At 68.0% G+C, this 57671-nt stretch carries 49 protein-coding genes (1 of these 49 running past the window's edge); 25 read left to right on the top strand and 24 right to left on the bottom strand.

Annotation, left to right across the window (positions count from 1 at the left end; translation table 11 throughout):
- Both A5752_RS25785 and A5752_RS25790 read right to left on the bottom strand, forming a co-directional pair.
- Positions 1-860 (bottom strand): IS30 family transposase (locus tag A5752_RS25785; protein WP_353612296.1); only part of this gene is annotated, 860 nt, incomplete at its 3' end.
- Positions 861-978: 118 nt separating this feature from the next.
- Positions 979-1638, bottom strand: coding sequence for an O-methyltransferase (locus A5752_RS25790; RefSeq protein ID WP_067092004.1), 660 nt, complete (start codon positions 1636-1638; stop codon positions 979-981).
- Positions 1639-1815: 177 nt separating this feature from the next.
- On the opposite strand from A5752_RS25790, the gene sigE reads away from it, so the two are divergent.
- From sigE to tatB, 4 genes are all read left to right on the top strand, one after another.
- Positions 1816-2604 carry an RNA polymerase sigma factor SigE gene (gene sigE, locus A5752_RS25795; RefSeq protein WP_067092006.1) on the top strand — a complete coding sequence of 263 codons (789 nt, stop codon included), beginning with the start codon at positions 1816-1818 and terminating at the stop codon, positions 2602-2604.
- Between the two features lie 76 nt (positions 2605-2680).
- Positions 2681-3076: an anti-sigma E factor RseA gene (gene rseA / locus A5752_RS25800; protein WP_067092077.1), complete on the top strand. Its 396-nt coding sequence runs from the start codon at positions 2681-2683 to the stop codon at positions 3074-3076.
- 69 nt (positions 3077-3145) lie between these two features.
- Positions 3146-4633 carry a serine protease HtrA gene (htrA, locus tag A5752_RS25805; protein ID WP_067092008.1) on the top strand — a complete coding sequence of 496 codons (1488 nt, stop codon included), beginning with the start codon at positions 3146-3148 and terminating at the stop codon, positions 4631-4633.
- A gap of 2 nt (positions 4634-4635) precedes the next feature.
- Positions 4636-5040 carry a Sec-independent protein translocase protein TatB gene (tatB, locus tag A5752_RS25810; protein WP_067092010.1) on the top strand — a complete coding sequence of 135 codons (405 nt, stop codon included), beginning with the start codon at positions 4636-4638 and terminating at the stop codon, positions 5038-5040.
- A 10-nt stretch (positions 5041-5050) separates the two neighbouring features.
- Here the strand turns inward: tatB and A5752_RS25815 are convergent, their stop codons facing one another.
- From A5752_RS25815 to A5752_RS25835, 5 genes are all read right to left on the bottom strand, one after another.
- Positions 5051-5674, bottom strand: a complete 624-nt coding sequence (locus tag A5752_RS25815) for a VldE C-terminal domain-containing protein (protein WP_156614177.1) — start codon at positions 5672-5674, stop codon at positions 5051-5053.
- 75 nt (positions 5675-5749) lie between these two features.
- Complete coding sequence (locus A5752_RS25820; protein WP_067092012.1) at positions 5750-6892, bottom strand: Mrp/NBP35 family ATP-binding protein; 1143 nt, start codon at positions 6890-6892, stop codon at positions 5750-5752.
- 34 nt (positions 6893-6926) lie between these two features.
- Entirely contained in the window at positions 6927-8396 is a 1470-nt protein-coding gene (locus A5752_RS25825; protein WP_067092014.1) for a lytic transglycosylase domain-containing protein, read from the bottom strand.
- Between the two features lie 78 nt (positions 8397-8474).
- Positions 8475-9023 carry a DUF1003 domain-containing protein gene (locus tag A5752_RS25830; RefSeq protein WP_067092015.1) on the bottom strand — a complete coding sequence of 183 codons (549 nt, stop codon included), beginning with the start codon at positions 9021-9023 and terminating at the stop codon, positions 8475-8477.
- Positions 9020-10312: a magnesium transporter MgtE N-terminal domain-containing protein gene (locus A5752_RS25835; protein ID WP_067092017.1), complete on the bottom strand. Its 1293-nt coding sequence runs from the start codon at positions 10310-10312 to the stop codon at positions 9020-9022. Before A5752_RS25835 ends, A5752_RS25830 begins: the two co-directional genes overlap by 4 nt.
- A gap of 25 nt (positions 10313-10337) precedes the next feature.
- Here A5752_RS25835 and A5752_RS25840 point away from each other — a divergent pair, with 25 nt between their 5' ends.
- A complete protein-coding gene (locus A5752_RS25840) occupies positions 10338-11294 on the top strand; it encodes an HpcH/HpaI aldolase/citrate lyase family protein (protein WP_082964072.1) in 957 nt (318 codons plus the stop codon).
- Between the two features lie 3 nt (positions 11295-11297).
- Here A5752_RS25840 and A5752_RS25845 read toward each other — a convergent pair whose 3' ends face one another.
- Positions 11298-11750: a DUF4190 domain-containing protein gene (locus tag A5752_RS25845; RefSeq protein ID WP_067092021.1), complete on the bottom strand. Its 453-nt coding sequence runs from the start codon at positions 11748-11750 to the stop codon at positions 11298-11300.
- A gap of 3 nt (positions 11751-11753) precedes the next feature.
- Positions 11754-12383, bottom strand: coding sequence for a DUF4190 domain-containing protein (locus A5752_RS25850; protein ID WP_067092022.1), 630 nt, complete (start codon positions 12381-12383; stop codon positions 11754-11756).
- Between the two features lie 106 nt (positions 12384-12489).
- On the opposite strand from A5752_RS25850, the gene A5752_RS25855 reads away from it, so the two are divergent.
- From A5752_RS25855 to A5752_RS25880, 6 genes are all read left to right on the top strand, one after another.
- Positions 12490-13014, top strand: a complete 525-nt coding sequence (locus A5752_RS25855; protein ID WP_067092024.1) for a YflT domain-containing protein — start codon at positions 12490-12492, stop codon at positions 13012-13014.
- A gap of 174 nt (positions 13015-13188) precedes the next feature.
- On the top strand, positions 13189-14628 hold the full coding sequence (locus tag A5752_RS25860) for an ABC transporter substrate-binding protein (protein WP_286159401.1): 1440 nt from the start codon (positions 13189-13191) through the stop codon (positions 14626-14628).
- On the top strand, positions 14625-15545 hold the full coding sequence (locus A5752_RS25865) for a carbohydrate ABC transporter permease (RefSeq protein WP_067092026.1): 921 nt from the start codon (positions 14625-14627) through the stop codon (positions 15543-15545). Before A5752_RS25860 ends, A5752_RS25865 begins: the two co-directional genes overlap by 4 nt.
- On the top strand, positions 15545-16381 hold the full coding sequence (locus A5752_RS25870; RefSeq protein WP_067092028.1) for a carbohydrate ABC transporter permease: 837 nt from the start codon (positions 15545-15547) through the stop codon (positions 16379-16381). Before A5752_RS25865 ends, A5752_RS25870 begins: the two co-directional genes overlap by 1 nt.
- A gap of 4 nt (positions 16382-16385) precedes the next feature.
- Complete coding sequence (locus tag A5752_RS25875; RefSeq protein ID WP_067092030.1) at positions 16386-17579, top strand: ABC transporter ATP-binding protein; 1194 nt, start codon at positions 16386-16388, stop codon at positions 17577-17579.
- Positions 17576-18169, top strand: a complete 594-nt coding sequence (locus A5752_RS25880; RefSeq protein ID WP_067092033.1) for a suppressor of fused domain protein — start codon at positions 17576-17578, stop codon at positions 18167-18169. Before A5752_RS25875 ends, A5752_RS25880 begins: the two co-directional genes overlap by 4 nt.
- On the opposite strand, the gene corA is transcribed toward A5752_RS25880, so the two are convergent.
- Complete coding sequence (corA, locus tag A5752_RS25885; RefSeq protein WP_067092035.1) at positions 18166-19254, bottom strand: magnesium/cobalt transporter CorA; 1089 nt, start codon at positions 19252-19254, stop codon at positions 18166-18168. The genes A5752_RS25880 and corA overlap by 4 nt on opposite strands.
- A 137-nt stretch (positions 19255-19391) precedes the next feature.
- On the opposite strand from corA, the gene A5752_RS25890 reads away from it, so the two are divergent.
- Genes A5752_RS25890 through A5752_RS25900 form a run of 3 tightly spaced genes read left to right on the top strand, consistent with a single transcriptional unit; the run spans position 19392 to position 22464 of the window.
- The gene (locus A5752_RS25890; protein ID WP_067092037.1) at positions 19392-20381 is read left to right on the top strand and encodes a malate dehydrogenase; all 990 of its coding nucleotides are present in this window, start codon (positions 19392-19394) and stop codon (positions 20379-20381) included.
- A gap of 50 nt (positions 20382-20431) precedes the next feature.
- A complete protein-coding gene (locus A5752_RS25895) occupies positions 20432-21616 on the top strand; it encodes an NAD(P)-dependent malic enzyme (protein WP_197500733.1) in 1185 nt (394 codons plus the stop codon).
- Positions 21613-22464 carry a glycine betaine ABC transporter substrate-binding protein gene (locus tag A5752_RS25900; RefSeq protein WP_067092086.1) on the top strand — a complete coding sequence of 284 codons (852 nt, stop codon included), beginning with the start codon at positions 21613-21615 and terminating at the stop codon, positions 22462-22464. Before A5752_RS25895 ends, A5752_RS25900 begins: the two co-directional genes overlap by 4 nt.
- A 4-nt stretch (positions 22465-22468) precedes the next feature.
- Here A5752_RS25900 and A5752_RS25905 read toward each other — a convergent pair whose 3' ends face one another.
- From A5752_RS25905 to A5752_RS25915, 3 genes are all read right to left on the bottom strand, one after another.
- Positions 22469-23299, bottom strand: a complete 831-nt coding sequence (locus tag A5752_RS25905) for an SDR family NAD(P)-dependent oxidoreductase (protein WP_067092039.1) — start codon at positions 23297-23299, stop codon at positions 22469-22471.
- A 246-nt stretch (positions 23300-23545) separates the two neighbouring features.
- A complete protein-coding gene (locus tag A5752_RS25910; protein ID WP_231983524.1) occupies positions 23546-27337 on the bottom strand; it encodes a multifunctional oxoglutarate decarboxylase/oxoglutarate dehydrogenase thiamine pyrophosphate-binding subunit/dihydrolipoyllysine-residue succinyltransferase subunit in 3792 nt (1263 codons plus the stop codon).
- Positions 27338-27544: 207 nt separating this feature from the next.
- Entirely contained in the window at positions 27545-28297 is a 753-nt protein-coding gene (locus A5752_RS25915; protein WP_067092043.1) for a hypothetical protein, read from the bottom strand.
- A 141-nt stretch (positions 28298-28438) separates the two neighbouring features.
- On the opposite strand from A5752_RS25915, the gene A5752_RS25920 reads away from it, so the two are divergent.
- Positions 28439-29731 (top strand): multidrug effflux MFS transporter, encoded by a 1293-nt coding sequence (locus tag A5752_RS25920; RefSeq protein ID WP_067092089.1) that lies wholly within the window; start codon positions 28439-28441, stop codon positions 29729-29731.
- Between the two features lie 82 nt (positions 29732-29813).
- Positions 29814-31667, top strand: coding sequence for an MFS transporter (locus A5752_RS25925; RefSeq protein ID WP_067092045.1), 1854 nt, complete (start codon positions 29814-29816; stop codon positions 31665-31667).
- Here A5752_RS25925 and A5752_RS25930 read toward each other — a convergent pair.
- The 3 genes from A5752_RS25930 to A5752_RS25940 all read right to left on the bottom strand — a co-directional run bounded on the left by A5752_RS25930 (position 31664) and on the right by A5752_RS25940 (position 37091).
- A complete protein-coding gene (locus A5752_RS25930; RefSeq protein ID WP_067092047.1) occupies positions 31664-33016 on the bottom strand; it encodes an FAD-binding oxidoreductase in 1353 nt (450 codons plus the stop codon). The two genes, A5752_RS25925 and A5752_RS25930, sit on opposite strands and share 4 nt — an antisense overlap.
- Positions 33013-36438 carry a TM0106 family RecB-like putative nuclease gene (locus A5752_RS25935; RefSeq protein WP_067092049.1) on the bottom strand — a complete coding sequence of 1142 codons (3426 nt, stop codon included), beginning with the start codon at positions 36436-36438 and terminating at the stop codon, positions 33013-33015. Before A5752_RS25935 ends, A5752_RS25930 begins: the two co-directional genes overlap by 4 nt.
- Before the next feature lie 113 nt (positions 36439-36551).
- A complete protein-coding gene (locus A5752_RS25940; protein ID WP_067092091.1) occupies positions 36552-37091 on the bottom strand; it encodes an LppP/LprE family lipoprotein in 540 nt (179 codons plus the stop codon).
- A 129-nt stretch (positions 37092-37220) separates the two neighbouring features.
- Here A5752_RS25940 and A5752_RS25945 point away from each other — a divergent pair, with 129 nt between their 5' ends.
- From A5752_RS25945 to A5752_RS25955, 3 genes are all read left to right on the top strand, one after another.
- Positions 37221-38906, top strand: coding sequence for a DEAD/DEAH box helicase (locus tag A5752_RS25945; protein ID WP_067092051.1), 1686 nt, complete (start codon positions 37221-37223; stop codon positions 38904-38906).
- Complete coding sequence (locus tag A5752_RS25950; RefSeq protein WP_067092053.1) at positions 38903-40045, top strand: acyltransferase family protein; 1143 nt, start codon at positions 38903-38905, stop codon at positions 40043-40045. Before A5752_RS25945 ends, A5752_RS25950 begins: the two co-directional genes overlap by 4 nt.
- Before the next feature lie 111 nt (positions 40046-40156).
- Positions 40157-40873, top strand: a complete 717-nt coding sequence (locus A5752_RS25955) for a siderophore-interacting protein (protein WP_067092055.1) — start codon at positions 40157-40159, stop codon at positions 40871-40873.
- 36 nt (positions 40874-40909) lie between these two features.
- On the opposite strand, the gene A5752_RS25960 is transcribed toward A5752_RS25955, so the two are convergent.
- From A5752_RS25960 to A5752_RS25970, 3 genes are all read right to left on the bottom strand, one after another.
- On the bottom strand, positions 40910-41494 hold the full coding sequence (locus A5752_RS25960) for a TetR/AcrR family transcriptional regulator (protein ID WP_067092057.1): 585 nt from the start codon (positions 41492-41494) through the stop codon (positions 40910-40912).
- Complete coding sequence (locus A5752_RS25965; RefSeq protein WP_502686805.1) at positions 41494-42711, bottom strand: cytochrome P450; 1218 nt, start codon at positions 42709-42711, stop codon at positions 41494-41496. The genes A5752_RS25960 and A5752_RS25965 overlap by 1 nt, the downstream gene beginning before the upstream one ends.
- Before the next feature lie 146 nt (positions 42712-42857).
- The gene (locus A5752_RS25970) at positions 42858-44222 is read right to left on the bottom strand and encodes an FAD-binding oxidoreductase (RefSeq protein ID WP_067092061.1); all 1365 of its coding nucleotides are present in this window, start codon (positions 44220-44222) and stop codon (positions 42858-42860) included.
- Positions 44223-44321: 99 nt separating this feature from the next.
- Here A5752_RS25970 and A5752_RS25975 point away from each other — a divergent pair, with 99 nt between their 5' ends.
- Entirely contained in the window at positions 44322-46943 is a 2622-nt protein-coding gene (locus A5752_RS25975; RefSeq protein ID WP_067092063.1) for a helix-turn-helix transcriptional regulator, read from the top strand.
- A 49-nt stretch (positions 46944-46992) separates the two neighbouring features.
- Positions 46993-48540 (top strand): acyl-CoA synthetase, encoded by a 1548-nt coding sequence (locus A5752_RS25980; protein WP_067092093.1) that lies wholly within the window; start codon positions 46993-46995, stop codon positions 48538-48540.
- Positions 48541-48545: 5 nt separating this feature from the next.
- Here A5752_RS25980 and tap read toward each other — a convergent pair whose 3' ends face one another.
- Positions 48546-49775, bottom strand: coding sequence for a multidrug efflux MFS transporter Tap (gene tap / locus A5752_RS25985; RefSeq protein ID WP_067092064.1), 1230 nt, complete (start codon positions 49773-49775; stop codon positions 48546-48548).
- A gap of 59 nt (positions 49776-49834) precedes the next feature.
- Between tap and A5752_RS25990 the strand changes: the two genes are divergently transcribed.
- Positions 49835-50677, top strand: coding sequence for a uracil-DNA glycosylase (locus tag A5752_RS25990; RefSeq protein ID WP_502686806.1), 843 nt, complete (start codon positions 49835-49837; stop codon positions 50675-50677).
- A gap of 69 nt (positions 50678-50746) precedes the next feature.
- On the top strand, positions 50747-51784 hold the full coding sequence (locus tag A5752_RS25995; RefSeq protein ID WP_067092065.1) for an LLM class flavin-dependent oxidoreductase: 1038 nt from the start codon (positions 50747-50749) through the stop codon (positions 51782-51784).
- Here A5752_RS25995 and A5752_RS26000 read toward each other — a convergent pair.
- From A5752_RS26000 to A5752_RS26010, 3 genes are read right to left on the bottom strand one after another with little or no spacing between them, the layout of a single operon-like run.
- Positions 51781-52227, bottom strand: coding sequence for a nitroreductase family deazaflavin-dependent oxidoreductase (locus A5752_RS26000; RefSeq protein ID WP_082964076.1), 447 nt, complete (start codon positions 52225-52227; stop codon positions 51781-51783). The genes A5752_RS25995 and A5752_RS26000 overlap by 4 nt on opposite strands.
- A gap of 10 nt (positions 52228-52237) precedes the next feature.
- Complete coding sequence (locus tag A5752_RS26005; RefSeq protein ID WP_067092067.1) at positions 52238-52675, bottom strand: HIT family protein; 438 nt, start codon at positions 52673-52675, stop codon at positions 52238-52240.
- Between the two features lie 16 nt (positions 52676-52691).
- Positions 52692-53165 carry a VOC family protein gene (locus A5752_RS26010; RefSeq protein WP_067092068.1) on the bottom strand — a complete coding sequence of 158 codons (474 nt, stop codon included), beginning with the start codon at positions 53163-53165 and terminating at the stop codon, positions 52692-52694.
- A 94-nt stretch (positions 53166-53259) separates the two neighbouring features.
- Between A5752_RS26010 and A5752_RS26015 the strand changes: the two genes are divergently transcribed.
- Both A5752_RS26015 and A5752_RS26020 read left to right on the top strand, forming a co-directional pair.
- A complete protein-coding gene (locus A5752_RS26015; RefSeq protein WP_067092069.1) occupies positions 53260-54093 on the top strand; it encodes an AraC family transcriptional regulator in 834 nt (277 codons plus the stop codon).
- A gap of 17 nt (positions 54094-54110) precedes the next feature.
- Positions 54111-55490 carry an amidase gene (locus tag A5752_RS26020; protein ID WP_067092071.1) on the top strand — a complete coding sequence of 460 codons (1380 nt, stop codon included), beginning with the start codon at positions 54111-54113 and terminating at the stop codon, positions 55488-55490.
- Here the strand turns inward: A5752_RS26020 and A5752_RS26025 are convergent.
- Positions 55487-57671: the 3' portion of an ATP-binding protein gene (locus A5752_RS26025; RefSeq protein WP_067092072.1), read on the bottom strand. 983 nt of this gene lie beyond the right edge of the window; the window shows 2185 of its 3168 coding nt (coding positions 984-3168); its start codon lies off the right edge, out of view; the stop codon is at positions 55487-55489. The genes A5752_RS26020 and A5752_RS26025 overlap by 4 nt on opposite strands.

Below are 57671 nucleotides of genomic sequence, written 5' to 3' on the forward strand. Positions count from 1 at the left end.
TGCAGCAGCATGACGAACCTCGTCGTGCGTTCCACAAGAGTGCCGATCGCCGAGCCCGACGCCGTGCTGCCCAGGATGAGGTCGCCCTCCCAATGCCCGGGCACGGCGCGGTCGGCGGCTTCAGGCGGTCGCTGGCTGATGTTGACCATGTCGCGCAGCCGCCCACGGCGTTCCTCGGGGCGGCGCCGCGGCTTACGCAGCGCCCGCCCAGTACGCAGGCAGGTATGCAACTCGCGACGCAGATTGCCTTTGCCCTGAACATAAATCGCTTGGTAGATCATCTCGTGGGACACCCGCATCTCGGCATCATCGGCAAAGTCCAGCCGCAACCGACGTGAGATCTGGGCGGGACTGTGCTGCTCATCCAACCGAGCCTGCACCTCATCATGCAACCGCGTGTTGGTGGCCAACTTGCCCGGCGCCGAGCGGCGTGCCCGGTCGTGGGCTCGTACATGGGCGGTATGGGCCCGATATCGCGGCACGCACTCCCAACCACCACGCCACGGCGCCCCGAACCGATGCCGCGCCCGATACCGACCACCACCGACACTGGCATTGCGCTCAATCTCACGCATCACCGTGCTGGGATGGCGGCCCAGCCGACGTGCGATGAAACGAATCGACTCCTGACGAGCCACCCCGTCTTGAATCTCCTCACGCTCTTCAAGCGTCAAACGGGGTCGCGCTCGGCTAGCGGACACATCACTGAATCGTGGCTTCACACCACCAGCGTCAGCAAACCACCCCCACGCAGTGTGCTTCGACACGCCCACCGCTTCCCCGGCGGCAAAAGGCGAAACCCCTTCGGCGATCAACGCCCAGAACCGACGACCCACAAACGGATACCGCGGAACTCTCATACAACCCCTCAACTAGAGGCTGTTGCATCAAGCACTAGAAATCGCCCGCGAAAAAGGGCAGGTTTGCGTCTGCTCGCGGGGAGAAAGCTCGCGGGGAAGAAAGGTCGCGCGGAGAAATTCAGTCGCGCGCGGCGGCGAGCAGGCCGTCGCCCAGCGGAATCAGCACCGGGGTGAGCCGTTCGTCCTCGGCGATCAGCCGGGCGGCCTCGCGCACGGCCGCGACCTCGGCATCGTTGGCGGTGGCGTCGCCGGCACGGCCGCCGAGCGCCGCGCGGTGCAGCACGATCGCGCCGCCCGGGCGCAGCAACCGGACGCCTTCTGCGACGAACTGCGGCTGGTCCACCGGATCGGCGTCGATGAACACCAGGTCGTACGACTCGTCGGCGAGGCGGGTCAGCACCTCCTGGGCGCGACCGCTGATCAACCGGCTGCGCCCCGGGCCGATCCCGGCCTCGCCGAACGCCTGCTTGGCCAGGCGCTGGTGTTCGGGTTCGAGGTCGATGGTGGTCAGCACGCCGTCCTCGCGCATACCCGACAGCAGCCACAGGCCGCTCACCCCGACGCCGGTGCCGACCTCCACGACCGCCTTGGCCGCCGTCAGCTTGGCGAACACGCAGAGCAGCGCCCCGACCGCGGGGGTGACGGCGCCCGCGCCGATGTCGACTGCGCGTTCGCGGGCCGCGGCGACGATCGAGTCCTCGGAGATGGACTGCTCAGCGTGCGACACGATCGATTCGGCACGGTTGTGCGGTCCGATGACGTCGTCGGTGCCCGGCATGCCCGCAGCGTAGCCAACCGGTGGGGGTCAGCATCGCGACACGCCCGTTCCCGGCCGCCCGATTAGGCGAAAAATCCACCGGGTTCGCGCAGGTCAAAAATGGGTAGAAAAGCTTTCTCAGGAAATGTTCAGTTTGCTCATATGCCAAGCACGGAACGGTCGGAGAACGTATGTCCCATGGAAAACGGCGGACGCTGGCATCCAGGGGACCGAGCAGGGAATACCTATGCGGATCTCCGCGTTGCGGGCAGTAGCGAACCGCCGCTCTTCGATGGCGGCTGCGACCAGGAGGATGTGACGACCACCATCAAGATGGCGCCGACTTCGATGGCCCACCTCGAACAGTTTTCGGACGGGCAGTGGGTCGAGCCCTCGGACGAGATGACCGGCACCGCGGTGTTCGACGCCACGGGCGACAAATCGACCATGCCCTCGTGGGATGAGCTCGTGCGCCAGCACGCCGATCGGGTCTACCGGCTGGCCTACCGCCTGTCGGGTAATCAGCACGATGCCGAGGATCTGACCCAGGAGACCTTCATCCGCGTGTTCCGGTCGCTGCAGAACTACCAGCCCGGCACGTTCGAGGGCTGGCTGCACCGCATCACCACCAACCTGTTCCTCGACATGGTGCGCAGGCGCGGACGCATCCGCATGGAGGCGCTGCCCGAGGACTACGACCGGGTTCCGGCCGCCGATCCCAACCCGGAGCAGATCTACCACGACTCGCGGCTGGGCCCCGACCTGCAGGCCGCGCTCGACTCCCTGCCGCCGGAGTTCCGCGCCGCGGTCGTCCTGTGTGACATCGAGGGACTCTCCTACGAGGAGATCGGCGCGACGCTGGGCGTCAAGCTCGGCACGGTGCGCAGTCGTATCCACCGCGGTAGGCAGGCGCTTCGCGACTACCTCGCCAACCACGGCGGCACCTCCGCCTCCGGTCAGCCCGGCGACGTGGCCAAAACGGCCTGACGTTCGCCGTCTTTCGCACAGCGCGCCGCGCTACATTCGAATGGACGCCGTGACACGCAGCGAGAGGAGCTGGGCGATGGTCGACCCGGGACATGTGTTCCGACGGGCCTTCTCTTGGCTGCCCTCTCAGTTCGCATCCCAGAGCGACGCGCCGGTCGGCCCGCGCCAGTTCGGCTCGACCGAACACCTCTCCACCGAGGCCATCGCCGCCTTCGTCGACGGCGAACTACGACTGACCCCGCATCTTCGCGCCGCGCACCATTTGTCGCTGTGTCCGCAGTGCGCGGCCGAGGTCGACGCGCAGCGGCAGGCGCGTGCGGCGTTGCGGGAATCGCGACCGGTCGCCGTGCCGAGCTCACTTCTGGGCCTATTGTCCGAGATCCCGCACAGCGCTCCGCCGGAGCCGCCCGTCGAGACGCAGCAGTCGCAGTTTGCTGACGGCACACAGCGTCCGCGGCGCAAGCGCCGGTAGGGTAAGTGCGAAGACGAGCAGCGATCCGCGCCGGCGTTGGCGGGCGCTTTCACAGAGGGTGATGACCGGGTGACCAATCTCGACCAGACCGGGCGCGAGCGCCTGGAACCCCGCCCTGTCTCGCGGCCGCCCGTCGATCCGGCGGCGCAGCGCGCGTTCGGCAGGCCCGACGGTGTCGAAGGCTCGTTCGTGGGCCTGGACAAGTACCGCGACCAGGGTGAGTTCACGCCGACCGACCAACCGCCCGATCCCGTGTTGGCCGAGGCGTTCGGCCGGCCCTATGCCAACGGTGAGTCGCTGCAGCGTCATCCCGCCGATGCGGGCGCGCTCGAGGCCGAGCGCGACGGGCAGGACGGCGACATGGCCGACGACCCCTGGCGGGATCCGTCCGCGCCGGTCGCCCTCGGCGCCCCTGCGGTCCACGAGGCGCCGCGTCCCCAGGCGAACGTGCCGACGGGCAAGCTGGGCGTGCGCGACGTGCTCTTCGGCGGTCGGGTCTCTTACGTCGCGTTGGCGTCGCTGGCGATCATCGCGTTGGTGATCGGCTTCGCCGGTGGTTGGGTCGGCCGCAAGACTGCCGAGGTGGTCGAGGCGTTCACCACCTCGAAGGTCACGCTCAACACCTCCGGCGATGATCCGCCGCCCGAGGGGCAGATCGCCAAAGTCGCTGCGGCCGTTGCTGATTCGGTGGTGACGGTTGAGGCGACCAGCGATCAGGAAGGTTCGCAGGGCTCCGGCGTCGTCATCGACGGCCGCGGTTACATCGTGACCAACAACCACGTGATCTCCGAGGCCGCGAACAATCCGAGCAAGTACAAGATGAAGATCGTCTTCAATGACGGCAAAGAGGTGCCCGCCAACCTCGTGGGGCGCGATCCCAAGACCGACCTCGCTGTGCTGAAGGTCGACAACGTCGACAACCTGACCGTTGCGAAGATGGGCGACTCGGACAAGTTGCGCGTCGGCGACGAGGTGATCGCCGCCGGCGCCCCGCTGGGCCTGCGCAGCACCGTCACCGCGGGCATCATCAGCGCGCTGCACCGCCCGGTCCCGCTGTCGGGTGACGGATCGGACACCGACACGGTGATCGACGGACTGCAGACCGACGCGCCGATCAACCACGGCAACTCGGGCGGTCCCCTGATCGACATGAACGGCAACGTCATCGGCATCAACACCGCGGGTAAATCGCTGTCCGACAGCGCCAGCGGGCTGGGCTTCGCGATCCCGATCAACGAGGTCAAATCGGTCGTCGAGTCCCTGATCAAGGAGGGCAAGATCGCCCACCCGACGCTGGGCCTGACCGCCCGCTCGGTCAGCAACGACATCGCCTCCGGCGCGCAGGTGGCCAACGTCAAGGCCGGCAGCCCCGCCGAGAAGGCCGGGATCCTGGAGAACGACGTCGTCGTCAAGGTCGGCGACCGGACCGTGGCCGACGCCGACGAGTTCGTCGTTGCCGTGCGTCAGCTCAAGATCGGCCAGGACGCGCCTATCGAGGTGATGCGTGACGGCCGCCGGGTGACGCTGACCGTCAACCCGGGTCCCGACAACTCGTAGCCATGTTCGCCAACGTCGGCTGGGGCGAGATGCTCATCCTGGTGATCGCCGGTCTGGTGATCCTGGGGCCCGAGCGGCTGCCCGGCGCGATCCGGTGGACGACGGGTGCGCTGCGGCAGGCCCGCGACTACATCAGCGGCGCCACCAGCCAACTGCGCGAGGACCTCGGCCCGGAGTTCGACGACCTGCGCGAGCCGCTCAGCGAGCTCAACAAGCTGCGCGGTATGACGCCGCGCGCCGCGCTGACGAAGCATCTGCTCGACGGGGACGATTCGTTCTTCACCGGCAATTTCGACAGGAAATCGTCCGACCGGCCCGCCGACAAACCGGCCAACACATCCGAGCCGCCGTCGGCTGCCGCACCGGAATCGCCCGCGACGACCCCGTTCGACACCGACGCCACCTAGCGGCGCGCCCTCAGATGAAGTAGTGCTCGTTGCCGGTCGGGTAGCCGCCGCCGTTGGTGGCGATGTGCACGTGGTCGAAATGGTTGGCCGTCTCGTTGCCGTAGTCCGCCGTCCAACTCGGCGCGCCGACGCCGGGGTAGAAGCCCTGCCGCCAGATCACGTGGATGACGCCCCAGCGCTCCGCGTTCGCCAGCGCGATACCGGCGATCTGGTTGCCCAACGCGATGCCCTCCTCGCTGCTGTGGTTGGGGATCATCACGTCGAGCGCCAACCCGTTGGGGTGCCACTTCAGCGGGTCCTGGCGGTATCCGCCGATCGTCTTGATCTCGGGGAACAGCACGCTGATCGCGCGGGCCACCCGAATGGTGTTGACCTGCAACCCGCCTTCGGGTGCCAGACCCGCGGGCAGCTCGAACGGGGTCGCCGCGCTGGCAACCGGAGCGCTCGCCGCGAGCAACTCCGCTTCGGTCGGCATCTTGAGCGTCGGAGCACCGGCGGGCGCGTCCTGACGCGCGGCCACCGGCGGGGCGGGATGCTCTTCCGGCGGCTTCGCGGACTGGGCGTAGAACAGGGCGGCGGACAACGCGACCGAGCCGACGAGGGCCAGCAGCTTGCCCCGCCCGTTGGCTAACATCGCCCTACCCACGAACAGCACTGTAACGCCATGTGGGACAGGGTGTGACGCAGTTCGGCCTCGAACACGAGACCGTTATCTACCGGCCGGATCCAGGCCCAGCGACATCCCCGCCAGCCCGCGCTTGCGGCTGGACAGGGCATCGGCGACGCTGCGCAACTCCTTGCCCGCCGCCGAGTCCGGCGCGGACAGCACCAACGGGACCCCGGAGTCGCCGGCCGACACCAGGGCCGGGTCGAGCGGAACCTGTCCCAGCAACGGCACGTCGGCGCCGATCGCACGCGTCAGACGCTCGGCGACCTGCTTGCCGCCGCCCTCGCCGAAGATCTGCATGGTCGTGCCGTCGGGCATCTGCAGACCGGACATGTTCTCCACGACGCCGACGATGCGCTGACGGGTCTGCAGCGCGATCGCGCCGGCCCGCTCGGCCACCTCGGCGGCCGCCAGTTGGGGCGTCGTCACCACCAGGATCTCCGCGCCGGGAATCAGCTGCGCCACCGAGATCGCGACGTCGCCCGTGCCGGGCGGCAGGTCGAGCAGCAGCACGTCCAGATCGCCCCAGTAGACGTCGGCCAGGAACTGCTGCAGCGCGCGGTGCAGCATCGGGCCGCGCCAGACCACCGGGGTGTTGCCCTGCGTGAACATCGCGATCGAGATCACCCGAACGTCGTGGGCCACCGGCGGCAGGATCATCGACTCGACCTGGGTGGGCCGGTCGGTGATGCCCATCATGCGCGGGACCGAGTGGCCGTAGATGTCGGCGTCGAGCACGCCCACCGAGACACCCCGAGCGGCCATGGCCGCCGCGAGGTTCACCGTGACGCTGGACTTGCCGACGCCGCCCTTGCCGGAGGCCACCGCGTAGACGCGGGTCAACGAGCCGGGTTGGGCGAACGGGATGACGGGTTCACGCGAGTCGCCACGCAGCTGTTTGCGCAGTTCGGTGCGTTGTTCATCGTTCATCACGTCGAGGCTGACCCGCACGGAGCCGGTACCGGGCACGTCGGCGACGGCGCGGCTGACCTGATCGGAGATCTCGGTCTTCTTCGGGCACGCGGCGGTGGTCAGGTAGATCTCGACGTGGACCGCCGAGTCGGGTTCGACGGTGACGTTCTTGACCATGCCGATCTCGGTGATCGGCCGCCGCAGTTCGGGGTCGATCACTTTGGCCAGCGCGCGACGGATCGCGGCTTCCAGGTCAGAGGGTGATTGAGACATCACCGTCGAGTCTAGGCCGACTCGACGGCGGCCTTTAACCGACCGGCCCGGGTGCCGGACCCGGCGCTGCGGCCGGACCGGGTGCCGGTCCCGGCGGCGTCGCCGGTCCGGGTGCCTGAGCGGGCGCGGGTGCGCCGACAACGGGAGCGGGTGCGCCGACCGGCGCGGGTCCCGGCGGGACGGCGCCAGGGGCGGGCGGCGCCGGCGGAGCCGGAGCGGACGGAAGCATCGGCTGGGCGACCGGCGGTCCGCCGAGCGCGGGTTGCAGCGGCGGCGCCGGGTTGTCCTGAATGCAGAACACCGCGCATTCGGGGCGCTGCGGCTGCATCCACGGCGGGGTCCACGGCGGCGGCGCGGGTGGCGCCTGCGGCGAGGCCGCCGGCCCTTGTGGGGCCGGTCCGGGCAGCGGTCCAAGTCGCTGACCTGGGGCGAAGCCCGGCATGTTGCCCATCTGGCTGGCGACGGCGTCGCGTTCGAGCAGTGGCATGAGCGCCAGCGGATCGTTGGACGGCAGCCCCAGCGCGTTCAGGGGGAGTCCCGGCCCCAGTCCCTGGTATGCCTTCAGGTCGGTCAGGTGCAGGCTGTTGTCGGTCTCGTCGAGCGTCGGCACCGATCCGGTGATCGGGGGCAGGTCCATCGGCACCACGCCGGTCGCGTAGGCCGCGGCCCAACCCAGCACGTTGCGGGCGTAGGCCACCGAGTTGTTGTAGCGAAGGATCGCCGTCATGACGTGGTTCGGGTCGCGCAGGTTGAGGTTGCCGCTGCACAGGTAGCGGGCGGCGGCCAGCGTCGAGTCGTAGAGGTTCTGCACCTCGGCTTTGCCGTCGCCGTCGCCGTCGGAGGCATACCGCGACCAGGTCCCCGGCAGGAACTGCATCGGGCCCATGGCACGGGCGTAGGTGACCCGGTCGGCCACGCGGCTCTGCACGATGACCTCGTTGCCGGGCAGTGTGCCGTCCAGCGCGGGCCCGTAGATGGGGCGGATAGCGGTGCCGCTGGCGTCGGTCGCGCCGCCGTTGGCGTGCATCGACTCGATGCGTCCGATACCGGCCAACAGGTTCCAGCTGATGCCGCAGCCCGGATACGCCGAGGCCATGATGCGCTCGGCATTGCGGTACGCCGAGAGGGCCATCGCCGGAATGCCCAGTGTGCCAGGCGAATTCACCACGGCCGCGGGTGGAGGAGCGGAGGCCGTCGAGGCGGCGATGTGAAAGGCCATGGGTTCCTTGGCCACCGCGACCACCGACGCGCCCGAACGCGCTCCCGGTGACGGTTCGACCGCGGCCAGTGGCGTCACCGCCGCATCCGAGGTGGGTGTGCGCGGCGACGGCGCCGACGCGCCGACGCTGCCGGCAAGGATGATCGGGGTGATGATCGCGACGCCGAGGCCGGCGCGCATGCCGTTGGCAGATGTCAACTTCTGCACTCGAGGGCCCGGGATACGCCGCAGACGCCCCGTTTGGCGCCGCACGGCCTTGAGGGCGGCTCCTCCCCTTATGTGCACTCAACCGTCCTAGGTCTGCAGTCGCTTGTGAACCAAGTCACCATACCTACTAGATAACCGCCGCGTTACAGCAATGCGTTAGCTACCCAGACTCGGTTTTTTGCTCCGGCGCTCGCCTTGCTCGCTTCGGCCCTCTCCGTCGTCGCCCGTTTCGCCTGTCTGCGGCTGCAGCGCGGCGAGCATCTCCCGCATCTCGTCGAGCTCCCTGCGCAGGTAATCGCGGGTGACGACCTCGCCGATGGCCAGCCGCAGGGCGGCCAGTTCGCGGGCCAGGTACTCGGTGTCGGCCTTGGTTTGCAGGGCGCGGCGGCGGTCCTCGTCGAGCGACACGCGGTCGCGGTTCTCCTGGCGATTCTGCGCCAGCAGAATCAGCGGCGCCGCGTAGGCCGCCTGGGTGGAGAACGCGAGGTTGAGCAGGATGAACGGATACGGGTCCCAGCGCAGCCCGACCGCGAACAGGTTCAGCGCGATCCAGACGATGACGATGATGGTCTGCCACGCCAGATAGCGCCCGGTGCCCAGGAACCGGGCGATCCGCTCGCTGAAGTTCCCGACCGCCTCGGGGTCGACGTTGAACGAAAACCGCCGGGTGGCCAGCGGCGTGTCGAGCCGGCTGCGGTCGCTCATGAGGTGCCCTCGGCGCCGGTGAGTTCGGGTTCCTCGGTCTCGCGCCAGTCGTGGGGCAGCAGGTGGTCGAGCACGTCGTCGACCGACACGGCGCCCAGCAGGTGGTTCTCTTCGTCGACGACGGGCCCGCAGACCAGGTTGTAGGCCGCGAAGTAGCGGGTCACCGCGCCCAGCGAGTCATCGGGGGACAGGTTCGGCAGATCGGTGTCGATGATGCCGCTGACCAGGTCCGCCGGCGGTTCGCGCAACAATCGCTGAAGGTGCACGCAGCCCAGGTAGTGGCCGGTGGGGGTGGCCGTCGGGGGGCGGGTGACGAACACCAACGAAGCCAGCGCCGGGGTCAGGTCGGGGTCGCGGACTCGGGCCAGCGCCTCGGCGACGGTGGTGTCCGGTGCCAGCACCACGGGCTCGGACGTCATCAGGCCGCCCGCGGTGTCCGGGGAGTGCGCCAGCAGGCGGCGGACGTCCTCGGAATCCTCGGGATCCATCCGGCGCAGGAACTGCTCGGCATCGGTCGGGGCCATCGACCCCAGCAGGTCGGCCGCGTCATCGGGGTCCATCGCCTCGAGAACGTCGACGGCCCGGTCCCCGGGCAGCCGCCTGAGCACATCGAGCTGGTCGTCGTCGGGAAGTTCCTGCAGCACGTCGGCCAGTCGCTCGACGTCGAGGGCGTTGACCAGCTCGTAGCGGCGCTTGGTCGGCAGTTCTCGCAGCGCTTCGGCGACTTCCACGGCGCGCTGACCCTCGAACAGCTCGAGCAGCTGCGCGACGCCCTGATCCGGCATCGCCAGACCGGAGGGGGTGAGGCCGTGGACGTTCTGCCAGTCGACAACGTGCACGTTGGCGCGCCTGCCCAGGCGTCGGTGCGGGCGCACGGCGACCTTGGTGACCATCCAGTCCCGCGTGCGGGTCTGCTCGATGCCGAGGTCGACGACGACCACGTCGACGTTGGCCAGCTCGGGCAGGTCGGGATCGTCGACGCGGACCCGGGTTTCGATCACCTGCCCGAGGACCAGCACCTCGCCGGGACGCTGGGCGAACCGGCGCAGCGACACGCTGCCGGTGGCCAGCGTCACGGCGCCGGGCTCGATCGACGTCACCCGCAGGATCGGCACGAAAATCCGTCGCCGCGTGAGCAATTCGACGACCAGGCCGAGCACGCGCGGTTGCTGGCGCACCAGGCTGATGCTGACCACCACATCGCGGACACGGCCGATGGACTCGCCGTCGGGGCCCAAGACCACCAATCCCGCGAGTCGGGCCGCATAGACCCTGTTGACCGCCGCCATGCCTCAAAGGGTAGAGAGTGTGGTTGTGGAAAACCGGTATCGACCCCGCCGAACGGTTCTTTCCGTTCCCGGGAGCAGCGCGAAAATGGTCGAGAAGGCGAAAACCCTGCCCGCCGACGAGGTGTTCCTCGACCTCGAGGACGCCGTCGCACCGGACGCCAAGGACGAGGCTCGCACGCGGGTCGCGGTCGCGCTCGCCGAACCAGGCTGGGTCGGCCAACTACGCGGTGTGCGCGTCAACGACTGGACGACGCCCTGGACTCACGCCGACATCATCGAGGTGGTGGCCACCGCCGGTGCGGCACTCGACATCGTGGTTCTCCCGAAGGTCAGCGACGCCACCCACATTCAGGCGCTGGACTTGTTGCTGAGTCAACTCGAAGCCACCCACGGCCTGCCCGTCGGCCGTATCGGCATCGAGGCGCAGATCGAGAATGCGCAGGGCCTCACCAACATTGACGCGATCGCCGCCGCACCGCGGGTGCAGGCGCTGGTGCTCGGCCCCGCCGACATGGCCGCGAGCCTGAACATGCGCACGCTCGAAGTCGGCGAACAACCGGAGGGCTACGACGTCGGCGACGCGCACCACCACGTGCTAATGCGAATCCTCGTGGCGGCGCGGGCGCACGGCGTGCTCGCGATCGACGGCCCGTACCTGAAGATCCGCGACGTCGACGGCTTCCGCCGCGTCGCGGGCCGTTCGGCGGCGCTGGGATACGACGGCAAGTGGGTGCTGCATCCGGACCAGATCGCCGCGGGCAACGAGATTTTCAGCCCCCGCCAGAAGGACTACGACCATGCCGAGCTGATCCTCGAGGCCTACGAGTGGCACACCTCGCGTGCGGGCGGGGCCAGAGGCGCAGCCATGCTGGGCGACGAGATGATCGATGAGGCGAGCAGGAAGATGGCTCTGGTGATCGCCGGAAAGGGCCGCGCGGCAGGCATGCAGCGTCAAGGCGAGGCGTTCCGTCCGCCCGAGTGATGCTCAGGTCCACTGCCACCCGGTGGTGAGCAGGCTCAGATACAGCAGGATGTAGACGAGGAACCCGGCGACGGCCAGTCCGCCGATGATGGTGCCCGCCAACGCGATTCCGAAACCGTCCTGTCCGGTGCGCTTGGTTTCGCGCATGGCCATCACACCGAGGATGACCCCGACGATGCACGTCACCCCGCAGCAGAAGACGCCGACCAGCGAGCACACGAGCGAGCCGATCGCCATCCCGTTCGTGCCGGGAGGCTTCCCGGGCCGGTACGGGTCGTAGCCGTAGCCGTGGCCGGTGGGCGGGTAATAGCCCTGACCGGGTGCGGACGTGTAGGGCGGCGGATAGCCCGGCGCCGGTGGCGGATACAGCGGCGGAGGCAAACCCGCATCGGTGGGGTAGTCCACCGATGCGAACGGGTCGGGCCGTTCGGCTCCGTACGGGTCGCTCCCGCTCACCGCTCAGCTGCTCATCATGGCGATGGCGAAGATGATGTTGAGCACGAGCGTGGCCGCGCCGACGGCGATGCCGGCGATCGCCAGACCGCGGCCGCCTTCACCGGAGGTCTTGATCTGGTTGAGCGCCACGATGCCCAGCACGATGCCGACGAGCGAGCCGACACCGCACAGGACACCGACCGCCGAGGCCACCAACGAGCCGATGGCCAAACCGTTCGTCTTGTCAGGCTGCAGGCCGTAACCGCCGCCGTAGCTGGGCGTGCCGTATCCCGGCGCACCGTATTGGGACGGTGCACCGTAGGGCGGCGGCGGTGGATATCCCTGCCCGAGGTTGGGCGGCGGATAGGACCCCGGCGGCGGTGGTGGGTAGGCGCCCGGCGGAGGCGGATAGCCGCCCTGCGGCGGCGGAGGGTAGGCCGGAGGCGGCGGATAGGCGCCCTGTGGGGGCGGGGGATATCCCGATGACGGGTCGTACGCCGGCGGCGCCTGGTAGCCGTACGACGGCTGGTCGGGCTGGGCACCCTGTGTGTGTTCGGTCGACGGCGCCTCGTATCCAGACGATGTCGGCTCGGACGCACCTCCGTGGGGTTCGGATGATGCGGTTTCTGCTGCGTCCTCCCCGGGATTTGTCATGCTTGTCAACCTAGCGCAATTGTCGGGCACGATTGCGGCCATCGCGGCGTTGTCCCTTACGAGGCAGCAACTTAGCGATTCGCGGCGACAGAGGAGAAGAGGACCGATGACCAGCCCGTTTCAACCTGGAGCAAATTCCGGCGCAACGCCTGGTAGCCCGAATTTGGGTCGTGGCCCCGCAGGTCTGCCCACACCCCCGAAGGGTTGGCCGATCGGTTCCTATCCGACCTATGCCGAGGCGCAGCGCGCCGTGGACTACCTGTCGGACCAGGAGTTTCCGGTGCAGCAGGTGACGATCGTCGGCGTGGACCTCATGCAGGTCGAGCGGGTCACCGGTCGGTTGACGTGGCCGAAGGTGCTCGGTGGAGGCGTGTTGACGGGTGCGTGGCTGGGCCTGTTCATCGGCCTGATTCTCGGTTTCTTCAGCCCCAACCCGTGGGGCGCGCTCGCCACCGGCCTGATTGCGGGTGTGTTCTTCGGCCTCATCACGTCGGCGATACCGTATGCGATGGCGCGTGGCACAAGAGATTTCAGTTCGACGCTACAACTCGTCGCGGGTCGTTACGACGTGCTGTGCGATCCGCAGAACGCCGAACGCGGACGGGATCTGCTGGCGCGCTTGACCATCTGACGTTCCCGGCGCGGGGATCGCCGAGTTTGCCCTGGTTCCCGATTGCGTAACGGTGTGCGACGCGCGCCGCTGAAGTGTTGCAAACCACATGGTTGTGGCAATACGGTTTGCGCGCGGGAGATTCTCGTACGGCGCCGCTGCGACGGCGACATCGAAGCGGGACGGAGGCGGGTGGTGCGCTTCCACAGTTCCCTACCGGCGTGGGGGGCCATACGCGGAAGCCAACGGCGGCTGGGTGCCGCGGCGGTTGCTGCGCTGACGACGGCGTCAGTGCTGACGGCGTGTGGATCCGACAGCGGCGGCATCGTCATCAACTACTACACCCCCGCGAACGAGGCTCAGACCTTCACGGCCGTGGCCAAACGATGCAACGAGGAACTCGGCGGGCGCTTCCGGATCCAGCAGATCAGTTTGCCGAAGGGCGCCGACGATCAACGGCTTCAGCTCGCGCGGCGGCTGACCGGAAACGACAGAAGCCTCGACGTGATGGCGCTCGACGTGGTGTGGACCGCCGAGTTCGCCGAGGCGGGTTGGGCGCTACCGCTTTCCGACGATCCCGGGGGACAAGCCGAGGCGGACGCGAAGAACAACACGCTGCCCGGCCCGCTGCAGACCGCCACCTGGCAGGACAAGCTGTACGCCGCACCGATCACCACCAACACCCAATTGCTCTGGTACCGAGCGGATCTGATGTCGGAGCCGCCGCCGACGTGGGACGCCATGGTGTCCGAGGCCGCCCGGTTGCACGCCGACGGAGGTCCGAGCTGGATTGCGGTACAGGGTAAGCAATACGAAGGCCTGGTTGTCTGGTTCAACACCTTGCTCGAAAGCGGGGGCGGACAGGTGCTTTCCGATGACGGCGAAACCGTCACCCTGACCGACACCGAAGAACATCGCGCCGCTACCGTCAAGGCGCTGCAGATCATCAAGAACGTCGCCACCGCACCGGGCGCGGACCCGTCGGTGACCCAAACCGACGAGACCACCGCACGGCTGGCGCTCGAACAGGGCAAGGCCGCGCTCGAGGTGAATTGGCCGTACGTGCTGCCGTCATTGCTGGAGAATGCGATCAAGGGCGGTGTGTCGTTCCTGCCGCTCAACAAGGATCCCGCGCTCGCCGACGCCATCAACGACGTCGGAAGTTTCTCGCCCAGCGACGAACAGTTCGAGGCCGCGTTCGAGGCGAGCAGGAAGGTGCTGGGCTTCGCTCAGTATCCGGGCGTGAAGCCGGGTGAGGCGGCGAAGGTCACCATCGGCGGCCTGAACCTCGCCGTGGCGAAGACGACCCGGCACAAGGCCGAGGCGTTCGAGGCGATCCGGTGCCTGCGCAACGTCGAGAACCAGCGTTACACGTCGGTGGAGGGTGGGCTGCCCGCGGTGCGCACATCGCTATACAGCGATCCGGCCTTCCAGGCGAAATATCCCCAGTACGAGATCATCCGCGAACAACTCACCAACGCCGCGGTCCGTCCCGCCACGCCGCAGTACCAAGCGGTCTCCACCCGCATCTCCACCACGCTGGCGCCGATCACCGACATCGACCCGGAGCGCACCGCCGACGAACTCGCCGAACAGGTGCAGAAGGCCATCGACGGGAAGGGGCTGATCCCGTGACCGCACCGGCCGCCGCGACCGCACCGGCTGCGACCGGCAGCGACGACATCCGCTCGGAACGCAGGCTCGCGTTCCTGCTGATTGCCCCCGCGGTCCTGCTGATGCTCGCGGTCACCGCGTATCCGATCGGTTATGCGGTGTGGCTGAGCCTGCAGCGCAACAACATGGCGGCCCCGGAGGACACCGAGTTCATCGGGCTGTCCAACTACGTCACGATCCTCACCGACCAGTACTGGTGGACAGCGTTTTTCGTCACGCTCGGCATCACCGTCGTGTCGGTGGCCATCGAGTTCGTGCTCGGCATGGCGCTGGCGTTGGTGATGCACCGCACCATCTTCGGAAAGGGCGTGGTGCGCACGGCGGTCCTCATCCCGTACGGAATCGTCACCGTGGCAGCGTCGTACAGCTGGTACTACGCATGGACACCCGGCACCGGATACCTGGCCAACCTGCTGCCCGAGGGCAGCGCCCCTCTGACCGAACAGCTTCCGTCGCTGGCGATCGTGGTGCTGGCCGAGGTGTGGAAGACGACGCCGTTCATGGCGCTGCTACTGCTGGCCGGATTGGCGCTGGTGCCACAGGATCTGCTCAACGCCGCCCAGGTCGACGGTGCGGGAGCGTGGAAGCGCCTGATCAAGGTCATCCTGCCGCTGATCAAGCCGGCGATCCTGGTGGCGCTGCTGTTCCGCACCCTCGACGCGTTCCGGATCTTCGACAACATCTACGTCCTCACCGGAGGAGCGAACAACACCGGCTCGGTGTCGATCCTGGGTTACGACAACCTGTTCAAGGCGTTCAATGTCGGCCTGGGTTCGGCGATCAGCGTGCTGATCTTTCTGTGCGTGGCGATCATCGCGTTCATCTACATCAAGATCTTCGGCGCGGCGGCACCGGGGTCGGCCGAGGAGAGTCGCTGATGACCGAGCGGGCTCCCGCGTCGCGCGTGACCGGATGGACCGTCGTCAACGTGCTGGTCGTCATCTACGCGTTGTTTCCGGTGCTGTGGATCCTGTCCCTGTCGCTCAAGCCGACGTCAAGTGTCAAGGACGGCAGGCTGATTCCCGCCGAGATCACCTTCGACAACTACAAGGCGATATTCCAGGGCAACATCTTCACCTCGGCGCTGATCAACTCGATCGGAATCGGCCTGATCACCACCGCCATCGCGGTCGTGATCGGCGGAATGGCCGCATACGCGGTCGCACGGCTGGACTTCCCCGGCAAGCAGTTGCTGATCGGGGTCGCGCTGCTGATCGCGATGTTCCCCCATATCTCGCTCGTCACACCGCTTTTCAACATCGAGCGCGCGGTCGGCCTGTTCGACACCTGGCCCGGCCTGATCATCCCGTACATCACGTTCGCGCTTCCGCTGGCCATCTACACGCTGTCGGCGTTCTTCCGGGAGATCCCTTGGGATCTGGAGAAGGCGGCGAAGATGGACGGCGCGACACCGGCGCAGGCGTTCCGCAAGGTCATCGCCCCGCTCGCGGCGCCGGGCATCGTCACCGCGGCGATCCTGGTGTTCATCTTCGCGTGGAACGACCTCCTTCTGGCGTTGTCGCTGACCGCCACCCAACGCGCGATCACGGCGCCGGTGGCGATCGCGAACTTCACCGGCAGTTCGCAGTTCGAGGAACCGACGGGTTCGATCGCCGCGGGCGCGATGGTCATCACCATCCCGATCATCATCTTTGTGCTCATCTTCCAACGACGGATCGTCGCCGGACTGACATCCGGCGCGGTGAAGGGGTAGTTCCATGGCCGAAATTGTGTTGGACCGGGTGACGAAGAGTTACCCCAACGGCGCGACGGCCGTCCACGAGTTGTCGATGACGATCGCCGACGGCGAATTCATCATCCTCGTCGGTCCGTCGGGATGCGGAAAGTCGACCACGCTCAACATGATCGCGGGGCTCGAGGACATCACCTCGGGTGAACTGCGCATCGGCGGGGAGCGCGTCAACGAGAAGGCGCCCAAGGACCGCGACATCGCGATGGTGTTCCAGTCTTACGCCTTGTATCCGCACATGACCGTCCGGCAGAACATCGCGTTCCCGCTCACGCTGGCCAAGCTGAAGAAGGACGAGATCGCCCGCAAGGTCGACGAGGCCGCGAAAATTCTCGACCTGAGCGAGCTTTTGGATCGCAAGCCCGGACAGCTCTCCGGCGGTCAGCGCCAGCGCGTCGCGATGGGCCGCGCGATCGTGCGCGATCCCAAGGCGTTCCTGATGGACGAGCCGCTGTCGAACCTCGACGCGAAGCTGCGCGTGCAGATGCGTGCCGAGATCGCCCGCCTACAGGACCGCTTGGGCACCACTACCGTCTACGTCACGCACGACCAGACCGAGGCCATGACATTGGGCGACCGCGTCGTGGTGCTGCTCGCCGGGGTGGCCCAGCAGATCGGAACTCCCGAGGATCTCTACAACCGGCCCGCGAACCTGTTCGTCGCCGGTTTCATCGGTTCGCCCGCGATGAACTTCTTCCCCGCGACGATCACCGACGTCGGCGTGCGGCTGCCGTTCGGCGAGGTCACCCTCACGCAGGAAAACCACGACCTGCTGGCCCGCCGCAACGTCCCGACCAACGTGATCGTCGGCATCCGGCCCGAACACTTCGAGGACGCCGCGGTGCTCGACGGGTACGCGCGGATCCGCGCCCTGATCTTCGACGTCACGGTCGACATGGTGGAGTCGCTGGGCGCCGACAAGTACCTCCACTTCAAGACCGAGGGCGCCGGTGCACGGTCGGCGCAGCTGGCCGAGCTGGCCGCGGAATCGGGCGTCGGCGAAAACGAGTTTGTGGCGAGGGTTTCCGTCGACTCGACGGCCCGCCAAGGCGATACGATCCAGTTGGCCTTCGACACCTCGAAGCTGGTGGTGTTCGATCCCGAGTCGGGTAAGAACCTCAGCCTGCCCGACACCGACTCACCCGCCTCGCCGACCGAGTGATCGACGTTCCCGCGACGGTTCGCGCCCACCTGCTCGAGCACTTCGCGCGTCAGGGCATCGACGCCGAACCCGACGAAGCCAACGTCACGTTCCTGGGCACCGAGACCATCGACGTGCTGCGCTTCGGCCCCGACCCCGACGGCGTCGTTCACTATGTGTCGCTTGGCTGTTCGCGCCATCCGATGTTCGACCCCACCGAGATGGTGACCGACGCGCTGCACGGTCCGCGTGCGGAGGTGACGGTCGCGCTGCGCGGACCGTCGCCGCGGGGGTTGCACCGGGCGATCGCGATCGTGGCGGCCGCGCCCGCGGTGGAGGGGCTGGTCCTGGCGCCCGACGCGTTGATCGACCTCGAGACCCCGCTGTGGGAATCCTCGCCGTTCACGGCTTTCCTGTTGAGCGACAGCATGATCGACGACGTCGCGCTGACCGCGCCGCTGGAGCCGGTGAAGGTGTTGGCCGCCACGCCGATCACCCCCACCGAGGCGGCGTGGGTGCGGCTCAAGGGCGCCGACGCGATGCGCGAGGCGTGGCAGCAGGACGGTGTCGACGTGCTCGATCCCGCACGCCCGGCGGCCAAACCGAGCTAGAGCCAGTTGTTGCGGCGGAACGTGCGGTACAGCAGCGTGCACACCGTCGCCATCAACAGCAGCACCGCGGGATACCCCCACGACCACGCCAGCTCCGGCATGTGTTCGAAGTTCATGCCGTAGATGCCTGCGATCGCGGTCGGAACCGCGGCGATGGCGACCCATGCCGAGATCTTGCGCATGTCGGTGTTCTGCTGCATCGCGACATTGCCGAGAGCGGCCTGCACCAGCGACGTGAGCATCTCGTCGAAGCCGGCGATGCGGTCGGAGGCCTGGGTGTTGTGGTCGAACACGTCGCCCATGTACCGCCGGATCTCGACCGAGATCAGGTCGTTGTGATCGGAGAGGATCCGCTGCAGCGCCAGCGTGAGCGGGTAGACGGCCCGGCGCAATTCGACGACCTCCCGCTTGAGCAGGTAGATGCTGCCGATGTTGGTCGGCCGGTTCGGCGAGAAGACATCCTCTTCCATCGCGTCGATGTCGGCCTCCACGAGCGAGGTCACATCGAGATAGCTGTCGACGACGTGGTCGGCGATCGCGTGCATGACGGAGTACGGGCCGAGTTCGAGCGAACCGGGGGAGGACTCCAGGTCCTTGCGCACGCCCGCCAGGCCGGTGTGGTCGCCGTGCCGCACGGTCACCACGAACGCCTCGCCGACGAAGATCATGATCTCGCCGGTCTCCACGATCTCGCGCGCCTTGGCCATCGATTCGTGCTCGACGTAGTTGACCGTCTTGAGCACCAGGAACAAGGTGTCGTCGTAGCGTTCGAGCTTCGGGCGTTGGTGCGCATGCACGGCGTCCTCGACGGCCAGCGAGTGCAACCCGAACACATCGGCGACCGACTGCATCTGCTCGTCGTCGGGCTCGTGCAAGCCGATCCAGACGAACGCGTTCTTGTCCTCGCGCTGTAGTTCGCGCACCTTGTCCAGTGCCTCAGCGGGTCCGAGTGTGCCGGCCTGCCGGGTGCCCGAACAGTAGATGCCGCAGTCGACGGTCGCGTTCTCGATCGGTGCCTGATCGGCACCGTCGGCCCCGGCCCCCGCCTTCGTCCGGGTACGAGGTAACGCACGAAACGACGGCATCGGGTCCCTCTCCCCAGGACGTTGTCGGCCGTGGTCGATGCTACGCGGCTGGGCCGGTCGGCTGCCTGCTAGTTTCGTTCCCGACCGCAATCCGCCCGCGGCGCGGGCAACGTACATCTGTGCAAGGAGCATCTGACGTGAGCACAACTCCCCTCAAGGTCGCAGTCACCGGTGCCGCCGGCCAGATCGGCTACAGCCTGCTGTTCCGCCTCGCGAGCGGATCGCTGCTCGGCCCCGACCGGCCGATCGAGCTCCGGCTGCTCGAGATCGAGCCCGCGCTCAAGGCGCTCGAGGGTGTGGTGATGGAGCTCGACGACTGCGCGTTCCCGCTCCTGGCGGGCGTGGAGATCGGCTCCGATGCGAACAAGATCTTCGACGGGGCGAACCTGGCGCTGCTCGTCGGCGCCCGCCCCCGCGGCCCGGGCATGGAGCGCAGCGACCTGCTCGAGGCCAACGGCGCGATCTTCACCGCCCAGGGCAAGGCGCTCAACTCGGTCGCTGCCGACGACGTGCGCATCGGGGTGACCGGTAACCCGGCCAACACCAACGCGCTGATCGCGATGACCAACGCCCCCGACATCCCCAAGGAGCGGTTCTCGGCGCTGACCCGCCTCGATCACAACCGCGCCATCAGCCAGCTGGCCCGCAAGACCGGCGCCAAGGTCACCGACATCAAGAAGATGACGATCTGGGGCAACCACTCGGCCACTCAGTACCCCGACATCTTCCACGCCGAGGTCGGCGGCAAGAACGCCGCCGAGGCCGTCAACGACCAGAACTGGATCGAGAACGCCTTCATCCCGACCGTCGCCAAGCGGGGCGCGGCGATCATCGACGCCCGCGGCGCCTCCTCGGCCGCGTCGGCCGCCTCGGCGACCGTCGACGCGGCCCGCGACTGGCTGCTGGGCACCCCCGCCGACGACTGGGTGTCGATGGCGGTGGTCTCCGACGGTTCCTACGGGGTCCCGGAGGGCCTGATCTCGTCGTTCCCGGTGACGACGAAGGACGGCAACTGGTCGATCGTGCAGGGCCTGGACATCGACGACTTCTCGCGCAGCCGCATCGACAAGTCGACGGCCGAGCTCGCCGACGAGCGCAAGGCGGTCACGGACCTCGGCCTGATCTGAGGCGAGCGGGCGATTAGGTTACCTACCAGTTCGTCGTTAACCTGGGCGCCGTGTCGCAAGCGGTGAGAGACCTTCCTTTGAACGGATTCAATATCGTCCTCAGCGATGAGGAGATCTTCGCTGCCCACGTAGGCGGCAAGCTCTCGGTTGCGCTGAACGCGGCCCTCGACACCGAACGTGCGCTGTCCGTCGCGTACACCCCCGGCGTGGCCCAGGTCAGCCGGGCCATCGCCGCCGACCACACGTTGGCCGCGCGCTACACCTGGGCCAGCCGGATGGTGGCGGTCGTCAGCGACGGCAGCGCGGTGCTGGGGCTCGGTGACATCGGACCGGCCGCGTCGCTACCGGTGATGGAGGGTAAGAGCGCCCTGTTCAAGGCGTTCGCCGACCTCGACTCGATCCCGATCGTGCTCGACACCAAGGACACCGACGAGATCGTCGAGACCCTCGTCCGGCTGCGCCCGACGTTCGGCGCCGTCAACCTCGAGGACATCTCGGCGCCGCGGTGCTTCGAGATCGAGCGGCGCCTGGTCGAGGCGCTGGACTGCCCGGTCATGCACGACGACCAGCACGGCACGGCGATTGTCGTGCTGGCCGCCCTGCTGGGTGCGGCCAAGGTCGTCGACCGCAAGATCGAATCGCTTCGGGTGGTGGTCTCAGGAGCCGGGGCGGCCGGCGTCGCGTGCGCGAAGATCCTGATGGCGGCGGGCGTCAGCGACATCACGCTGCTCGACTCCCAGGGCATCGTGCACCGTGGCAGGCAGGGCCTGAACTCCTACAAGGCCGACCTGGCGCAGACGACCAACCCGCGCGGACTGACCGGGGGAATCGCCGAGGCGCTCGAGGGCGCCGACGTGTTCCTCGGGCTGTCCGCCGGCGTCGTGCCCGCCGACCTGATCGCCTCGATGGCGCCGGACTCGATCGTGTTCGCGTTGTCGAACCCGGATCCCGAGATCCATCCCGACGATGCGAGCAGGTACGCGGCCGTCGTCGCCACCGGGCGCAGCGACTTCCCGAACCAGATCAACAACGTGCTGGCATTCCCCGGCGTGTTCCGCGGTGCGCTCGACGCCGGAGCGCGACGCATCACCGAGCGGATGAAGGTCGCGGCCGCCGAGGCGATCTTCTCGGTGGTCGGCGACGACCTGGCGCCCGATCGCATCGTGCCGAGCGTGCTGGACCCCCGGGTCGCGCCCGCCGTCGCGCAGGCGGTGGCCGAGGCGTCGGAAGGCTGACCCGCGTGGGCCGGCGGTTGGCGCTGGCGCTCGTCGCGGTGATCGTGGCGGGCTGCGCCGCGTGCGGCGGGCAGACCGAGCGACCGTCGATAGCAGTCGGCGCGACGGCCGATCCCGAGTCAACGCTGATCGCCCACCTCTACGCCGCTGCGCTGCGGTCCTACGGCAGCGCGGCGCACGTCGAGATCGAGGACGATCCGCTGGCCGAGCTGGACTCCGGCGCGATCAAGGTGGTGCCCGGTTTCACCGGCCGGCTGCTGCACAGGTTCGACCCCGAGGCGACCGCACGTGCGCCGACGCAGGTGTATCGGGAGATGGTCTCGGCGCTGCCTGAGGGCGTCGCCGCGGGCGACTACACCACGTCGGCGGAGGACAAGCCCGCGCTCGCGGTGGCGAAGTCGACAGCCGAGAAGTGGGACGGACGCGACGTCACCGCTGCGGTACGCAACTGCGACGGGCTGACCGTCGCCGCGGTCGCCGAGGCGCCCCGGCCGTCCGCGATCGGGCCGTGCAAACCGAAGGTGACCGAATTGCCTGACAGCGAAGCGGTTTTCGACGCCGTGCGGTCGGGCCGGTTCCCGGCGGCGTGGACGACAACGGCGGCGCCGGGCATCCCGACCGAGCTGCTGATGCTGTCGGACCGCACGTCGCTGATCCGCGCGGAGAACCTGGTGCCGTTGTCGCGGCGCAACGAACTCAACGAGTCACAGGTGCTCGCGCTCAACGAGGTGGCCGGCGTGCTGGACACCGCCGCGCTGGCGGAGATGCGCGCCGCGGTGGCCGACGGCGGGGACCCCGGCCATGTGGCCGATGCGTTCCTCGCCGAACACCCGCTCGGCGACTCGTGACGCGTCAGTGCGCGTTGGGCACGAGTCGCTTGACCACGCCCAAGAACAGTCGCTGATAGCCCGACCCGGTGATCCGGACGATCACGTCGAGGACCTTCGCGTCGGCGCCGACCAGCACCCGGGCCCGGTTCTTGCGGACGCCGTCGAGGATGATCTTCGCGGCCTCCTCGGGGGTGGTCCGCGTCAGCCTGGTGTCGAACGTCTTGGTCAGGCCCTCGCGGTCGACGCCCTCGGCGGCGGTCGAGTTGCGCATGATCGCTGTCTTGATCCCGCCGGGATGGATCGTCGTCACCTTGACCGGACGCCCCGACGCCTGCATCTCCTGACGCAGCGCCTCGGTGAACCCGCGCACCGCGAACTTCGCCGAGTTGTACGCCGCCTGACCCGGAACCGAGAAGATGCCGAACAGGCTGGAGACGTTGACGACGTGCCCGTCGCCCGAGGCGATCAGGTGGGGGAGGAACGCCTTGGTGCCGTTGACGACGCCCCAGAAGTCGACGTCCATCACCCGCTCGATGTCCTTGAACGGCGTCACCTCGACGTCGCCGACATACGCGATGCCCGCGTTGTTGTAGATCTGGTTGACCTTGCCGAAGTGCTCGACGACCGCGTCGGCGTACAGCTCGAAGGCCTCACGTTCGGTGACGTCGAGGCGGTCGGTCTTCACCGGCGCGCCGATCGCCTTGATTCGCTCTTCGGTGGCCGCCAGGCCCTCGGTGTCGACATCGCTGATCGCGACGCTCGCGCCCGACTTGGCCAGCTCGATGGCCAGCGCCTGTCCGATACCCGACCCGGCGCCGGTGACCACGGCGACCTTTCCGGCGAAGCCCTGCATTACCACTCCCTCGTGTCGGTTGACTCGCGTCGAGGTTAGCCGGTACCGCGGGTTCGCCCTCTAACGGGTTGATCCCGCGCAGCAGCCGCGTGGGATCAACCCGTCAAGCAGGCGAGCGCTCAAGTGTCCGCCTTCGTGCCTCAGGCGAACGCCTCGTGCCGGTTGTCGTCTCCTCGGCGTCCGCCTTCGTGCCTCAGGCGAACGCCTCGTGCCGGTTGTCGTCTCCTCGGCGTCCGCCTTCGTGCCTCAGGCGAACGCCTCGTCGATGATCTCCTGCTGCTCGACCGCGTGCACCTTCGACGAACCCGACGACGGCGCCGACATCGCCCGCCGCGAGATTCGCGTGATGCCCGTCAGCTTCTCGGGCAGCACCTCGGGAAGCGTCAGACCGAACGTCGGCCACGCGCCCTGGTTCGCCGGCTCCTCCTGCACCCAGAAGTACTGCTCGACGTTCGGGTACCGGTCGAGCGTCTCGGCCAGCCGCCGGCGCGGCAGCGGGGCGAGCTGCTCGACGCGCACGATCGCCACGTCGTCGCGCTGATCCTTCTTCTTGCGTGCGGCCAGCTCGTAGTAGAGCTTGCCGCTGCACAGCAGCATCCGCTTGGCCTGATTGCGATCGCCGTCGCCGTCGGTGTACGTCGGCTCCTCGATCACCGACCGGAACTTCTGCTCGGTGAAGTCGCGAATGTCGCTGACGGCGGCCTTGTTCCGCAGCATCGACTTCGGCGTGAACACGATCAGCGGCCGGTGGATGCCGTCGAGGGCGTGGCGCCGCAGCAGGTGGAAGTAGTTCGCAGGCGTCGACGGCATCGCGATGGTCATCGACCCCTCCGCCCACAGCAGCAGGAAGCGCTCGATGCGACCCGACGTGTGGTCCGGGCCTTGGCCCTCGTGTCCGTGCGGCAGCAGCAGCACGACGTCCGAGCGCTGGCCCCACTTGGCCTCACCCGAGCTGATGAACTCGTCGATGATCGACTGCGCACCGTTGATGAAGTCGCCGAACTGCGCCTCCCACAACACCATTGCGTCGGGGTTGCCCACCGAGTAGCCGTACTCGAAGCCGACGGCCGCGAACTCCGACAGCGGCGAGTCGTACACCATGAACCTGCCGCCGGTCGGGTTGCCGTCCTTGTCGACGGTCAGCAGATCGAGCGGGGTGAACTCCTGGCCCGTCTTGCGGTCGATGATCACCGAGTGCCGCTGGGTGAACGTGCCGCGGCGGGTGTCCTGACCCGACAGCCGCACGGTCTTGCCCTCGGCGATCAGCGTGCCGAGCGCGAGCAGCTCGGCGAACGCCCAGTCCACCTTGCCCTCGTAGGCCATCTCGCGGCGCTTCTCCAGCACCGGCTTGACGCGCGGATGCACGTTGAAGCCTTCGGGCAGCGCCAGATGCGCATCGCCGATGCGCGCCAGCAGCGACTTGTCCACCGCGGTGTTCATCCCCGCGGGCACCATCTGGTCGGCCTCCACCGAGGCGCTCGGTTCGATCTCGTGTTTCTCGAGTTCGCGCACCTCGTTGAAGACGCGTTCCAGCTGGCCCTGGTAGTCGCGCAGCGCGTCCTCGGCCTCTTTCATCGAGATGTCGCCGCGGCCGATCAACGCTTCGGTGTAGCTCTTGCGCACACCGCGTTTGACGTCGATCGCGTCGTACATCGACGGCTGCGTCATCGACGGGTCGTCGCCCTCGTTGTGCCCGCGGCGGCGGTAACACAGCATGTCGATGACGACGTCCTTCTTGAACTTCTGCCGGAAGTCGACCGCGAGCCGGGCCACCCACGCCGCGGCCTCGGGGTCGTCGCCGTTGACGTGGAAGATCGGCGCCCCGATCATCTTCGCGACGTCGGTGCAGTACTCCGAGGACTTGGCGTCGTCGGGCGATGTGGTGAAACCGATCTGGTTGTTGACGATGATGTGGATCGTCCCGCCGGTGCGGTATCCGCGTAGCAGCGCCAGGTTCAGCGTCTCGGCGACCACACCCTGACCGGCGAACGCGGCGTCGCCGTGCAGCATCAGCGGCACGACGCTGAACGCGCCCGCCCCCTCACCGTCGCCGTCGCCCTTGTCGATCATGTCCTGCTTGGCGCGCACCAGTCCCTCGAGGACCGGGTCAACGGCCTCGAGGTGTGACGGGTTCGCGACCAGCGACACGTCGATGTCGTTGTCGCCGAACATCTGAATGAATCGACCCGTGGCGCCCAGGTGGTACTTCACGTCGCCGGAACCGTGTGCCTGCGACGGGTTCAGGTTCCCCTCGAACTCCGAGAAGATCTGCGAGTAGGGCTTGCCGACGATGTTGGCCAACACGTTGAGCCGACCACGGTGCGGCATCGCGATCACGACCTCGTCGAGCGCGTGCTCGGCGCACTGGTCGATCACCGCGTCCATGGTCGGGATGACGGTCTCCGCACCTTCCAGTGAGAACCGTTTCTGGCCAACGTATTTCGTCTGCAGGAACGTCTCGAACGCCTCGGCCGCGTTGAGCTTGCTCAGGATGTACTTCTGCTCGGCGACGGTCGGCTTCTCGTGCTTCTTCTCGATGCGGTCCTGCAGCCACTGCTGCTGTTCGGGCTCGAGGATGTGGGTGTACTCGACGCCGATGTGGCGGCAGTACGAGTCGCGCAGCAGGCCGAGCACGTCGCGCAGCTTCTTCTGCTGTGCACCGGCGAACCCGTTGACCTTGAACTCGCGGTCCAGGTCCCACAGCGTCAGCCCGTGGGTGAGCACGTCGAGGTCGGGGTGGCTGCGGAACCGGTTCTTGTCCAACCGCAACGGGTCGATGTCGGCCATCAGGTGGCCGCGGTTGCGATATGCGGCGATCAACTCGATGACGCGAGCGTTCTTGTCCTCGATCGAGTCCGGGTTGTCGGTGCGCCACCGCACCGGCTCGTAGGGAATGCCGAGCTCGCGGAAGATCTCGTCGAAGAAGTCGTCGTCGAGCAGCAGTTGGTGGACCGTGCGCAGGAAATCACCCGACTCCGCACCCTGGATGATGCGGTGGTCGTAGGTCGACGTCAGCGTGACCAGCTTGCCGACACCCAGTTCGGCGATGCGCTCCTCGCTCGCGCCCTGGAACTCGGCCGGGTACTCCATCGCGCCAACGCCGATGATCGCGCCCTGCCCGCGCATCAGCCGCGGCACGGAGTGCACAGTGCCGATGGTGCCGGGATTGGTCAACGAAATCGTCACTCCGCCAAAGTCTTCGGCGGTCAGCTTGCCGTTGCGGGCCCGGCGGACGATGTCCTCGTAGGCGGCGATGAACTGGCCGAACGACAGGTTCTCTGAGCCCTTGATGCCTGCCACCACGAGCTGGCGGCTGCCGCCCTTGCCCTGCAGGTCGATCGCGAGCCCCAGGTTGACGTGTTCGGGCGTCACCGCATTCGGCTTGCCGTCGATCTCGGCGAAGTGGCGGTTCATGTTCGGGAACTGCTTGACCGCCTGCACGACCGCGTACCCGATGAGGTGGGTGAACGAGATCTTCCCGCCGCGGGTCCGCTTGAGGTGGTTGTTGATGACGATCCGGTTGTCGATCATCAACTTGGCCGGGATGGCGCGCACGCTGGTCGCGGTCGGCACGTCCAGCGACGCCGACATGTTCTTGACGACGGCCGCCGCGGCGCCCCGCAGCACCTGGGTCTCCTCGCCGCCGGAATCCTTGTCGTCGGAGCCCTTGTCCTTGGCCGCCGACTCCTTGGCCGATTCCTTGGCCGGCGCCTTGGACTCCTTCGACTCCTTGGGAGCCGACTCCTTCGGCTTGGCCGCGGGCGTCTTGGTGGGCGCCGACGATTTCGGTGCGCTCTCGGTCTTGGTTTCCGAGGTCTTGGTTTCCGACTTGTCCTTCGCGGGCCGGGCGGCGCCGTTGCCGTCGGATTGCTTGGGCGCGGGGGCCGGCGCGGGCTCCGGCGGGCTCACCGGCCCCGCGGAACGTTGGCCGTTGCCCTGAGCCTGACTCTCGGTGGTCGGCTCAGGGGAGTAGTCGACGAGGAATTCGTGCCAACTGGGATCTACCGACGAGGGATCCTCGCGGAACTTGCGATACATCTCCTCGACCAACCACTCGTTCTGTCCGAATGGTGAAGGTGAGCTCACGGTAGCTACTCGCCTCGATTCTTCGCTTCGCGCGAGCGCATCTCAACGCTCGCCAGGTTCTCTACGGTTACCCCGCATTCCGCCGCCTAAAGGCTAGCGCCGAAGCAACGGCCAGACCACGACAACGGCTTTATGGTCGTCGCGGTCGTCGCGGTGCATTCAGTCGCGCGGCGCCGGCAGCACATGCAGTGTCGCCGGCCATCGCGGTGGCGCGGTGCCGAACGCCTTATGTGCGTTGGCCACGATGCGCTTGCCCATCAGGCGATTTCCTACGCCGCCGACGACGGCCCCGATGCCGACGGGCAGCAGCTTGCCGAACGCGATCGCCCCGCGCTTGAGTGTGTAGCGCTTGACGAAGTACTTCAGCAGGCGTGAGTTCAGTTGTGACACCGCGGGCAGCGGCAGCGTCGCCGCGCCGTCGGCGATCCAGGCGCCCTTGGTCCGGCCCGGGCCGATCAGGTCGGCGATCGCGTGCTTGCTGTCCTCACCGACGAGCACCGACAGCACCAGGGCGCGTCGCCGTTCCCGGTGTTCGGCGGGGATACCGTGCACCTCGGCGACGGCCAGCACGTACACGGACGTCGCTTCGAGGAACACCACGGTTTCGCCCGCGACCGCCGACGCGGCGGCCAACGTCCCGAGTCCCGGGAACGCCGCGGCCGATCCGACGGCCGCGCCGCTGGCCATCACCGCGCCGAGGTAGTGCTTCTCGAGCCTGGAGATGATCTCCGCGGGTGACGCATCCGGGCTTTGCTTGCGCAGGCGGTCCACGTAGGCCTTCACCGCGGGGCCCTGGACGCGCGCGCCTCTCTCGATGATCTGCGACAGCACCTTGGCGGCAACGCTTGGATCGTCGGCGGACCCGTCGTTGACCGCCGGTAACTGGCTCTTGGCCTTCGACCGGGCACTCATATGGGCCTCCTGTCCGAACGACTCGTTCCAGGCTATCGCTTAGTCCAACGAACGGTGGCCACCCGGTGTGCCCGGCCGTGATCGCGCTCACTGTCTGCGAGAGCGGGAAGAAATTAATGAGAAGTGATGCTGATCGTTCTCATGGCACCATCACCGGCTGTGGATCTGACGACTGCCCCGACTCCCCTCCAGGAGGGCAAGACTCCCAGCCGGATCCGGATGATCGTCGTGCTGGGCGTCATGGTCGCGCTCGGTCCACTGACCATCGACATGTATCTGCCCGCGCTACCGAGGATCGCCGAGGAACTCGGGGTGTCGTCGTCGGTCGCGCAGTTGACGTTGACCGGGACGGTCCTCGGTCTGGCGCTGGGCCAGCTGGTCGTGGGCCCGCTCTCGGACTCGCTGGGCCGCCGCCGGCCGCTGATGGCCGGAATCGTGCTGCACATGCTCGCCTCGCTGGCGTGCCTGTTCGCGCCCAACATCGAGGTGCTCGGTGTGGCCCGCGGCCTGCAGGGGATGGGCGCGGCCGCGGGCATGGTGGTGGCGATCGCCGTCGTCGGCGATCTGTTCACCGACTCCGTCGCGGCCACGGTCATGTCGCGGCTGATGCTGGTTCTCGGCGTCGCGCCCGTGCTGGCGCCGTCGCTGGGCGCCGCGGTCCTGCTGAAGGCCTCATGGCACTGGGTGTTCGCCGCGCTGGTGTTGATCGCCGGCGTGTTGCTGCTGGTGGCGGCGACGGCGCTGCCCGAGACGCTGCCCATCGCCCATCGCCGGCCGCTGAAGGTGCGCGGCATCGCGGCGACCTACGTCGAGTTGCTGCGCGACGCGCGCTTCGTGGTGCTGGTCCTGGTCGCCGCCCTCGGCATGTCCGGGCTGTTCGCCTACATCTCCGCCGCGCCGTTCGTGCTGCAGGGTCGCTACGGGCTCGATCAGCAGGCCTTCGCGCTCGTCTTCGGTGCCGGTGCGATCGCGCTGATCGGCGCCACGCAGTGCAACGTCCTGCTGCTGCGCCGCTACACGCCGCAGACCATCGTGTTGTGGGCGTTGACGGTGGCTTCGCTCGGCGGTGCGGTCTTCGTCGGGATCGCACTCGCGGACATCGGCGGTTTGGTCGGGTTCGTCATCCCGGTGTGGGTGGTGCTGGCGGCGATGGGTCTGGTCATCCCGAACGCGCCCGCGGTGGCGCTGACGCGGCATCCCGACGCCGCGGGTACGGCGGCCGCTCTGCTGGGCGCCGCACAGTTCGGGCTCGGCGCCGCGATCGCCCCCCTCGTCGGGGCCCTCGGCAACAACGAGTTCGCTCTGGCCGCGGTGATGACGGTGGGTATGGTGATCGCGTTGCTCGCGCTCATGGCCGTCGGTGTGTCGGCGACCGAACGCGCGGGTGACTCCGAATACGACGTCAGCGACGACGTCGTGCCCGAACCCGCCTGACGTCCGGCAGCGCGGTCCCGCCTCCAGGGACCGGCAACGCTCCGTAGCGTCGGCGGGATCGCCGAGTGCTAGTCGACCCAGGATGCTCTCAACCCTTTTCACCAGGCAGAACGCGTCATCGAACCCGTGGCATGCGCTGTGGGCGATGATGGTCGGCTTCTTCATGATCCTGGTGGACGCGACCATCGTGGCGGTCGCCAATCCGTCGATCATGGCCAGGTTCGACGCCGGCTACGACGCCGTCCTGTGGGTCACCAGCGCCTACCTGCTCGCCTACGCGGTTCCGTTGCTGGTGGCGGGACGGCTCGGCGACCGGTTCGGGCCGAAGAACCTCTATCTGCTGGGCCTCACGGTGTTCACCGTCGCCTCCCTGTGGTGCGGGCTGTCGCACACGATCGGCATGCTGATCGCCGCGCGGGTCGTGCAGGGTGTGGGCGCGGCGCTGCTGACGCCGCAGACCCTCTCGACCGTGACCAGGATCTTCCCCGCCGACCGGCGCGGCGTGGCGATGAGCGTGTGGGGTGCGACGGCCGGAGTCGCGACGCTGGTGGGTCCGCTGGCCGGCGGGGTGCTGGTCGACGCGCTCGGGTGGCAGTGGATCTTCTTCGTCAACGTGCCGATCGGCGTGGTGGGCGTGGCGTTGGCGATGCGGTTGGTGCCCGAGCTGCCGCGCCAGCGCCAGCGACTCGACGTACCGGGGGTGCTGCTGTCGGGGGTCGGGCTGTTCCTGATCGTGTTCGCCCTACAGGAGGGGCAGGCGCACCGGTGGACGCATTGGGTGTGGGGCCTGATGGCGCTCGGCACCGGGGTGGTGGCCGCGTTCCTGTTCTGGCAGTCGGCCAACCGCAACGACCCACTGCTGCCGCTCGAGATCTTCCGCGACCGCGACTTCTCGCTGTCGACCTTCGGCGTCGCGACGATCGGGTTCGTGGTGACGGGCATGATCGTGCCGGTCATGTTCTACGCGCAGGCGGTGTGCGGGCTCTCGCCGACGCGCTCGGCGCTGCTGACCGCCCCGATGGCGATCGCGACAGGTGTGCTCGCACCGATCGTCGGGCGGATCGTCGACCGGTGGCATCCCCGCCCGGTGGTCGGATTCGGCTTCTCGGTGCTGGCGATCGCGATGACGTGGCTGTCACTGGACATGGCGCCCGACACCCCGATCTGGCGACTGGTGCTGCCGCTGACCGCCACGGGCGTCGGGATGGCATTCATCTGGTCGCCGCTGGCCGCGACCGCCACCCGCAACCTGCCCGCACGGTTGGCCGGTGCGGGGTCGGGCGTCTACAACACCACCCGCCAGGTCGGCGCCGTGCTGGGCAGCGCCAGCATGGCCGCATTCATGACGTGGCAGGTCAACTCCGAAATGCCGCCGTGGGCGGGCGATTCGGCGCAGGGGGAGGCCGGCGCGACACAGTTGCCGTCGTTCCTGCACACGCCGTTCGCGGCCGCCATGGCGCAGTCGCTTTTACTGCCCGCATTCGTCGCGCTGTTCGGTGTGATCGCCGCGGTGTTCCTGCTCGGCTACGCCCGTCGGCCGCTCGACGACGCGGCGCCCGAGGTCGCGCAGGACGACGACGAAACCTTCGACGACGACGACGATTACGTCGAGTACACGATCAGGTGGGATGACACCGGTGCCGCGTCGTGGGTCCCCGCCGAGCGGGAGGCGACGACCGCGCCGTTGGCTTCTCGTGACGAGCGGCCGACCGAGCAGTCCGACGAGTCGTGGCGCGCGATACTCGATCAGCTGCTCGCCGACGATCCGCCCGCGCAGCCTCCCGAACCCGTCGACGAGCCGATCGGCTTGACGCACAACGGTTTGCATGTGAACGACAAGCCGCGGGCCTATCCGCGCGACGGTCGTCGCGAACGGACGGGCCGGGCTGAGCGGTCCAACGGGCGGCATGCCCAGAGTGACGACCTCGACCGCTAGTCGAACAGCACCGCGGCGTTGAGGTAGCCGGACGGGTCGAACGCCACCTTGACGGTCCGCATCGCCGCGATGTCGGCGTCGGTGCGCGACATCGGAAGGTAGGCCCGCTTGCGGGTGCCGACGCCGTGCTCGGAGCTGACGTTGCCGCCCATGCGCGCGATGAGGTCCATCATCGACTCGTACAACGCGCGTTCGACCTCGTTCTCGAGGGTGCAACGCACGAGGTTCAGGTGCAGGTTGCCCTCGCCGACGTGCCCGAACAGCACGGGGATCGCCTCGGGTGCATGGGCAGAGACGACGTCGACGGCTTCGGACGCGAACGGCGAGATTGCCGAAAGCGGAAGCGAGACATCGAATTTCAGTGGCGGACCGTACACGCCGAGCACCTCGGCGACGGCCTCGCGCACCTGCCAGAGCCGCTGCTGTGCGGCCGTGTCGACGCCGACAGCGGGCTCGCCGGACAGATCCGTTCCCTCGATCGCATCGGCCAGTCGCTCGGTCTGGTCGGTGTCGCCCGCCAGCTCGATGAGCAGCTGCCAGGCGCCGTCGACGGGTGCGGGCACGCCGGCGTGCTCGGCGGTCAACGCGCTGGCCCGCGCGTCGATCAACTCCAGCGCGGCGATGCCGTCCAGGTCGCGGAAGACGCGACCGGCCGCCACCAGTGCGTCGAGGTCGGAGAACCCGCAGATCGCGGTCACGCGGTGCGCGGGCACGGGGTGCAGCCTCAGATCGAGCGCGGTGATGACGCCCAGAGTGCCTTCGGCGCCGACGAACAGGGACGCCAGGTCGTAGCCGGTGTTGTCCATCCGAACACGGCTGTGCCGGTGCACCACCGAACCGTCGGGCAGTGCGATGCCCAGCCCGATCACCTGCTCGCCCATGTTGCCGTAGCGGACGGTGCGCAGTCCGCCGGCGTTCGTCGAGGCCATTCCGCCGACGGTGGCGGTGTCGCGTGCAGCCAGGTCGACGCCGAACACGAGGCCCGCGTCGTCGGCCGCCCGTTGCACCTCGGCCAGAGTCACACCCGCGCCCACCGAGATTCGACGTTCGGCGATGTCGACAGCGCCGATGTTCCGTAACCGCTCGGTGGACAACAACACGTCGTCGTGCTCGGGAACCGTGCCGGCCACCAGCGATGTCCGGCCGCCCTGCACGGTGACAAAAGCGCCGGCGTCGCGGCAGGCCCGCAGCACCGCGCCGACCTCGTCGGCAGAACCCGGCCGCACCAGGGCGCCGGCCCGGCCGCGGTAGCGCCCCGTGTGGTCGACGGCGCGCGCCGCAAGCACGTCGGGATCGGTGCTGACATAGGCTTTCCCGACGATCTCGGCCAGCCGCTCGATCACGCTCATGACCTGGCGGCGCCCAGCGACAGGAACGCGCCCAACTCGATCAAGCGGTCCGGGGTGCCGGGTAGATACTCGGTGAGCGCCTCGGAGCGGACGATCACGCTGAGATACTTGGCGCGGCTGATCGCGACATTGAGCCGATTCCGGTTGAGCAGGAACGATATTCCGCGCGGTACATCGTCGATGGACGACGCTGTCATCGACACGAACACCACGGGCGCCTGCCTGCCCTGGAACTTGTCCACGGTGCCGACCGCGACGTCGGGCAGTCCGGCCGCCCCGAAATACTCGCGCAGCAGCAGCACCTGAGCGTTGTACGGCGCGACGACGAGCACGTCGCTCTGCGCCAGCGGGCGGGTGCCGGTTTCGTCGGTCCAGGCGCTGCCGAGCAGCATCCGCGTCGCCGCGACGATCGCCTCGGCCTCCTCGGGGCTGCTCGTGGAATTGCCGTCGTGGGGGATCGGCACCACACGCACGCCGGGATCCTGGCCCTCGAGGCGCCGGGCCGCGGGGCCGTCCTTCGCCGGACCCAGTTTGCCCTCGTATGCCAGCCGGGAGACCGGCGCGCACACCGCGGGGTGCATCCGATAGGACCGGTCGAGGAAGTAACCGAGTTCCCCGGGCAGCGTGCGGTTTTCCTGTACCAGCCAGCCCAAAGCCGATGCGTCGACCGGTTCTGGGTGGTGGCCCTGGCTGACCTGCGGCAGCTGCTGCGGATCGCCGAGCAGCATGAGGTTGTCGGCGGCCCTGGCCACGGCGATGGTATTAGCCAGGCAGAACTGTCCCGCCTCCTCGATCACCAGTAGATCGAGGCTGCGGGCCTCGACGCGGGTGTCGTTGGCGAAATCCCATGCGGTGCCGCCGATGACACACCCGGCGTGATCGGCGATGAATGCTGCGTACTCGTCCTTGTCGATCGCCTGACATCCGACGTCGTCGGGACAGTCCTTCTTGGCGATGCGCGCGGAATCCACCCCGGCCTTGATCAGGTCGCGAAAGAGGTTCTCCACCACCGCATGCGACTGTGCGACCACGCCGACACGCCACTGGTGGTCGTTGACCAGGCGGGCGATGATGCGGGCCGCGGTGTACGTCTTGCCGGTTCCCGGCGGGCCGTGCACCGCGAGATACGACGAGTCCAAATCGAGCACCGCGGTGGTGATGTCGGCGGTGTTGTCGCCGGTGTGCGGCAGCGGTGCGCCACTGCGGGTACGAGGCGGTCGGCACAACAGCACGTCGACGACGGCGGTGGGTGGAAGGTCCGGAAGCGTCGCGGCGATCTCGGTGGCAGCGGTGTCGATCGACTCGCGTAACTTCTTCGTGCCCACGATGTTTCGTGGCGTCAGCGCGAACGGCGTCTGGGTGAACGTCCCGGCAGGGGTTTCGCGTTCGCAGATCACCACCCGGGTGGGTACGGTCGGATCGTCGATCTCGATGACGTCGGCATTGCCTGCGGCGCGCCGGTCCGCGTTGTCCGCCATGCCCGCAGGCGACGGCGGTTCATATAGCGCGAACACCTCTCCGCTGAGGCTCCCGCCCTCCAACGTCCCGGTCAGCGCGAGCCACCGCTGCTTCTTGCGGGCGCGCGTCGACGGCAGATGCCAGTCCTTGACGACGGTGGTTCGGTCGGTGTCGACCAGGAACACGTCGCTGGTGTCGCCCCATTCGTCGACCGGGCTGTTCAACCGGTCGAAATGCGCCCACCAGAACGGTTTGTCCTCGCGGCGGTGGTATCCGCGGGCGGCGGCCATCAACGCCACGGCCGTTTGCTCCGGAGTCCGCTCGGCCACACCGTCTCCGGCGAAACCCATCAACGTGTGGGCGAGCTCGTCGGTGTCCTCGACGGCGACACCCTGCTTGACGGGTTGCGGGCCCAGCGGCGGGATGCTCGACTCGATCGCGATCTTGATCAGCCAGTCGCGCAGGCGGTGTGTCGAGCGACAATCGTAGCGGTTGTAGTCCTCGATCTTCTTGAGCATGTTCGCGGCTTCGTCTTTGCGGCCCGCGGCTTGCATCTCGCAGAACCGCGCATACATCGTGATCGACTCCGTCGCGGTGGTGACGTCGCCGTCGCGCAACTCCGAACCCATGTACAGCGGCTCCAACGACTTCAGGCTGTAGTTCTCTGTGCCCACGCGAATGCTCTTGCGCACCAACGGATACAGGTCGACCAGGACGCCACTGCGCAGCAGGTCGTCGACCTCGTCTTCGCCGACGCCGTAGCGCCCGGCCAACCGCAGCAGCGCGCTCTTCTCGTACGCCGCGTAGTGGTAGATGTGCATCTTCGGATACTTCTTGCGGCGCTGGCGTACCAGCTTGAGGAAGTCCGCGAGGGCCTTGCGCTCGCTCGCGCGGTCGTGCGCCCACAGCGGGCGGAACCCGCCGCCCACCTCGAGCACGCCCCACATGTACTCCAGGCCCCATTCGTGACCGTCCGCCGTCCACAGCGGGTCGCCCTCGAAGTCGAAGAACAGGTCGCCCTTGTCGGGATCGGGCAGCAGCGTCAACGGTTGGGCGTCGACGACCTGGTACGGCGGCTTTCCGTCGACCCGCGGGGCCAGCTGCAACCGGGCCTGGTCGCGCAGCGCGGTGAACGTCCGGGTCGACAGCTCGGCCACCGGACCCTCGTGGCCGGCGAGTTCGGCGACCGTGGTGATGCCCGCGTCGAGCAGGCGGGCCCGCTGGCTCACCCGCATGTTCGCCACCAGCAGGAGATCGTCGTTGGCCCTCACCTGGGCCGCGCACTCGGGACAGCGGAAACACGCGCGCACGCTCTCGTCGGCCCAATCGACCGGAGCCCCGGATACGTAGTGGTCGTCGAGCAGGCGCTGCAGGGCCTCGCGCCGCGGGCGATACACGGGAAGCAGTTCGTCGATGCGATACGTCGCGGTGGCGCCGTCGCCGAGAACGAGCTCGACCTCGTCGGCGACCGGCACGCCCGCGGCGGTGAGCACTTCGGCGTATGCCGCCAACTGCAGCAGCGCCTCGACCTTGACCGACCGCGCGAGCTTGGTGTCGCGCAACCGATACCGCTCGCCGTCGGGGCCCTGCTCCAGCATCAGGAAGTCGGCGAAACCGACGAACCGGCCATCGAACATCGCGGCCTGGTAGATCACCTCGGCGCGGCGGTCGACGGCGCGTCGCGTCTGGTCGGCGGCCGCGGTCAGCCCCTCGACCGTGTACGGCGGCCTGCCGATGATCGCGACGTCGGCACCGTCGCGGAGCAGCTCGAGATGCCGCTGTTCGTGGTCGTCGCCGAGTTGGGCCGTGCGCGCCAGCAGCTCGTCCTCGACCGCGACCGCCGGACCCCGGCCGAGTTTCGCGTCGAACGCGCGCAGCAGCGCGTACTCGCAGCGGGCTGCCGCTGCGAGATCGGATGCGCTGTATATGACGCGGGTTTCGGCGCCCTCGGAGGCCACGAACACGCTGCCACTGTATGTGACCCGGGCGACATCTCAACGCCCCCGCGAACGTGGGTCCGACACGCGTCCGAGCCCGCCAAAGCGTGCGGGTAACCCACCTTCGCGCGGGAATCCGGTCAGCCAGTGTTACCGATCAGCTCGACGCCGTTTCCGTTCCAGCGGAACCTGACGACGCTGTCGAGACCCGGCATGCCGTTCGAGTAGCGCAGCGCGACGGTGTCACCGGAGCTTTGAAGGGTGTCCACCCCGTTGAAGCCGTAGGTGTCGGGCGCCCCGGTGGGGATGAACTTGCCGAGGTGGAACATCACCGCCCGGGTGTTGGGGTTGCTGGCGTTGGTGTTGGCCTTGACGATGACGACCGACAGCTGCGCGCATTCGTTGTAGTTGCCCGCGATCGGCTCCGGGTTCCAGCCCTGGTTGCTGCGCGGATCGTGGGGCAGCTCGGCGACCGCCCGGGTGATCTCCGGTGCGGCGAGGTTGACCGCGCACGGGTCGTCAGCCGCCGGGGCGGCGGGTGCCGCGGCGGGACCTGGCGCCGGCGGCGCGGCGGCCGGGGGAGGTGCGGCGGGAGGCAGGGCGTCGGGCGTCTTGGAGACGGTGGAGTCGCTCGCCCCGCATCCGGCGAGGACCGCAACCGTCGCCGAGAATGCCGCCATCGATGCGATGAAGCCGTTGATCCGAACCGTGCACATCACCTGAGCCACCCTTGCAAATCGCGTCGACCTGGTCGCGCCGACACACCGCGTGGCGAATTCGGGTGGTTGCTGGCACTAGACTCGATCCCGATGACCTCCGCCGAGTCGGATGCGAGCCAGGACGGCTCGACCGGCGACCTGTCCTTCAACGACCTGCAGATACACCCGTCGGTGCTGCGGGCAGTCTCCGACGTCGGCTACGAGACCCCGTCCGCGATCCAGGCGGCCACGATTCCGGCGATGATGGCGGGTTCCGATGTGGTGGGTCTCGCCCAGACCGGCACCGGTAAGACCGCCGCGTTCGCGATTCCGATCCTGTCGAAGATCGACACCGGCAGCCGTGCGACCCAGGCGCTCGTCCTGGCCCCGACGCGCGAGCTGGCGCTGCAGGTGGCCGAGGCCTTCGGCCGCTACGGCGCACACCTGCCCGAGGTCAACGTGCTGCCCATCTACGGCGGATCGTCCTACGGCCCGCAACTGGCGGGGCTCAAGCGCGGCGCCCAGGTGGTGGTCGGCACGCCGGGCCGCGTGATCGACCACCTCGAGAAGGGCCGCCTGGACCTGTCGCGCCTCGACTACCTGGTGCTCGATGAAGCCGACGAGATGCTGCAGATGGGTTTCGCCGAGGACGTCGAGCGCATCCTGGCCGAGACCCCCGAGTTCAAACAGGTCGCGCTGTTCTCGGCGACCATGCCGCCCGCGATCCGCAAGATCACCAAGAAATACCTGCACGACCCGGTCGAGGTCACGGTCAAGGCCAAAACCGCGACCGCCGAGAACATTTCGCAGCGCTACATCCAGGTGTCGGGCCACCGTAAGATGGACGCGCTGACGCGGGTGCTCGAGGTCGAAGAGGGCGACGCGATGATCGTGTTCGTCCGCACCAAGCAGGCCACCGAAGAGGTCGCCGAACGGCTCAAGGCCAGGGGCTTCGCCGCGGCGGCGATCAACGGCGACATTCCGCAGGCCCAGCGCGAGCGCACCATCGCGGCATTCAAGGACGGCAGGATCGACGTCCTGATCGCGACCGACGTCGCCGCGCGCGGCCTCGACGTCGAGCGCATCTCCCACGTCCTCAACTACGACATCCCGCACGACACCGAGTCCTATGTGCACCGCATCGGGCGCACGGGCCGTGCCGGCCGATCCGGCAAAGCGCTGCTTTTCGTCACCCCACGCGAGCGGCACCTGCTCAAGGCCATCGAGAAGGCCACCCGCTCTAAGCTCATCGAATCCGAACTGCCCACCGTCGAGGACGTCAACGCCCAGCGCGTGGCCAAGTTCCGCGACTCGATCACCGAAGCGCTCAACGCTCCCGGCGCCGACGTCTTCCGCAACATCATCGAGGACTACGAACGCGAGCACGACGTGCCGATCGCCGACATCGCGGCGGCATTGGCCGCGCAGGCGCAGGGCGGTGACGAGTTCTTCATGGTCGAACCGCCTCCGGAGAAGCGCCGCGAACGCGAGGACCGTCCCCGCCGCGACAAGCCCGACCGCAAACCGCGCGAAGGTCTGGTCACCTACCGAATCTCGGTGGGCAAGCGGCACAAGGTCGGGCCCGGCCACATCGTCGGCGCCATCGCCAACGAGGGCGGGCTGCACCGCAGCGACTTCGGCCACATCACCATCCGCCCGGATTTCTCGTTGGTGGAGCTGCCCGCCGATCTGCCCAAGAAGACGCTCAAAGCGCTTGAGAACACCCGTATCTCGGGGGTGAAGATCAACCTGCAGCCCGACCGACGGCCGGACAAGGGCCGGCACAAGCAGAGATGACGTTGTCGCGGGGGCTGGACGCGCAGGGCGGTCTGGAATCCGTCAGCAGGGCCGAGCGTGTCGCCTCGCTCACCGGTATCCGCGCCGTCGCGGCGTTGTTGGTGATGCTGACCCACGCCGCGTATACGACGGGCAAGTACCCGCAGGGCTACGTCGGTCTGGTGTACTCCCGTGCCGAGATCGGCGTACCGATATTTTTCGTGCTCAGCGGTTTTCTGTTGTTCGCGCCGTGGGTGAAAGCGGCCGCGGCGCAACGGCCCGCCCCGTCCGTGCGTCGGTACGCGTGGCACCGCGTTCGCCGCATCATGCCCGCTTACGTCGTGACCGTGCTGGTGGCCTACCTCGTCTACCACTTCCGTACCGCCGGCCCGAACCCCGGGCACACCTGGGAGGGGTTGTTCCGCAACCTCACCCTGACGCAGATCTACACCGACCACTACCTGTATTCGTTTCTGCACCAGGGGCTTACACAGATGTGGAGCCTCGCGGTCGAGGTCGCGTTCTACGTGTTGCTCCCGCTGCTCGCATGGTTGCTGCTGGTGGTTCTCTGCCGGCGTCGGTGGCGGCCCGGCCTGCTGATCGGCGGACTGACCGCACTGGCCCTCGTCACCCCGGCCTGGCTGATCCTGGTGCACACCACCGACTTTCTGCCCGACGGCGCGCGGCTGTGGCTGCCGTCGTACCTCGCGTGGTTCATCGGCGGCATGCTGCTGGCCGCGTTGCAACCCCTGGGGGTGCGGGCCTACGGTCTGGCGTGCATCCCCGTCGCGGTTGCGTGCTATTTCATCGCGTCCACCCCGATCGCCGGCGAGCCGACCACGTCACCCAACGAGTTGCGCGAAGCCGTGGTGAAGGCGTTCTTCTACGCGGTGATCGCCACGCTGGCGGTCGCGCCGCTGGCGCTCGGCGACCGAGGCATCTACGCACGGCTGTTGTCGAGTCGGCCGATGGTGTTCCTCGGGGAGATCTCCTACGAGATCTTCCTGATCCACCTGATCACGATGGAGGTCGCGATGGTGGAGATCCTGCACTACCCGATCTACACCGGGTCGATCGTGATGCTCTTTCTCGTCACCTTCGTGATGACCGTGCCGCTGGCGTGGCTGTTGCACCGGTTCACCCGGGTGCGGCCCACCTAGTAAGGGGTCGATCGCACGCACCCGGTGCGGGCAATCAACCCGTCAAGGGCCGACGCCTCCCGCCAAATCGTTAGGGTAGCCTAACCAGAACGGCGACACGGAGGGCTGGTTATGTCGGACAAGAAGCCAACGCGCGGTTTCCAGGGTGCGGTGCTCAAGCTGCTGCGGGCAGGCGACTATCGGCTGACCGTATCCGGAAAACGCGAGGTCAGCCCGCATTACGTTCGGCTGAGCTTCGATGCGGGCGGCATGCTCGCCGACCGGCCCCTGCACCCGACGATGTGGATCCGGATGTGGTTCGCCGACGGCGACAAGCTGCATCAGCGCGGCTACACGCTGGTCGACCCGAACCCTGCGGCCGACACCGTCGACATCGAGTTCGCGTTGCACGACGGCATCGCCTCGCACTGGGCGGAGAACGCGCAACCGGGCGACACGATCGAGGTGACGGTGCTCGGCAGCAACTTCACGCTGCCCGAACCCTCGCCGGCCGGATACGTCATCGTCGGTGACACCGCATCGCTGCCCGCCATCAACTCGCTGCTGACCGCGATCGGCGACACCCCCGCGCGGGTGTTCCTCGAGGCGGCGCATGACGACGACCGGCAGCTTCCGGTCGCCCGTAGCAAGGACGTCATGTGGGTGGACCGCAAGAACGCCGGCGAGGCGCTCGTCGAAGCCGTCGCCGCGGCGGCGTTCGACGCGCCCGATCACTTCGGGTGGGTCGCCTGCGACAACCGCACCACCCGCGCGGTGGCCAAGGTCTTCCGCGAGGACTACAAGATCTCCAAGAAGTCGATCAAGGCCCAGGCGTACTGGGTCGCCTGACGGCTCGGGGCGCTACCGGCTGACCTGACGGCCCGGCTAGATCGTCCGCTCCCGTTCGCCCGGCAGGACGATCGGTACGACGAACTCCTCGAGCATCGACCGCTCGTCGGCCTCGTCGTGGCCGGGGAACAACATCAGCGACGTCATCACGCGCACCAGCCACCGCGCGCGATGCGCGACCAACTCCCGGTCGTCGGGCCCCAGCGAGATGACGAACGCCTCGGTCAACGCCTTGATCACCTCGGACTCCTCGGCCATCTCCGCGCCGATCGGTCGCTGGGTGGTGGCGAACCACGACGCCAGGGCCGGGCTTTCGCGGACGTTGCGCAACGAGGCGATCATGCCCTCGATCAGGCGCTCGCGTGGATCGGTCAGCGCATTGATCTGTTCGGTCATCTCGCTGTAGAGCCGGTAGCTCTCACGGTGCACATACGCGGTGTAGAGCGCCTCGCGGTTTTCGAAGTAGCGGTACAGCGTGGCGCGTGAACACCCTGCCGCCGAAGCGATTTCGTTCATCCCGACGGTGGCGGCCTCTTTCTGGGTGAACAGTTCGCCCGCCGCGTCGAGGATGCGATCGGCGGCCACCTCGGTGCGCCGCGCCGCCAGCCAGTCGCCGGCCATCAGGCGGTCACCTCGAACGGTACGGACAGTGGCCGGCGCACGTAGCTGCCGCCGGCCCAGACGATTCCGCTCTCATCCACCTCGAATTCCGGAATGCGGGTCAGCAGTTCGGTGAGGGCGACGCGCGACTGCATACGCGCCGCGGCCGCGCCGAGGCAGTGGTGGGCGCCGTGGCTGAAGGTCAGGATGTTGCGCGGCTTACGGGTCACGTCGAGTTCGGATGCGTCGTCGCCGAACTGGCGCTCGTCACGGTTGGCCGACGCGTAGAGGAACAACACGCGCCTGCCCTCCGGGATAGTGGTGTCGGCGACCGTCACGTCACGGGTGACGGTGCGGGCCAACCCCTGCACCGGGGAGGTCATGCGCAGAAACTCATCGACGGAATCCGGTATCAGGTCGGGGTTTTCGGTGAGCAGGCGGCGCTGATCGGGTCGCTGGTGAAGCAACTGGACCGAACCGCCCAGCATGCCGGTGGTCGTGTCGTTGCCGCCGGTGACCATGGTGAAGGTGAACGCGAGTATCGACAGCACACCGGCGATGTCGCCGTCGGCGCCGACGCCCGCGGCCACCAGATGCGAGACGGTGTCGTCCTCCGGTTGCACGCGGCGTCGTTCGATGAGATCGGTGAAGTACGCCATCATCTCGCCCAGATTGTCGCCGAGCGTCTCCAGCGCACCGCCGATTCCGCCCTCGGTGGTGTTGGCGGCGACGATCGCCTCTGTCCAACCGTCGAACTTGTCGCGATCGGCCTCCGGAACGCCGAGGTAGTGCGCGACCACCATGGACGGCAGCGGCTTGAACAGTTCGGTCACGATGTCGCCGCCGCCGTTGTGCTTGATGCGCTCGATCCGTTCGACGACGTACTCGCGCACCTTGGGTTCGACCGCTTCGACCTGCCGCGGCGTGAATCCCCGCGACACCAGCTTGCGGAACTCGGTGTGCACCGGCGGGTCCTGCATGACCATCGGCGGATTGTCGGCCAGCCCGATCAGCTCGAGTTCGCCGTAGTTGACCGTCAGCCCCTGCGCCGACGAAAACGTCTCGTGATCGCGTGCGGCGGCCCAGATGTCGGCGTGCCGCGACATGACGAAGTAGTCGTGATCGGGCCGATCGCGCGGCACCACATGATGCACCGGGTCGTGATCGCGCAGCGCGCGGTACATCGGCCACGGATCGGCCCACGTGTCGGCGTCGGCGAGCTGGAATCGAACCGGCATGTCATGAGACAGAGTAGCCGTCACGTCTCATTCGTATGACAGAAGCAGGAAACATGTCAAGACCCAGTTCCGCGAGCAGACGCAAAACTGCCGCATATTGCCCAAAAATGGGCACTTTTACGTCTGCTCGCGAATCAAGCGGAGCCTCAGATCGCGGCGCCGGGATTGAGGATGTTGTCCGGGTCCAGCGCCTGCTTGATCCGCCGGTTGAGTTCCATCGCCTCGGGACCGATCTGACCCGCCAGCCAGGGTCGTTTGAGCCTGCCGACGCCGTGCTCGCCGGTGATCGTGCCGCCGAGGCTGACGGCCAGATCCATGATCTCGCCGAACGCGTGGTGGGCGCGTTCGGTCATCGCGGGATCGGCGGGGTCGTACACGATCAACGGGTGCGTGTTGCCGTCACCGGCATGGGCGATCACCGAGATCATCAGTTCATGGTTGGCCGCGATCTTCTCCACGCCGCTGACCAGATCCGCCAGCGCGGGCAGCGGAACCCCGACGTCCTCGAGCAGCAGGGAGCCCTTCAGTTCGACGGCGGGGATGCAGAACCGCCGCGCGGCGACGAATGCCTCGCCCTCGTCGGGGTCCGACGTCGAGAACACTTCCTTGGCGCCGTGTTCGGTGAAGACGTCGGCCATGAACTGCGCGTCCTGGGCGCCGGACGGCCCACGGTCGTCGGAGGCGGCCACCAGCATCGCGGCCGCGTGCCGATCGAGGCCCATCTTCAACTTGTCCTCGACGGCGTTGATGGAGGTGGCGTCCATGAATTCCAGCATCGAGGGCCGGATCTTTCCCGTGATGGCGACGACGGCCGTGGCGGCCGCCTCGACCGAGTCGAAGGTCGCCACCACCGTGCACGCCGCCGACTGCGCAGGCAGCAGTTTCAGCGTCACCTCGGTGACCACCCCGAGCGTTCCCTCGCTGCCGACGAACAACTTGGTCAACGGAAGGCAGGCAACGTCTTTGAGCCGCGGACCGCCGAGCCGCACCGCCGTGCCGTCGGCGAGTACCACTTGCAGGCCGAGCACGTAATCCGTTGTGACGCCGTACTTCACGCAGCAGAGGCCGCCGGCATTGGTGGCGACGTTGCCGCCGATGCTGCAGATCTCGAACGATGACGGGTCCGGTGGGTACCACAGTCCGTACTCCGCGACCGCCTTCTTGACCTCCGCGTTCAGCAATCCGGGCTGGACCACGGCGGTGCGGGTCACCGGGTCCACGGTGATGTCACGCATCTTCTCCGTCGTCAGCACGATCGCGCCGTCGAGGGCCGACGCGCCACCGGACAGACCGGTGCCCATACCGCGCGGCACCACCGCCGTCCTGTTGGCGGTGGCCCAGCGCAGAACCGCTTGCACATCCTCGGTGGTGCGCGGTCGGACCACGGCCAGCGGTGTGCCCGCGTTCGGGTCGAAGGCCCGGTCCTGGCGATATGACCCCAGGATGTCCGGATCGGTGACAACGGCGCCCTCGGAAAGCGCGTCCACCAGATCGGCAAGGGGGGAGTCCACGACGCAATGGTACGAGCCGGCGTGGGTTGCGAGTCCGCCGTCGAGTCGCGGCGGCCCGAAACGCGCCCAGGTGCGAAAACGGCGGGATATAGTTCCGCCGTGATCAGCGGGGATCCGCTGGCGGGACGTGACGGCGAACTGGCAACCATTCGCCGCGCACTCAGCGGGGGCAGTGACAAAGCAGGCGTCGTGATCGTCGGCGCGGCGGGGGTGGGCAAGACGCGGCTCGCGCGCGAGGTGCTGCGGGTCGCCGAACGCGCGGGCGAGCGCACGAATTGGGTCGTCGGCACCGAGTCCGCGCGGGCGCTGCCGCTCGGTGCGTTCACGGCGGTGATCAACGACGCCATCGCCGATCCGACGCCGAATGTCCGTCAGCTGATCAATTCCCTTGTCGCGCAACAGCGCCACGGCCGAACCCTGATCGGAGTCGACGACGCGCATCTGCTCGACGGACTGTCGGCGCACGTCGTGCACCAGCTCGCTCAGAGCCGGGCGGCCCGCCTGGTCGTCACCCTGCGCTCGGGTGCCGACGAACCAGACGCGATCACCGCGCTGTGGAAGGACGGCCTGCTCGTCCGCCTCGATCTCGCACCGCTGTCAGCAGACGCGACGCGCACCCTCATCGAGGAGAGCCTCGGCGGCGTGGTGGATGCCCGTAGCGCTCAGCGGTTCTGGAAGCTGACGGGCGGCAACGCGCTGTTTCTGCGCCAATTGGTCAACGATCAGGTCGATGCCGGCCGGATGCGGCAGACGGCGGGGGTATGGATGTGGGACGGCGGCGTCGCGGTCTCGCAGAGCATCAGCGACATGGTCGGCCGCCAGCTGCGCGAGCTGACGCCGGAGGTGGCGCTGGTGGTCGACACCCTGTCGCAATGTGAACCGCTGACGGTCGACGCACTGTGTGACGTCGTGGACCGGGAGGCGCTCGAGGCTGCCGAACGGATGCGGTTGGTGACGGTCGAGCGAAGCGGGGCAGACCTGGTCGCCCGCCTGGCTCACCCGCTGTACGGCGAACTGCGCCGCGCCGCAGCCGGCGAGATATACCTGTCCAGAATCCGCGGCAGGCTGGCCAGTCGGCTGACCGAAGAGGGGGAGTGTGACGTTCAGGCCACGGTGCGCCGGGGGCTGCTGGCACTCGAGTCGGACCTGCCGCCGGATCCCGACGTCTACCTCAAGGCGGCGCGCTGTGCGATGACGCTGCTCGACCTCGAACTCGCCGACCGCTTCGCGACGGCCGCCGCGGACGCCGGGTGCGCCGAAGCCGCGGGGGTGCGCGCGTTGAACCTGTTTCTGCTCGGCCGCGGGGCGGAGGCCGAGGACGTCTTGAGCCGAATGGCCGTCGACGGTGCGACGAGCGCACACCAGTGGTCTCTGCTGCGAGTGGCCAACCTGATCTGGATGCTCGGCCGCATCAACGACGCGACCGTGGTGTTGGCACGGCTGGCCGAGGCGCCCGAGACGACAGCCGAGCGGTTCGCACGCATGGCCGCCGAAGCGTGCGTCGACGCCGTATCGGCGCGTTGCGAGGTGGCGTTGGAAAAGGCCACGGCGGCACTGGAATCGGGCGTGTTGACGGACTTCGACGCGATGATGGCGTCGGTGGCGTTGACGATGGCGCTGGGGGCGCTCGGCCGAACAGATGAGCTCACCACGGTCGCGGAGTCGGCGCTGAACCGGGCGATGACGTCGTTTCAAGCATCGCACATGCGGTTCTGGTTCGCCAGCGTCTATCTCCGCGCGTGCCGGTTGACCGGGCGCATCGACGAGTGCTCGGCGATGGTGCGGCGAGTGGCCGATTCGGCGGACGAGGTGCCCAGCCTCGCCTACGCCAATCTGGCGTCGCTGCTGGGGCACGCCGAACTCATGCGTGGCAATGTCCGCGACGCCGTGAAGCTTCTGCACGAAGCGCTGGCCGGTGTCCAAAGGCACGGTGTGGCAAGCGGTTTACGCCCATCCACCGGCTTCGGCCTGGCGGAGGCACACGCGAAACTCGGTGAAGGGCCTGCGGCCGGGGCAGCGATCGCCGAGGCCCGCGAAAGCGTGCCGCCCGACTTCGCGTTCATGCAGACCACTCTCAGCGTCGCCGAAGGATGGTCGTTGGTCGCCAACGGGTGTGTCACCGACGCCATCGCGGTCGCGCGGACAGCGGCGTCGCAGGCCCGCGCGCGCCGTCAGCCCACCCATGAGCTGGCGTGCTACCAGGCGGCGGCGCAGTGGGGCGACACCTCGTGTGCCGCGTCCGCGCGTCGAGTCGCCGACGAACTCGCGCTGCCGTTGGCCGATGCCGTTGCGCGACATGCCGAAGCGTTGGCCGCCGACGACGGAGAGGGACTGCTCGCCGCCGCTGGTGCGTATCGCACAATCGGCGACCGGGCCGCCGCGGCCGACGCCGCTGCGCAGGCAGCCGTCGCGTTCACCCGCGCCCAGCACCGCAAGCGCGGGCTGTACGCCGCCGCTGTGGCCAAGGAACTCAGCGACGCCTGCGGCGGACTGTGTACACCGGCGCTGCGAGTGCCCGCCAGCCAACCGCTGACCGGTCGTCAGCGCGAGATCGTCGAGTTCGTGGTGGCCGGGCTGTCCAACCGCGAGATCGCCGACCGGCTGGTGATGTCGGTGCGCAGCGTCGAAGGCCACATCTATCGCGCCTGCCAACGGGTGGGTGCGAACTCCCGTGAGGAACTCGCCGCGATCGCCAGGCAGGGGCCGGTTCCCGGTGACTGAAGACCGCGAGCGCCCGCCGATGGAAGGCGCGATGGGGGAAGGTCCGCTCATGGACGGGATCCACCACCGCGAGGCCGGATTCGGGTCTTGGGCGACTCGCCGCGCGTTTCTGTGTGGCGATCGAGTGGCCCTGATCGACGGAGACCGGCGGATGACCTACGCCGAGTTCGACCGCCGGACCGATCGGCTGGCCCAGGCGTTGCGGGCGTCGGGCGTGCGGAAAGGCGACCGCGTGGCCGGACTCATGATCAACAGCTCCGCCTTCCTGGAGACGTTGTTCGCCGTTGGGAAGCTCGGGGCGGTTTTCGTGCCGATCAGTTTCCGGCTCGCCGCACCCGAGGTCGCTTACGTGCTGGGTGATTCCGGTGCGACCACCTTTGTGTGGTCGGGACAGTTTTCGGCGCTTGCTCGCGCGGCGTGTGCCGGCGCGGGGGTAAAGGTCAAGACTCGGGTGGTGGTCGGCGGTGAAGCCACTTCCGGAGAAACCGATTTCGAACAGCTCCTCGACGGTGGCGAGGATCGCTCCGTGGATGTCGACATAGTCGGCAACGACTTGTGTTGCCTTCCTTACACTTCGGGGACGACAGGGCGCCCGAAAGGCGCGATGCTGACCCACGACAACGTGTTCTGGAACACGATCAATGTCGTGGCCGCCGGCCGGGGGCTGCACGAGGGGGATCGGACCGTCACTGCGGCGCCGTTGTTCCACATTGGTGGGCTGAGCGTGCACACGCTGCCCCTGATATATGTCGGTGGCACAAACGTATTGCTGCCCGGCTTCCGCCCGGAGGAAGCGCTCGCCGCGATGGCGCGAGAGCGCGTCACCGTCCAGTTCCTCGTACCGGCGATGTGGGCGGCGCTGATGGCCGTACCGGATTTCGAGTCCTACGACTTGTCGGCGCTCGAATTGGCCGTCAGCGCCGGTGCACCGTGTCCACTGCCGGTGCTCGAGTACTTTCAGGATCACGGTGTGCCGTTCCAGGAGAGCTTCGGTCTCACCGAAACCGGCGGCGTCACGCTTCTCGACGCCGACCACGTCAGGGAGAAATCGGGCTCGGTGGGCCGGCCTCTCTTCCATGTGCAAACCCGAATCGTCGATGAGCAGGACCGCGACGTGGCAACCGGCGCGGTCGGCGAAGTCGCCGTCCGCGGTCCGGCTGTCTTCGCGGGCTACTGGAAGAAGCCGGAGGCGACCGCCGAGGCGTTTGGCGGCGGGTGGTTTCACACCGGTGATCTGGGCCGCGTTGATACGGAGGGCTTCATCACCCTCGTCGACCGCAAGAACGACATGATCATCACTGGCGGCGAGAACGTCTACCCGGTCGAGGTAGAGCAGATGCTGTGTCGCCACCCGGCGGTACGTGAGGTTGCGGTGGTGGGAGTTGCGAACACGAAATGGGGAGAAACCCCGATCGCGGTGGTCGCCCTCGAGAACGCGGTGGACGTCGACGGGCAAGAACTGATCGATTACGCGCGTGAGCGGCTGGCCCATTTCAAGTGCCCCACGCGGGTCGAGTACTTACCGGAGTTGCCTCGCAACGCATCTGGGAAGGTGCTGAAGACCGTGCTGCGTGACCAATTCGGTGGCCGACCGTAGCATTGCTAAACCGTTGGCGGACGGTCCAGTTCGCGTAGCGCGGGCAGGAACACCGCGACCACTCCGAGCAGCAGCATCGGCAGCGCGAGCGCCAGGAACGTCACGTGCAGGCCGGCCGAGTCGGCCAGCGGACCGGCCACGATCAGACCCAGCGGCCCGGCCGCGTAGGCCAGCGAGCCCATCACGCCGACCACCCGCCCGCGCAGGTGCTGTGGCGCCCGGGTCTGCATGACGTAGTTGTAGATCGGCGCGATCGGCCCGTAGACGAGGCCGACGATCGCGGACAGCACGAGGATCAGCGGCAGCGGCGGCAGGAACGCGATCACCGTCATGGCCAGCCCGAGCGTCAGTACCGCGGTCAACATCGTCGCCCGCCGGCTGACGTACCGCGACGACACCGCATAGCCGAGCGCGCCGATCAACCCGCCGATGCTCAACGCCATCAACACCCATCCGAGCTGCGCCGGTTCGTCGCGGTCGGTGAAGTACTTGGGAAACAGAACCGACTCCATGGGCATGTAGAGCCCGGTCGCCACCAGATCGACGAACGCCAAAGCGCGCAGCACCTTGTTGTGCCAGACGAACTTCAGCCCCTCGACGACGCCCTCCCACACCCCCTCGGGCAGCGAGGTGCGGTCCGGAATGCCGGCTCCTTCCAGTTGCAGCACCGCGATCGCCACGATCGAGAAGCCGAACGCCGCCGCCGTCACCCACATCGTGTTGATGCCGCCGAGCGTCGCGATCAGCACTCCGCCGATACCGGGGCCGACGATGTAGGCGAGGTTGAACACCGCCTCGTAGACGCTGTTGGCGCGGTCCAGCGTCCATCCCGCGCGATTCGCCGCCTCCGGCAGCATCGTCTCGCGCGCGGTCATCCCCGCCGGATCGAAGAAGGCGCCCAGTGCGGCCAGCGTGGCCAGCACCGCGACGTTGACCGCCTCGACGCCGAGCGTCAGCGCCAGCACGGGCACGGCGGCCACCGACACCGCGGACAGCGCGTCGGAGATCATCGAAACCCGCCGTCGCCCTAGATAATCCACCGCGGCGCCCGCGATCAGCGTCGCCACCAGAAGCGGCAGCGAGCCCGCCATCGCCACAATCGAAGCGTCCAGTGCAGATCCGTTGCGCTGCAACACCAGCCATGGAAACGCGACGAGCGATATGCCGTTGCCGGCACCGGCCGTCAGCGCGGCGAACAGGATCAGTAGTAGGGGGCCGCGCCTGCTATTCGTCATGGGTTATCGCGGCAGAATCTAACAGCGCGCGGGGCCGCTCGGCACCGGAATTTCGCACCGTGCACAGTGGTGCTGTGCAGCTGTTGCCTCACCCGCGGACCGGTGGGCGGTTCGCGTCGCCGGTTCCTGCCGGTTCGGGCTGGCCGGGTGACCCCGCCACACCAAAGACCGCCGTCGCGGCGGCGGCCGCACAAGTCGAGTCGATGGCCGCGGCGGCGCGGTCACTCGACGAGCTCGACGCCGAGGTCTCGGTGTGCCGGGCCTGTCCCCGCCTGGTGGAGTGGCGCGAGGAGGCGGCCGTCGTCAAGCGCAAGTCGTACGCCGACGAACCGTACTGGGGCCGCCCGGCACCGGGGTGGGGCTCATCCGAGCCCCGGGTGTTCGTCGTGGGGCTCGCTCCGGCGGCCCACGGCGCCAATCGCACCGGCAGGATCTTCACCGGCGATCGCTCCGGCGATTTCTTGTTCGCGGCGCTGCACCGGGTGGGCCTGGCCAACCAGTCGCTGTGCGTGGACGCCGCAGACGGGTTGGCGCTCAAGGCAACCCGGGTGGCCGCGGCAGTGCGTTGCGCGCCGCCGGCGAACGCGCCGACGCCGGCCGAGCGGGCGACGTGCGCCCCGTGGCTGGACGCGGAATGGCGGCTGACGGCGGCGCACGTGCGGGTGGTTGTCGCGCTCGGCGGGTTCGCGTGGCGGGCGGCGCTGCAGATGCTGCGTACGGGCGGGGTGCCGGTGCCTGTGCCCGCGCCGAAGTTCGGTCACGGCGCCACCGCGGAGCTGGGCCGCGTCTCGTTGGTGGGCTGCTATCACCCCAGCCAGCAGAACACGTTCACCGGAAAGCTGACCCCACAGATGTTCGACGACGTCTTCCGCACGGCCAAAGAGCTGGCGGCCGTCGAGTAGTCCCGCTGAGGAATCGCTGGTCGGCGCGGTGCGGGGAACGTCTCTGCGGTCGAATGCGTTGTGTCTGCCATGCGCTTATCAGTCCTCGATCTCGTGCCGGTGCGCACCGACCAGTCGACCTCCGACGCGGTGGCCGCGTCGACGCAGCTCGCACAGACCGCCGACCGCCTCGGCTACACCCGGCTGTGGGTCGCCGAGCACCACAACATGCCCTCGGTGGCGGCGACCAGCCCGCCGGTGCTCATCGCCCATCTGGCCGCGCACACCCGGCACCTGCGGGTCGGTTCCGGCGGCGTGATGCTGCCCAACCACGCGCCGTTGGCCGTGGCCGAGCAGTTCGCGCTGCTCGAGGCGGCGCATCCGGGGCGCATCGATCTCGGCATCGGCCGGGCACCCGGGTCGGACCCGGTGACGTCGATGGCGCTGCGCGGCGCCGTCGGCCGCGACGACCGTGACATCGAGGCGTTCCCCGACTACCTCGACGACGTCGTCGCGCTGATGAGCGCGCGCGGGGTGCGGGTTCCGATCCCGAACCAGCGCTACATCCTCAAGGCGACACCCGCGGCGGCGAGCGAACCGAGGCTGTGGCTGCTGGGGTCGTCGATGTACTCGGCGCACCTGGCCGCCGCCAAGGGCCTGCCGTACGTGTTCGCCCATCACTTCTCGGGCCAGGGCACCGCGGAGGCGTTGGCCACATATCGCTCGGAGTTCCGGCCCAGCGAGTTGGCGCCCGAACCCGTCACGTTCCTCACCGTCAACGCCGTTGTCGCCGAAACGCACGATGAGGCAACGGCTTTGGCGCTGCCCAACCTCCAGATGATGGCAAGGCTGCGAACCGGTCAGCCGCTGGGCCCGCTCGACCTGGTCGAGGACTCCGAGCAGCAGGAACTCGCACCGCAGGCGCAGCGCATCGCGGAGGCGGCGTTCGGGCGCGCGGTCGTCGGCGATCCGACCGAGGCGGCCGAGCAGGTGCGCGCGCTGGCCGACCAGTTCGGGGTCGACGAGGTCATGATCAACCCGGTGGCGTCGGCCCGTCGCGGCACCGATCCGGCCACCGCGCCGGCCCGCGACAAGACACTGGAACTGCTGGCGAAGGAACTGTTCTAGGCCGGGGTCAGCTTGATCACCGGGATCGGCCGTGACGTCCGCTTCTGGTAGCCGATGTAGCGGTCCTTGTTGCCCGGCATGTCGTTGACGATCCGCCAGAGCCGAGAGAAATCGGGATCACCGGGGGCGACCGGTGTGGCGGTCACGTTGATGCGCTTTGGTCCGACGTTGATCTCGACGTTCGGATCGGCCTTCAAATTGTGGTACCAGCCGGGCGCCTTTGGTTCGCCGCCCTTGGACGCGACGACCAGGTAGTCGTCCCCGTCGCGGGCGTAGGCAAGCGAATTCGACCGCTGCAAACCGGTTTTCGCGCCGACCGTGTGCAGGATCAGCATCCGCGGTGCACCGGGGAACGTATGGCCGATGCGGCCATTGGTGCCCTTGTAGATCTTGTCGTGCAGCAACAGCATCGGGTAGCCGATGTACTTCTCGTACCAGGGCATGCTCATGGGCTTAGTCTTGCGCAGCCGAGTCGAGTTCCGCCAGCGCCTCCCGCAGCAGCCGTCCCGACTCCTCCCGGTCCGGATCACGGCGAAGGAGCATGTTCTTGGCGAACGAGAGCTTGTCTCCGTTCTGCCGAGGCAGCACGTGCAGGTGGATGTGGAACACGGTCTGGAAAGCGGCTTTACCGTCGTTGATCACCACGTTGTTGCCGTCGACGTGCAAACCGGACCGGCGCGCTGCCCTCGCGATGCGCTGACCCACCCGTGCCAACGTGGCGACGGTCTCCGGCGGCGTGTCCGTCAGGTCCACCGTGTGCCGCTTCGGGATCACCAGCGTGTGGCCTCGGCTGAACGGACGGATGTCGAGGATGGCCACGACGTCGTCGTCTTCGTAGATGCGGATGGCGGGGGCCTCGCCGGCGACGATGGCGCAGAACACACAGGACATGCCGCCACGGTAGCGGTCAGCCCGCGACGTTCTCCTTCGCCCACTCGGCCAACCGCCGATCTCGCTCCTCCGGCGAGATGTCCTCGACGCGCGTCATCACCGACCAGCGCGTGCCGAACGGGTCGACGATCGACGCGAACCGGTCGCCGGTGACGAACGTCTGCGCCGGCTCGCGCACCACCGCTCCGGCCTGCTCGGCGCGCGATACCACCGCGTCGACGTCCTCGCAGTACAGCGCGATCGAGTGCGTGGCGGGGGTCCCCGCGTCCGGCGCGGCGATCTGGTACGCCTCGGCGGGATCGCCCAGTTGCAGGCGGCCGTTGCCGAAGTCGAGTTCGGCGTGCGCGACGGTCCCGTTCGGGCCGTCCATGCGGTCGACCAGGGTGGCGCCGAACACCGAGGTGTAGAAGTCGATCGCGGCCGAGGCGCCGTCGACGCAGAGGAACGGGGTCAGGCTGGTGTAGCCCTCCGGAATCTTGTTCACGCTCATGGTCGCCAGTCTGGGCGCCCGGCACCCCCGATTGATTGGAATTTCGCGACAGTCCGGACGCAGCGTGCGCCTGGGGTTTCGTAGCCTCGATTCCATGCGCGAGGTCGGAACGGCGGTACACACGGAGCCGGTGCGTGGCGTCGTCGGGCGCGTTGCCGGCGCATCCGCGTACGACCTCGACCGGTGGGCGCCGTCGCACCGAGCCGCCGCATTCGTCGAGCACTTCTGGTCGGTTCGCTGGGATCTCGCCGACGGGAAGCCGTTCACCAGCACGGTGATCACCTTCCCGTCGATGCACATCACCCGTGAATGGGGCAATGACAAAGCGCGCCACGGCTTTGCGCTACCGAACACCTTGGTGCACGGCGTTGTCGATCGCGTATTCGAGACGACGATCCGTGGACGCGGCGCCGTGGTGGGTGCCCGGTTCCATCCAGGCGGCTTCACCGCGCGCTTTGGCCGCGACGCGTCGATCATGACCGGGCGGGTCACGCCCGTGGACGACGGTCTCTTCGGCGGCGCGGTCGAACTCGACGATGACGTCACGTCGGCCGCCGAGCGGCTCGACGAGCTGATCGCGGCACACGGTGCTGAGCTCGACGGAACGTACGTGGCCCTGCGTGATCTGGTTCATCGGATCAGCGACGACGACCGTTTGCACCGGGTGGAACAGGTGATGGAGCTGTCGCCGTGGAGTACACGCACCACACAGCGCGTCTTTCGCCGGTATGTCGGCGTGCCGGTCAAGTGGGTGCTGTGCCGGTACCGGCTGCAGCAGGCGGCACTCGAGATCGAGAGAAACCCGCGCGTGGACTTCGCCGATCTCGCCGTGCGCCTCGGGTGGTACGACCAAGCGCACTTCATCAACGACTTCAGAACGATGCTGGGGGCCACACCCGGTGGATACGCCGCCCGGCACGGGGTCTGAGCGGTTACGCTGCCGCCGTGGACACCAGCGAGCTTGTCTTCGCGGGCGCCGCTGAGCAGGCCCGGTTGCTGGCCTCCGGCGCGATCACGGCTCCGGAATTACTGGGTCATTATCTCGAGCGCATCGCGCGCCTCGACACGACGCTTCGGTCCTACCGCGTCGTGCTCCACGACAGTGCGCGACGCGAAGCCGACGCGGCGCAAAAGCGGCTGACCGCCGGGGAGCGGTCACCGCTGCTTGGTGTGCCGATCGCGATCAAAGACGACGTCGACGTCGAAGGCCAGACGACGACGTACGGCAGCGCGGCACACGGTCCCGCGTGCGCCCGGGACGCCGAGGTGGTCCGGCGGCTGCGCGACGCGGGGGCGGTGATCATCGGCAAGACCTCGGTGCCGGAGATGATGCTGTGGCCGTTCACCGAGACGGTGACGTTCGGCGCGACCCGCAATCCGTGGAACGTCGACTTCGCGCCCGGCGGAAGCAGCGGCGGAAGCGGCGCTGCGGTGGCCGCCGGCCTGGCACCGGTCGCGCTCGGCTCCGACGGGATGGGCTCCATCCGGATCCCGGCGACATGGTGCGGACTGTTCGGCCTCAAACCGCAGCGGGACCGGGTGCCGATGGCGCCGCACGACGACGCCTGGAACGGCCTGAGCGTGAACGGTCCGCTCGCGAGGACGGTCGAGGACGCGGCCCTGTTCTTGGAGGCGGTGACAGGGGAGTCCGGATTCGTCGCGGCGGCGGAGAAGGATCCGCAACCTCTCCGAATCGCGTTGAGCGACAAGCCCCCGCCGATGTTGATGACCCGAGTGGGGCGCTTGCAGCGTGCGGCGCTGACCGAGGCGGGCGAGCTGTTGCGCGAACTCGGCCACGAGGTCGTCGTCCGCGATCCGGACTATCCGGCGTCGGTGATGTTCGATCAGGCGCTGCCGCGTTATTTCCGCGGCTGCTACGACGATGTCCAGACGTTGCCTCATCCCGAGCGGCTCGACGCCAGGACGCGCAGCTTCGCGCGGGTCGGCGGAATGATCTCCGATCGACGGATGAAGGCCATTCGTGAGGCGGAAAGCCGTACGGCCGAGCGGATTCAGTCGATCTACGACGACGTCGACGTGGTGGTCACCCCGGGAACCGCGAGGGGCCCGTCGCGCATCGGCGCGTATCAGCGCTGGGGCATGCTGTCTACGCTGCTGTCGGTCGCCTCGCGAGTGCCGTTCCAGGCGCTGTTCAACGTGACGGGTCAGCCGGCGGCGGCCGTGCCGTGGGGTTTCGACGGCAACGGCGTTCCGACGTCCGTGCAGTTGGTGGGCAAGCCTTTTGATGAGGTGACACTGCTTTCGCTCGCGGGACAGATCGAGCGTGCGCGGCCGTGGGCGCACCGCCGACCGCCGGTGTCTTAGGCCATCGCCTCGGCCCACGCGATGTGTCCTTCGAAGCCCAAGCCGTGCGCCGTCGTCCGATAGCGATCGCGGAAGTCGAGATAGCGGGCATGGTCGTTGCGCGCCTGTGCGAGAAGGGCCCGCATACGCAACAGCCAGATGTCGTAGAGCACGATGCCCGGTTCGAGCGGAATCGCGGCCATCTGGTCGATCGCCGACTCGGCCTCGCGTAGGTCATCCGGCCCTCCCCGACGAATCAACGCGCGCACAAGTACGTCGGTCATCATCGGGAGGAACAGCTTTCCGTCGTCCTCGATCTCCGCGGCGACGGATGCGCGGGCAAGCTCTATGGCCATCTCGAGCTCTCCACGTCGCATCTTGTCTTCCGCCACGAAGGTGTCGACCATCGGGATCGCGGTCCTGGCATATCTGTCCCGATTGGTGAGCTCGCGAGTCTCGGCAAGCAACTGCATGGCCATGGTGGTGGAGTCCGAGCCACCCCTCAACAGCCAGAAGGCGAGATTGGATTTCGCCAGCCCGACTGCAACGTCCTCACCGGTCAGCTCCGCCGAGGCGAGAACGGTCTTCAGCTCAGATTCCATCGCGACCCTGGGCCGGATCGCACCGTTCAGAACCGCCATCGTGTGCGTGTAGTAGATGACGCCGCCGCGGGTGACAGTTTCGGCGCCCGAAGCCATCTCGCACGCTCTTTCGATATCCTCCTGCCAGCCTTCGATTCCCAGGCTCCAACGGGCGAGCGCACGGAAGCCAGTCGTCAACGCAAGCGGGGAACTGGTCGCGATGTCGCCACCGCGCGATGGATCACCTCCGGCAAGCGCGATGGCGTACTCGGATAGACGCAGGACTTCGTGCATTTCGGCGGTTTCCTGCTTCGCGGCGAGGATTACGGTGGCCAGCGCCAGGATCAGGTCGGGATCACCGATCGATTCCAGCAGACGAACCTCTTCGGTGGCGAGCGCGGACGCCTCTCGCCGACGCGCATTGAAGAACGTCTCCATAATGGCGCCGGACAGCGCGATTGCGAGCGAGCGCCGGTCGCCGGCGGCAGTGCACAATTCACGCAGTTCGTCGAAGCCCGTGGCGAACCCGCTGCCCAGCAGCCGGAAGCCGGTTCCGCACAACAGGGTACGGGGCGCGATCTGCATGGCGAGTCGGCCCGGTTCGTCGGCTGGAAGGCGGTCGGCGGCCCGCTGAGCCCGCTGCCAGCTGGTCGCCGCGGCGAGGTTGTCGCGGTTGTTCGCCCACGTCGCTGCGCGCATGTGCCAGTCGAACGCGGCGCGCAGATCGCCCGCGCTCTCGTAGTGCTCGGCAATGAGCGCGGCGTTCTTGTCGGCCGATGCAGGATCCCGCTGTTCGATGATCGCGGCCAGCCTGCGGTGTAATTGCGCCCGCTGCGCCCTCAGCTGGCTCTCGTAGGCGACGGATCGGATCATCGGATGCCGAAACGCGAACACGGGTTCGGGAGAGAACCTCACCTGGTCGACGAGTTCGGTTTCGATCAGTGGCATGACGTCAGGGGTGTCCGTCAGGGCGGCAAGCGTTTCCAAGTCGAACTCCGTCGCGATCACCGACGCGGCGTAAAGCGTCTGTTTCGCAGTAGTGTCGAGTCGGTCGATGCGGGCTCCGATGGCCGCCTGCAGCGTCGCGGGGATGTTCGCCTCGGCGTCCGAACTGTCCAGTCGGTAATTGCCGGGCTGCCCGACGAGCGCACCACGCTCGGCAAGGTCGCGCAGCATCTCCTCGGCGAAGAACGGATTTCCGGCGGCGCGTTCGGCGATCGTGGTGGACAACGGCGCGACGGACGCGTCCGAACCCAGAAGACCGTCGGTCAGTGTCCGCACGTCGGCACTTCGCAACGGCCGCAGGGCGATTGTTTGAGATCCCGACAGCCGGGCGAGGATGCCGTGGTACTCGGACCGGTGGGTGATGAGCGTCAGCGACGACGTGTGCGGAATGACGGCCAGGAAGTCGGCCAGCAGCGATTCGCTCGCGTCGTCGATCCATTGCACATCCTCGACAATGTAGAGCGCGGATTCGGGACGATCGATGGACGCGGAATTGATGAGTGCGGTCAGTCGCCGCCGCCGGGCCTCCGGGGCAACCTCCGGCATCTCGGTGGTCGCTTCCCTGATACCCATGATGTCTTCGAGCAACAATCGGTCCTCGGCTGTGGCGTCGGCG

It is taken from the genome of Mycobacterium sp. 852002-51961_SCH5331710, assembly GCF_001665535.1.
Taxonomy (GTDB): domain Bacteria; phylum Actinomycetota; class Actinomycetes; order Mycobacteriales; family Mycobacteriaceae; genus Mycobacterium.

Coding starts and splice junctions, on each gene's coding strand:
- A5752_RS25790 (WP_067092004.1), bottom strand. CDS start 1,638: ATGCCGGGCACCGACGACGTCATCGGACCGCACAACCGTGCCGAATCG.
- sigE (WP_067092006.1), top strand. CDS start 1,816: ATGGAAAACGGCGGACGCTGGCATCCAGGGGACCGAGCAGGGAATACC.
- rseA (WP_067092077.1), top strand. CDS start 2,681: ATGGTCGACCCGGGACATGTGTTCCGACGGGCCTTCTCTTGGCTGCCC.
- tatB (WP_067092010.1), top strand. CDS start 4,636: ATGTTCGCCAACGTCGGCTGGGGCGAGATGCTCATCCTGGTGATCGCC.
- A5752_RS25815 (WP_156614177.1), bottom strand. CDS start 5,674: ATGTTAGCCAACGGGCGGGGCAAGCTGCTGGCCCTCGTCGGCTCGGTC.
- A5752_RS25820 (WP_067092012.1), bottom strand. CDS start 6,892: ATGTCTCAATCACCCTCTGACCTGGAAGCCGCGATCCGTCGCGCGCTG.
- A5752_RS25830 (WP_067092015.1), bottom strand. CDS start 9,023: ATGAGCGACCGCAGCCGGCTCGACACGCCGCTGGCCACCCGGCGGTTT.
- A5752_RS25835 (WP_067092017.1), bottom strand. CDS start 10,312: ATGGCGGCGGTCAACAGGGTCTATGCGGCCCGACTCGCGGGATTGGTG.
- A5752_RS25850 (WP_067092022.1), bottom strand. CDS start 12,383: ATGACAAATCCCGGGGAGGACGCAGCAGAAACCGCATCATCCGAACCC.
- A5752_RS25855 (WP_067092024.1), top strand. CDS start 12,490: ATGACCAGCCCGTTTCAACCTGGAGCAAATTCCGGCGCAACGCCTGGT.
- A5752_RS25870 (WP_067092028.1), top strand. CDS start 15,545: ATGACCGAGCGGGCTCCCGCGTCGCGCGTGACCGGATGGACCGTCGTC.
- A5752_RS25875 (WP_067092030.1), top strand. CDS start 16,386: ATGGCCGAAATTGTGTTGGACCGGGTGACGAAGAGTTACCCCAACGGC.
- corA (WP_067092035.1), bottom strand. CDS start 19,254: ATGCCGTCGTTTCGTGCGTTACCTCGTACCCGGACGAAGGCGGGGGCC.
- A5752_RS25905 (WP_067092039.1), bottom strand. CDS start 23,299: ATGCAGGGCTTCGCCGGAAAGGTCGCCGTGGTCACCGGCGCCGGGTCG.
- A5752_RS25910 (WP_231983524.1), bottom strand. CDS start 27,337: ATGTATCGCAAGTTCCGCGAGGATCCCTCGTCGGTAGATCCCAGTTGG.
- A5752_RS25915 (WP_067092043.1), bottom strand. CDS start 28,297: ATGAGTGCCCGGTCGAAGGCCAAGAGCCAGTTACCGGCGGTCAACGAC.
- A5752_RS25920 (WP_067092089.1), top strand. CDS start 28,439: ATGGCACCATCACCGGCTGTGGATCTGACGACTGCCCCGACTCCCCTC.
- A5752_RS25925 (WP_067092045.1), top strand. CDS start 29,814: ATGCTCTCAACCCTTTTCACCAGGCAGAACGCGTCATCGAACCCGTGG.
- A5752_RS25930 (WP_067092047.1), bottom strand. CDS start 33,016: ATGAGCGTGATCGAGCGGCTGGCCGAGATCGTCGGGAAAGCCTATGTC.
- A5752_RS25940 (WP_067092091.1), bottom strand. CDS start 37,091: ATGGCGGCATTCTCGGCGACGGTTGCGGTCCTCGCCGGATGCGGGGCG.
- A5752_RS25945 (WP_067092051.1), top strand. CDS start 37,221: ATGACCTCCGCCGAGTCGGATGCGAGCCAGGACGGCTCGACCGGCGAC.
- A5752_RS25950 (WP_067092053.1), top strand. CDS start 38,903: ATGACGTTGTCGCGGGGGCTGGACGCGCAGGGCGGTCTGGAATCCGTC.
- A5752_RS25955 (WP_067092055.1), top strand. CDS start 40,157: ATGTCGGACAAGAAGCCAACGCGCGGTTTCCAGGGTGCGGTGCTCAAG.
- A5752_RS25960 (WP_067092057.1), bottom strand. CDS start 41,494: ATGGCCGGCGACTGGCTGGCGGCGCGGCGCACCGAGGTGGCCGCCGAT.
- A5752_RS25965 (WP_502686805.1), bottom strand. CDS start 42,711: ATGCCGGTTCGATTCCAGCTCGCCGACGCCGACACGTGGGCCGATCCG.
- A5752_RS25980 (WP_067092093.1), top strand. CDS start 46,993: ATGGACGGGATCCACCACCGCGAGGCCGGATTCGGGTCTTGGGCGACT.
- tap (WP_067092064.1), bottom strand. CDS start 49,775: ATGACGAATAGCAGGCGCGGCCCCCTACTACTGATCCTGTTCGCCGCG.
- A5752_RS25995 (WP_067092065.1), top strand. CDS start 50,747: ATGCGCTTATCAGTCCTCGATCTCGTGCCGGTGCGCACCGACCAGTCG.
- A5752_RS26000 (WP_082964076.1), bottom strand. CDS start 52,227: ATGCCCTGGTACGAGAAGTACATCGGCTACCCGATGCTGTTGCTGCAC.
- A5752_RS26005 (WP_067092067.1), bottom strand. CDS start 52,675: ATGTCCTGTGTGTTCTGCGCCATCGTCGCCGGCGAGGCCCCCGCCATC.
- A5752_RS26010 (WP_067092068.1), bottom strand. CDS start 53,165: ATGAGCGTGAACAAGATTCCGGAGGGCTACACCAGCCTGACCCCGTTC.
- A5752_RS26015 (WP_067092069.1), top strand. CDS start 53,260: ATGCGCGAGGTCGGAACGGCGGTACACACGGAGCCGGTGCGTGGCGTC.